The following is a 57,671-nucleotide window of genomic DNA, read 5'->3' as shown; positions in this document are numbered from 1 at the left end:
CGGTGTCGAAATGACCGCGCACGCCGGCCTCGCCGGATTTCTGCGTGCCCTCGTTCATCAGGCGGAACGCGCTCACGCTGAGGTCGCCGGCGTTATTGAGCAAGCGGTCGCGCGTGATGGTGGCGTCGAAGTCCGCCTTGCGATGGCCATAGGCGCCGTACAGGGTCAGCGCCTCGCTCAGCTCGTATTCGCCGCGCAGCAAGGCCACCTGGGTGGTGTTGGTATTGGTGGCCCAATCCGGCGCAAACTGGTAATCGCCTTTCTTGGGCGTGGGCACTTGGGTCACGCCCGGGGCGATGGAGAAGATGCCGAAGTAATTGATGCCGTCCATCTTTTCGCGCTGCCGGTAAAGGTCCAGCGAGACGCGGGCGCGCTCTCCGCGCCAGTCCAGGCCCAGCGAGGCCAGGTTCATGCCCTGTTTCTGCTTGTCCACCGCGGTGTCGCCGTTGCGGTAAACGCCGTTGAAGCGCACGCCCCACTGCTGCCTGTCGCCAAAGCGCCGGCCCGCATCCACGTGCACGCCGGGCATATTGTCGGATTCATAAGTCGCGGTGACCGAGGTCAGCGGCGTGTTGCCCGCGCGCTTGGGCACGATGTTGACGCTGCCGCCCAGGCTGCCTTCCGGCGGCATGCCGTTGAGCAGGGTGGACGGCCCTTTCAGCACTTCCACCCGCGCCGCCATCTCGGTGGAGCCGCGCAGATTGGGCGCCATGCCGATCAGGCCGTTGAAGGTGATGTCGTTGGCTGAGGTGGGGAAGCCGCGGATATTGAATTTCTCGAGGATGGTGCCCTTGCTGGCCACGTGAACCGAGGGATCGGCGGCGCCGATCAGCGCGCCTATCTCGCGCGCCTGCTGGTTGGCCACATAGTCCTCGGTGTAGCTGATGGTGCTGAACGGCGTGTCCATCACGTCCAGATTGCCCAGCACGCCCACCCGGCTATCGGTGGCCAGCTGGCCGCCGGCGTAGACGCGGCGGCCTTGCACCACCACCGGCGCCAGCCGTTCCGGCGCGCTGTTGCTGGCCTGGGCCGGCGCATTGTCCGCCGCCAGCGCCGCCGGCGCCAAGCTCAGGCCGGCGCCGCCAAAGCCCACCATCAGGGCCAGATGGGTGGCGGCACGCAGCGTATTCAGGGGGAAGGCGGATTGCGGCGCGAGTCGGCGTGTAGTTGATATGGGGGAGGCCGACCGTTTCTGACTCAACATCCAGATTCCTTTCTACGTGAGGAGATTGTTTCACTTCACTATGTATTCCGAAGCAAAGTGCGAAACCCTCAAATAGAAATGAAAATCATTTTTGATAGCACATCGTCAAGTCAACTCGCGCCCAGCTTAGCGCTTGTTCAACGTCTCGCGAGCAAGACCAAAAACCGTTGAGAAAGCGGAATGTGCAAGGGGTAGGAGCATTTTGAACGCGCGCCTCACGACGCGCAGCAGATCATGAAAACTGGTTTCAAGAGCTACCTTGGTGAACATAGAGACCGCTGGTGGGTATCGCCTACGGCTCCTCCCACCCTACACAGGCTTGCTCGTCATCAGTAGGGTGGGAGGAGCGCAGCGATACCCACGCGGAAATCTCTTGAAGGGCCGGGACACATCGGCTGCGCGGTTTTCCGCGTACCGCGCTGGATTTCAAAACACGGCAGTAAAGATCGTAAACCGGCTTTCAGCTGCGATAGCCCTTGATCACCTCATCCCCAATCCGGTTCAGGCAGCTCAGGCTGGCGGTGCACAGATACCAGGTTTCGGCGTCGGCGAAGATCACCTTGCCCTTGCGCCAGGCCTTGGTCTGCCGCAGCAGCGGGTTGTCCAGGGTTTTCAGATTCAGGGCCGGCCGCCGCTCCATCACCGCGGTGCGGTCTATCACGTACAAGATGTCCGGGTCCGCCTGCTGGATGAACTCATTGGAAATGGGCTGGCCGTGCAGGCCGCTATTGGTCTCATTGCTGGCCGGCTTCACGCCCAGGGTGTCGAAGATGTAGCCGTAGCGCGAGCGCACGCCGTAGGAGGTGAAAGCGCCGTTGTTGTGCAGCACGATCAGCGCCTTCTCCGGGCGGCCGGCGGTCACCTCGCGCACCTGCTTGATCTTGGCGTCGATCTCGCCGGCTTTCTCGCGCGCCAGCGCCTCCTTGCCCAAAATCCGGCCCAGGGTCAGCAAATGCTCCTTGGCCGTGTCCAGGGTATGGCCGGGGCGGTTGTTGAGGTCGATGTCGTAATGCAGCGTCGGCGCGATGCGGCTCAGCTCCGGATAGCTCTGCGCCTGCAGCGGGGAGATCAGGATCAGGTCCGGCTTGAGCGCGTGCAGCCGTTCCAGATTGGGCTGGATGGTGGTGCCCACGTCCATCACCTTGGGGTCCTGCTCGTACTTCTTCAGGAAGCCGGCCACATAGTCCTTGGAGATGCCCGCCACCGGCGCGCCCAACTGGTCCAGCGCGTCCAGCTCGCTCATGTCGAAGGCCACCACCCGCTCCGGCCGCTTCTTGATCTGGGTGGTGCCCAGCTCATGCTTGACGGTGACCGGGGCGTAGGCGGCCTGGGCCGCCGGCGCGGCGGCGGCCGCTTCCGGCGCGGCCTGTCGGGCGTCGCAGCCCAGCAAGCCGCCGGCCACGGCCAGCGCCAGCAGGGCCGCGCGCGCGCGCGGCGTCTTATGAATGCTCATACGGTTTCTCCAGTGGGTGAGGGATTGAAGTAATTGCAGACGAAGCCGCGCTCGCTGGGCAGGATGTCCACGGCCAGGCCGTAGAGATCGCGCAGCCGCGCCTGGGTGACCACCTCGGCCACCGGGCCGCAGCCATGCACCGCGCCCGCCTTCATCGCGACGATGTGGTCCGAGTAATTGGCGGCGAAGTTGATGTCGTGCACCACCAGGATCACGGTGCGGCCTTGTTCCTCGCTCAGCCGGCGTATCGCCTGCATGATGCGCACCGCGTGCTTCATGTCCAGGTTGTTGAGCGGCTCGTCCAGCAGCAGGTAGTCGGACTGCTGGGCGATGCTCATCGCCAGAAAAGCCATCTGCCGCTGACCGCCGCTGAGCTCATCCAGATAGCGGGCGCGCAGCGGCTGCAGGCCCAGGAAGGCCAGCGCCTCGTCCACCGCGCGGCGGTCGTCCCGGCTCAGCAGGCCCTGGCTGTAAGGGAAGCGGCCGAAACCCACCAGCTCCTCCACCGTCAGGCGCAGGCCGATATTGGGGTGCTGACGCAAGGTGGCCACGCGCTTGGCGTAGCTGCGCAGCGGAATCCGCTCTATCTCCTCGCCGTCCATCAGGATGCGGCCGGCGCTGGGCTTCAACAGCCGGGCGACGGACATCAGCAGCGTGCTCTTGCCGGCCCCGTTGGGGCCGATCAGCGAGGTGACTTGCCGGGAGGGAAAACTGAGATTGACGTCGCGCAGCACTTGTTTGTCGCCGTAGGCTTTGTAGACGCGCTCAAGCGTGATCATGCATGTCCTCTGCTGCGCACCATCAGCGCCAGGAAATAAGCGCCGCATACCAGGTTGACCAGGATGCTGACGGTGGTTTTGTAATTGAACAGCTGCTCCACCAGGAGTTGGGCAGCAATGAAGATGGCGATGGCGACGGCGCAGGCCAGCGGCAGCGTGACCCGGTGCCGGAAGGTGCGCGCCAGCGCGTAAGTGATGTTGGCGACGAAGACGCCCATGAAGGCGGTGGGCCCCACCAGGCTGGTGGACACCGCCGCCAGCACCGCGATCAGCGCCAGCTGCATGCGCACATTGCCGGGGTAATCCACGCCCAGGGAAATGGCCTGCTCGCGCCCCAGCAGCAGCACGTCCAGCACCGCCAGCCGCCGGCGCACCAGCCAGGCCGCGGCCGCGGTCAGCAGCGCGGCGAACAGCAGCGCCCCGGGCTGAACCCGGTTGAAGGAGGCGTAGCTGAAGCCCTGCAGGATGGCGAACTCGCCGGGGCTGGTCTTGAGCTGGATGAACTGGGTGAAAGTGCCCAGCACCATGGTCAGCACCAGGCCGCTCAGCAACAGCAGATAGAGATCGTTGCGCTCCTTGCGGAACAACGCGCGATGCAAGGCCCAGGAATAGGCCAGCATCACCGCGATGGACAGCAACGCGTTGCCGTGACGGCCCAGCAGCGCCAGGCTTTGCGCGCCCAGCAGCAATACCAGCAGCGCCTGCAGCAATAGGTAGATCGCCTCGTAACCCATGATGGCCGGGGTCAGGATGCGGTTGCCGGTCAGCGTCTGGAAGGTGAGCGCGGACACGGCGATGCAGACGCCGGCCACCCCCATCGCCGCCAGGCGGATCAGGCGGTTGGGAATCACGTAATCGAAATCCAGGCCGGAGCCCAGCAGCAGGAACGCCAGCGCCAGCGCCGCCGCCAGCGCCCAGACGCCGCGGCGGATCAGGGCGTCCCTCATTTGTGCTTCCATAGAATCATCATCAGGAACAGAACGCCGCCCACGCTGCCCGCGGTCAGGCCGATGGGCACTTCAAACGGGTAGATCAGCAGGCGGCCTATGATGTCGCAAACCAACATCAACAAGGCGCCGCAGGCGGCGACGATGGGCAGCGTGCGCTGCAGGTTCTCGCCCCAGCGCAGCGCCACCAGATTGGGAATGACCAGGCCGACAAAGGGAATGGCGCCCACGGTGATGACGGTGGCGGCCACCGTCACCGCCACCAGCACCAGGCCCAGCGCCGCGGTGGCCGCATAGCTCAGGCCCAGGCTGGCCGCCATCTCCTCGCCCATGCCCAGCACGGTGAAGCGGTGGGCGTAGCAATACGCCAGCGCGACGATGGGCAGGATCAGGTAAACGATCTCGTAATTGCCTTCGACGATCTTGGAAAAATCGCCCAGCAGCCAGCCCTGCATGCTTTGCAGGATGTTGTGGCGGTAGGCGTAGAATTCGGCCACGGCGCTGAGCACGCTGCCGTACATCAGCCCTATCACCGGCACCAGCACGGTGTTCTTGAACTGGATGCGGCGGATGATGGCGATGAAGACCAGGCTGGAGACAAAACAGAAAGCCAGCGCGAACAGCATCCGCCCCAGGTTGCCGGCCTCCGGGACCAGGCTCAGCCCCACCAGGATGCCCAGCTTGGCCGCGTCCAGCCCGCCGGAGGTGGCCGGCTCCACAAAGCGGTTGCGCACGATCTGCTGCAGGATCACCCCGCACACCGACAGCCCCACCCCCACCAGCAGCAACGCCGCCAGACGCGGCAGCCGGCTGGCGGTGAGGGTCAGCCAGCTGTCGTCGGACAGGGCCAGCGGCCCGGTCCAGGCCATCTGTTTGGCCCCCACCATCAAAGACAAGCCGCTGCAGGCCAAGAGCAGCAGCGGCAAGGCGAGTCGTTTCAAGACAGGGCCTCTGCGGCCGGCGCCGCGGTGATGCGCCAGCCTTTTGCGCTTCTGCGCTGCTCCAGGAAGTGGGCGTAAAGACCCGCGCGCGCGCTCAGCTCGGCATGGCTGCCTTGCTCGCGCACCTTGCCGTCCTCCAGCACCACGATCTGGTCCGCCATCTCCACCGTGGACAGCTGGTGGGCGATGACGATCAGGGTGCGCTTGCCGCGCAGCCGGGCCAGCGCCTCGGCGATGGCGGCCTGGTTCTCGGTGTCCAGCGCCGCCGTGGCCTCGTCCACCAACAGGATGGGCGCGTCCTTGATCAGCGCGCGCGCAATGGAGATGCGCTGGCGTTCGCCGCCAGACAAGCGCGCGCCGCCCTCGCCCACCGGCGTGTCCAGGCCCTGCGGCAGGCGTTCGATGATTTCCTCCACCCCGGCCAGCCTGGCCGCCGCCAGCACTTCGGCGTCGCTGGCGTCCGGCTTGCCGATGCGGATGTTGTCGCCGATGCTGCCCTGGAACAGATAAGCGTCCTGGAAGATCTGGCTGATCTGGCCGGCCAGCCGTTCGCTGGACAGATCGCGGACATCCACGCCGCCCACTTTCACCTCGCCCTGGTCCACGTCGAAGAAGCGGGCGATCAGGCGCAACACCGTGGTTTTGCCGGAACCGGACGCGCCCACCAGCGCCGTCATGCTGCCCGGCGCTATCCGCAGGCTGAGCTCGCTCAGCACTTGCACCTGTTCCGGCCCGTAGCGGAAGCCCACCCGGTTCAACTCCACCGAGGCGTCCGCCGGTTCGCCGGAACGGACCGGCTCGGCCATGGGCTCCACCTCGAACAGCTTGGCCACCGCCTGCAGCTGGCCGCGCGCGCCGCGCAGCACCTCGCTATAGCCGGCCACGTCCAGCAGCGGGTCGATGAAGCGGCTCATCAGCATCAGCGCCACCAGCGCCGGAATCACCGTGGCCGGGGTCAGACCCAGGCCGGCATGGTCGCTCAGCCACAGCGCGGCCACCAGCAGCAGCGCGGCGAAACTGGCCTGCACCGCCCAGACGTTGAGCACCGAGGACAAGGCCGACAGCCGGATCAGGCGCCGGCCGGAGCGCTGCTGCTGGGCGATGGCCTGCTCCAGGAAACGCGTGCCGCCGCTTTCGCCGTTGAAGGCGCGCAGCACCGATTGCGCCTGCGCGAACTCCACCATGCGCTGGCTGCTCTGGCCGGCGTGCTGCTGATAGGCCTGGTCCGCGCGCTGGCTCAGCCGCGCGGTCAGCCCAAACACCAGCAGCAGGCAAGGCAGGCTGGCCAGCCCCACCCAGCCCATCAGCGGATTGACGGCGAACAGCGCGCCCAGCACCACCACCGGCGTCACCACGCCGACAAACAGCGGGGTGAACACATGGGCCGGCAGTTGGGCCATTTCCATCATGCCCTGGGTGGCGATGTGATTGAGCCGGGCGGTGTTGCCGGCGCTGAACCAGCCCACCGGCAGGCCGCCGACATGCTCGGCCAAACGGTGGCGTCCGCCTTGCAGCACGGCGATGCCGACGGCGATGCCGGCTTTCTCCACCTTGCGCCGCAAGCCCCAGCACAGCGCCACGCCCAGCGCCTGCGCCGCCAGCCACGCGCCGGCCGCGCGCGCCTCGCCGGCCAGCAGATGGCTGAGCACCGGCGCCAGCATCACGATGGTCACGCCGCACAGCAGGCTGTAGGTCAGCGCCAGCCACGCGTAACGGCGCAATTTGGCCGCGTCCTCCCCCAGCAGCCGAATAAAAGTCTTCAACATTGCGGCACCAATCCTTCCTGTTCTGCTTCTCCGGCCTTGCCGTAATGACCCTGCGCCCACAGCCGCGCGTAGCAGCCGCCCTGTTCCAGCAACTCATGGTGCCGGCCGCGCTCGATCAGCCGGCCCTTGTCCACCACCAGGATCTGGTCCGCCTGCATCACCGTGTCCAGCCGGTGAGCGATCACCACCAGGGTGCGGCCGCGGGCGAAGGCGGACAGCGCCTGCTGCAGCTTGACCTCGTTTTCCGCGTCGGCGGCCGCCGTCGCCTCGTCCAGCACCAGCACCGGCGGGTCCAGCAACACCGCGCGGGCGATGCTCAGCCGCTGGGCCTCGCCGCCGGAGAACTGCACGTCCTCGCCGATCACCGCGTCGTAGCCGCGCGGCAGTTCGAGAATGCGATCATGGATATTGGCCATGCGCGCGGCTTCCTCGATTTCCGCCTGGCTGGCGGAAGGCCGGCCCAGCGCGATGTTGTCGCGCACGCTGGCGTGAATCAGGCGCACGTCCTGCAGCACGAAGCCGATGCGCCGATACAGCTCCGCGCTGTCCAGCTGCCGCAAATCCACGCCGCCCAGGGTGATGCGCCCGGCGCTGGGATCGAAGAAGCGCAGCAGCAGCCGCGCCAGCGTGGACTTGCCTGCGCCGGAGGGGCCGACGATGGCCGTCACCGTGCCCGGGGCCAGCGTGAAATCGATGCCGGACAGCACCGGCTCCTGCTCGGAATAGCCGTAACTCAGCCCTTCCACGCGGATTTCGGCGTCGGCCGGCCGCGCCGCGCCGGCGGCGGTTTCCAGCACCGGGGTCTGCAGCAGCGCGTGCACGCGCTGGGCCGCGCCGGTGGCGTGGTTCAAATCATGAGTGATGTAGCTCAGCATCAAGAGCGGCGAGCTCAGGCCCGGCGCCACCAGGGCGAAGGGCAGCACGTCCACCGGGGCGATCCAGCCCAGGCCCACCATCAGCGCGCCGAAAGCCAGCACCACGCCCAGCACCGACACCGGCGCGATGATGGCGTTGGCGTTGGCCATCGCGCTGACCAGCGGCCGGGTGAAATCGGTGAAGGCGCTGGCGAAGGCGTCTATCGCCGCGCGGTAGCTGCCGTGCGCCTTGTGCTGCGCGCCGAAGGCCTTGACCACCGGAATGCCGTTGACGAACTCCACCACCGCGTTGTTGATGCGCGCCATGCCGGCGCCAAAGCTCTCCATATTGGCCGCGCTGGCCTTGTGCGCCCGCGCGAAGAACAGGAAGAACAGCGGAAACGGCAGCAGCGAGGCGATGGCCATGCGCCAGTCCATCGCGAACAGATACGCAATGGAAGCCAGCACCGCGCCCGCGCTGCGCCCCAGCGTGGTGTAGAAATGGGCGGTCAGGCTGTGCAGGGTGCCGATATCGTCGTGCATCGCCTGCTTGACCTCGCCCGAGGCGCGGCTGGTGAACCAGCCCAGCGGCACCTTGGCCAGCCGGCGGGTGATGGCCAGACGCAGCAGGCCGGTGATGCGGTTGTCCGCCAGATGGGCCACCACGTCGCCGGCCAGGATCAGCGTCATGCCGGCGAACAGGCAAAGCAGGCTCAGGCCCACCACCCGCCACAAGACATCGCCGCCCAAGGCGGCCGCGCCCTGGCCCAGCGCCAGCTGCGCGATATGGGCGACGCCGGCCAGCGGCGCCAGGCTCAGCATGGACCCCAAACCCGCCAGCAAGCCGGCGGCGATCAGCCGGCCGCGTATCGGCGCCAACACGCGGGCGATAGGCCCGGCCGCGGCCGCCTCTCCCAAAACCTCTTCCTCAACACTCATGACAACTCCTCTACGACACGAATTAATGAATGCGGCTTGCACGCGCCCTGCCCCAGGCCGGCCTCCACGCTGCGGCGGCAAGCCTGCAGGCCGAGCGCGACGTATTTCTCCACCGACGACACCGACACCTGCAGCTCCGCGGCGATATCGCCATAGCTCATGCCGTTGAGCCGGGACAAGAGCAGGGCCTGGCGCACCTTGAACGATTTGCCCATCAGCGCCAGGTCCACGCCCTTGATCTCCTCCTTCACCAGCGCGCGCGCCTCTTCCGACTGCGCGCGCGGCTCCGGCTGCAAGGCCTGGCTTTCCAGATAACGGGCCTCCAGCCGGCGGCGGCGCAGCAGATCAATCACCTTGCCTTTGGCGATTTGCGCCAAATGGCAGCGCGATTCGTCCGCCGGCGGAAGCCGGCCTTTCTGGATGAGGTGCAGGTAAATGTCGTGAGCCAGCTCCGTCGCATCGTTCGGATTGCCCAACTTGCGCTGCAACAAGCCGCACAGCCAGCCGTGGTGATCCAGGTACAAGCTCCGCAATTGCGACTGAAAAGTGATCGGGCCATTGTCCACGCCCCTCTCCTTTTCACTTGTATTTGCAAATGATAATCATTTTTATTATTATCACCGACATTGTCAATACGTCATACAAGACGTAATCAACCAATGTCCTTTGCATGAATTATGCCGAAAAGCCAGTTTACGGCCGCCGGGCATGACGCATAAGCGCCCCCTCAGCCCGATGGGGCCATGACTGACACGGCCGGAATCCCGCGCCTGCCATGCCGTAGACATCTCATCGCAAGAACCCGCCGCACGCATTCCCAGGGCCGTCATCCCCCCGACGACGCGTCCTGTTGACTGGCGACCGTCAAAGGCCTCCCGTCGCCGCCCGCAACGATTATTGGCTGTTGAATTTCAGAAGGAGACCACTCTTGTCGCACCCCCACCCCGACATCCCGTCGCAGCGCCTGCCCCTGAGCCTTCACGAAGAACAATGCTGGCTATTGCAGCAGCAACACCCGGAACGCCTGAACCGCCTTGTCGACGCCTGGCGGCTGGACGAGCAAACGGACCTCGCCCTGCTGACCCTGGCGCTGCAACAGCTGATCCAGGCCCGGCCGGAGCTGAACGCCCGCTACCAGTTCAGCGACGACGGCGATCTGCGCAAATCCCATGTGGACGGCTGGCACCCTTGCATCGCCTTCCCGCGCATGAGCGAAGCCCAGCTAACCGAGCGCCTGCTCGCGCTGCGCGCGGCGCCCTGGGACGCGGAGACGCAGCCGCCGTTCCAGGCCCTGATCGTCCACACCGAACACAGCGCCGTGCTGGCGCTGAGCCTGCACCCCATCCTGGAGCCGGCCCAGCCCTTCAAGGCCCTGGCGGACGCGCTGGCCCAGGGCTATCGGCAACTGGATGCCGCCCGCCGCCCGCTGACGCTGACGCCGCTGCCCTTGCAGGCCGGCGAAACCGGCTACCGCCCGCCGGCGGCCGCCCAGCCCGCCGCCGACGGCCAGGACGCGATCGCCGCCGTCATCCTGAGCGAACTGCGCGCCGTGCTGGCCGAGCCCGGCATGAAGCCGGACGACAACTTCTTCGATTTCGGCGGCCATTCGCTGCTGGCCACCCGCATCATCGGCACGCTGCAAAGCAAGCACGGCATCCAGATCCGCTTCAACGACTTCTTTGAAGCGCCCACCGCCGCCGCGCTGGCCGCGCGCGCCACCGTCAGCGAACAACGCCGTCAGGCCGCGCCGTCCACCGAAGTGCGGCAAGCGCCGCTGGCGCTGGCGCAAGCCTCGCTGTGGCGCGCCTACGCCGCCTACGACTTCGGCACCATCTTCAACCTGCCCTTCGCGCTGGACTTCCTCGATCCGGTGGACGAAAACCTGTTCCGCCTGGCCTTCACGGACTTGCTGGAACGCCACGCCAGCCTGCGCGCCACCTTCCATCAAGAAGACGGCGCCGCGCTCCAGCGCATCGTGCCGCTGACGGAAACCGGCGGCTACAAGTGGTTCTGGAGCAGCGCGGAGAGCGAGGGGCTGACGCTGGCGGACGAAGCCGCCCACCGCTTCGACCTGAGCCGGGAACTGCCGCTGCGGATACGCTTCTTGCGCCACCCGGCCACCGGCCGCCAGACCCTGTCCTTCCTGGTGCATCACATGGCGATCGATGAATGGTCGCTCAATGTGATGATGGACGAGCTGGCGCTGGCCTACCGCGCCCGCGCCGCCGGCAAGGCGCCGCAATGGGCCGCCCCGGCGCCCTCCTTCCACGCCTTCGCGCTGGAACAACAGAGCCAGGGCGTCAACCCGCGCCACATGGACTACTGGACCGCCATGCTGCGCGGCGCCACGCCGGGCCTGCGCCTGCCGGACCCGGCCGCGCCGGCCGCCGCGCCCGACCAAGCCGCCGGCTTCAAGGCCAAATGGCTGGAGTTCAAGCCCGAGCCGGGCACGCAGGAAGCGATCACCGCCTTCGCCAAGCGTCATGACTCCTCGCTGTTCAGCGTGGTCTACACCGCCATCGCGCTGGCCCTGCATAAGCTGGGCGATCTGCCGGAAATCGTGATCGGCACCTCGTCCTCCGGCCGCACCGACGCGGCGTATTTCGACACCGTCGGCTACTTCACCACCATGGTGGCGCATCGGGTGCGCTTCGACCGCGGGCAATCGCTGGGCAGCCTGCTCAAGGACGTGACCCTGACCATCAACGACTCCATGGCCTACGCCGACATTCCGCTGGAACTGGTGCAAAACGCGCTGGGCATGACGCCGGCGGACGGCCTGCTGTTCGACGTCTACGTTCAGGTCCATGCCAACAACGCGCTCAACGGCGCGCTGCCGGCCCCGGACGGTGGCGAGATCCGCTACCGCCAGATCGACCCGGACAAGAGCGAATCCATGTTCGGCCTGCAGTTCGAAATCATGGAAGACGCGCACGACGGCTCGCTGCGCCTGGTCATCACCTACCGCGCGGAGCGCTACTCCGCCGCCCAGCTAGAGGCCATCTGCGCCACGCTGCACCGCTTGTTCGCGCTCTTGAGCGCGGGCGACGCCAGCGAGCGGAGGCTGGAAGAGCTGCTGGGCTAAGCCGTCGTTTACGGTCCGCTACGCGTCGGAGATACGGCGCGCAAAACCTTGACGCCCCCGCCCTCAAACGAGAGCGGGGGCGTCAATTCCATTCGGCTTCAGAGCCTATTCGCAATCTATTTCACCTTAGCTTGGCCCCAGGAAACCCCGCGTCCGATGCGCCCTAGGCCCAGTCCGCGTGGGTATCGCCTTCGGCTCCACCCACCCTACAGCGACAAGCAGCCTTCGTAGGGTGGGTGGAGCCGAAGGCGATACCCACCGGCCGGTTTAGAACCTAGCCCTGCGGCAGCCCATAATGCTGGAACGCCGAACGCTGCGGCAGGCGATAACGCGGCTGACCCAGCAACTGATTGATGATGGCCGCGTTGCGGATCGGGCCTATGCCCAGGTCCGGCGAGCCCACCCCGTGCTGGAAAATCTCCGCGTTCTGCACAAACACCCGGCCCGGCCCCTGATCGCGGCGGCGGGCGGTGAAATCCTCCTCCACGATGCAATCGCCCTGCGCGTCCACCTCCAGCACCGTCTCCTTCAAGCGCTCAAACCACTGCGGCCAGGCGTGGGCGTAGCCGGTGGCCGCGACGATGGCGTCCGTCTCCAGTTGGCAACGCTGGCCCAGCTGCCGGTGATGGCAAGTCATGCGCAGCGCGCCGTCCGCGCCCAGTTCCTCCAGCGCCTCCACATCGCAATTGGAATACAGCTTCAGGCCCGGATCGCGGCCGCCTATCGAACGCTCGTAGAGCAGATCGAAAATATCGCCGATGGTGGAGAAGCTGATGCCCTTGTACAGCAGGCCCTGGCCGGCCACCACCTCGCGGCGCTTCTCGCGCGGGATGCTGTGGAAGTACTGCATATAAGCCGGGGTGAAGCACTCCTGCCCCAGCTTGGAAAACTCCATCGGGTGGAAGCCCGGCGCGCGCGTGATCCACTGTATGGACGCCCCGGCCGCCACCTGCTCCGGGCTCAGCTCGCGGAACAGCGCCAGCACGCACTCCGCCGCGCTCTGGCCGGAGCCGATCACGGTGACGCGCCGGCATTGCGACAGCGCTTGTTGATTTGGGATGAACTGGGCGGAATGGATCACTCGCGGGTGACGGCTGGCGCGCGCCCACGGCGGCAGCCACGGCGAAGTGCCCACGCCCACCACCAGATCGCGGCCGGCGTAGCGGCGCATCCCGCCCGACGCCGACTCGCTGTCCACTACGAAACGCCCCGCGTCCGCGTCGTAAGCCACGTCCCGCACCTCCTCGCCAAAACGGCAGGCCGGCAGCTGCTGCGCGGCCCAGCGGCAGTAATCGTCGTATTCGATGCGCGGCACCAGGGTGTTGTCGTAGTAGTAGAACTGGTAAAGGCGGTCATGCTGGTGCAGATAGTTCAGATAGCTGAGCGGATGCGTGGGGTCCGCCAGCGTGACCAAGTCGGCCAGGAACGGCACTTGCAGCGTGGTGCCCGGCAACAGCAAACCCTCATGCCAGCGAAACGCCGGCTTGCGCTCCAGAAACACCCCTTTGATATCCGAGTGACGCGACAACAAAGCCGCCAAGCCCAGATTGAACGGCCCGATGCCGACGCCGGCAACATCTACGTTCGCCATTTCCATATGCGAAAAACTCCCAAGGTTCTATCAAAGGTTCTATCGATTGTCCCCAGGGCGGGATCGCCGCCCCGGGGTGAGTTTGATCAGGGCTGACCAGCCACCAGCAAGCGCTCCACATCCGCCACATTGCGGCAACGCAGCAGTTGGCCGGGCGACAGCTCCACGGCGAAGCTTTCCCGCATGCGCGCCGCGATGGCTTTCAGATGTTGGGGCAGCAAGCCCATGCTGCTGAAGTCCAGCAGCTCGTCGGCCAGCTCCTGGTAAGAACGCCCCAGCACGCCCAGATAAATGTCCAGCACCGGACGCCGGTGCCGCGTCGCCGCGGCCGGCGCCTCGACAACGGCGGGCGCCGCCTCGCGCTCCGGAGCCGGGGCATGGGCCGGCGCCTGCAACAAGGCGCGCGCGCCGCGGCGGTCCGGCTTGCCGTTTTGCGACAAGGGCAGTTGCGCCACCTGTAAGAAACGCGTGGGCACATGGGATTGCGGCAGGACGCGGCGCGCATGCTCGCGCAGATCCGCCGCGCTCGCCTCCGCGCCGGGCTTGGCCACGTAGAGCGCGCCGATGCCCAACTCCCCCTGCCGCTCGTCGCCCACATCCACCACCAGCACATGGGCCAGCGCCGGATGCTTGATCAGCTCCATCTCGATGTCCGGCAGCGATACCCGCACCCCGCGCACCTTGACGTAGCCGTTGACCCGGCTGTCGAACATCATCACCCCGTCCGGCCGGTAACGGCCGCAGTCGCTGGTGCGGAAGGCGCGCGCCTGCTGGCCGGCCTCGTCGCGCACCGTGACGAAGTCGTGCTGGGTCAGCTCGCCGTTTTCCAGATAGCCCAGCGCCAGATTGACGCCGGCGGTGTGAATGCGTCCGGCCACGCCGGCCGGGCAATGCTCGCCGCGCTCGTTCAGCAGCCAATAGCGGTTGCCGGGCAGCGGCCGGCCATAGGGCACCTTGGCGCTGTCCTCAGCGACGATGTCGTGCCAGATGCTCCAGATCGTGGTTTCCGTCGGCCCGCCCAAGGACAGCAGCCGCGCCGCCGGCAGAACAGCGCGCAAATCCGCGACGATGGACGGCTTGATGTAATCCCCGCCCTGGGCCACCAGCCGCAGGCTGTGCAGCCCGCCGTCCCGCCGGCAAGACAGCAACATCTCCAGCATGGCCGGCACCGTGCACCACAGCGTGACGCCGTGCTCGTCCACCAGCTGGTTCCAGCGCACCGCGTCCTTCTCCTCGCCCGCCTCCGGCAGCACCAGGGTGGCGCCGGCAGTCAGGCTGCCCAGCACGTCGAACACCGACATATCGTGGTGCAGCGGCGTCACCGACATGCACACATCGCGCTGGCTCACCTGCCAATGCTCCAGCGTGGCCCCGATGACATTGGCCGTGGCCCGGTTGCACAACACCACGCACTTGGGCTTGCCGGTGGTGCCCGAGGTGTACAGGTAATACGCCGGCGTCTCGCTCAGCGACAGCGCCTGCCAGCCGCCGCGCGCGGCCAGCGGCGCGGCCTCGGCCAGCAATTGCTCCGGCGTGGCCCGCGCATGCTCCGTCGGCAAGGGCTGGGCCGCCACCACCAAGTCCGGCCGGCAGTTGTCCAGCAAATAACGCAGCCGCTCCTCCGGGGACGCCGCGTCTATCGGCACCCACACCACGCCGCTGAAGGCGCAAGCCAGGGTGACGATGGTGTGTTCCGGGCTGCGCGGCAGGCATACCGCCACCACCTGGCCGGCGCTGACGCCGCGCGCCTTCAGCGCCGCCATCGCTCGGGACACCGCCTCGCCCAGCTCGCCGTAGCGTATCCGCCGCTGGCCGCTGATCAGCGCCACCCGGGCGTTGTCCGGGTCGAAGATATGGGCGGCGATGCGGCCGAGGAAATTCTCGCGCCGCGCCTCGGCTTCCACGCTGTTCAGCCGGTAATGGCCGTAATCCAGCATCCGCCCGGCCGGGGCCTCGAACACGCCGCTGTCCGTCACCTGCTCGATGGCCCGCTCCAACGCGCTCAGCACCGCGCTCACCAGCGCCGGTTCCAGCGCGTCGCGGGCGTAATCGATGTCAAACACCAGCGCGCCGTCCGCCCGCGCGGAAAAGCGCAGATCCATCGCCACCTGCGGCGTCTGGGTCAGCCCGCCGATCTGGCGCATGGCGCCGTCCGCCGCTGTTGGCCACGACAAGCCATTGGTCACCACCACCGGCAGCGCCGGGCCGGGGCCATGGCTCTCAAACAGCATCCGCGCCAGGTCCACGCCGGAGAAGGCCAGGTGCTGCAAGCCCTCCATCACGTCCGCCTGCAAGCGGCGGCCGCGCTCCGCCAGGCTGTCCAGCCCCGCCTGCCACGCCACCGCGATAAAGCTGGAACGGTTGGAGAAACCGCCGGACGGCAGCGGCGCCACCGGCACCGCCACGCACAAGCCGCCCTCGTCCAGCCAATGCGACAACACCTCCAACACCAGCGCCATCACCGTGGTGTTCTTGAAAAAGCGCTGCCCATTGCCCAGCTTGCCCAGCCGCTCGAAACGCTCCGCGCTCACCGTCAGGCTTTGCCGCTCATAGCGCGCCACGCCCAATTGATCCAAGGGCTTGCGCCAAGGCAGCCGCGGCACGCCCCCGCAATCGGCCAGCTTGTTTTTCCAATACAGCGCATCCGCCTTGCGGGCTTCAACAGAAACCTCGGCCGCCGCGGCGGCGGCCGGTCTGCTCGGCTCCGCCATGCCCTGGAACAGCTCCAGCATCAGCGCGGCGATGGAGCGTCCATCGACAATCAAGGCATCGAAACGCGCAAACATCGTCAAGCTGTCGTCCGGCAGCAGGAACAGCGTCAGCTCCCAAGGCGCGTGCTCCAGATCAAACAGCGCGTGGGCGTAATCCTCGCGCGCCGCCGCCACCCGCTCCTGGGCCGCCGCCGGCGACAAGGCGCGCAAATCCACCTCCCGCAGATTCACCCGCGGCTGCGCGCGGACCCGCTGCCGCAAGCGCGCAACGTCTATCACCGTGCGCAGGCAATCGTGACGCCGCACCATCTCGCCCAGCCGGGCGCGCAGCAGCGCCGGGTCCATCGTCCCGTGGTATTCGCGGAACTCCTGCATCGCCACCCCGCCCAGCGGCAGCTGCGCGGTGCGGCCTAATAGATACGCCTGCTGCAACACCGACAGCGGCGTTTCCGCCTCCGGCTGCGCCAGCGGGCGCTCCAGCGCGGCCGGGTCCGCCGCCACGGCGGTGGCCAGGGCCACGAAATCGTTGAACAGCTGCGTGATCCAGTCTTGCGGCAAGGCGTCCAGGCGGATGTCCCAATTGATCAACACCCCGCCGTCCGCGCTGACGATCTGCGCGTCCAAGGCCACCTGCGGCCCCTGCGAAATCACCCAGTTCATCGCGCCGAAGGCGCGCCGCACCCGCTCCGAGAACAGCTCCCCGCCCGGCATGTCCAGCGCCGCGGTGAACACCACCGGTGCGATCTGCGGCGAACGGTGATGGCGGGACAGATCCCGCATCAGATTGACGCCCGGATAAGCGCAATGGCCGGCGCGCTCCAGCAACTGCGCGGCCAGGTTTCGGCACAGCGCGCCCAAAGTCGGCGCCGCGTCCAAATCCACATCCAGCAACACCAGATTGGCGAACTCCCCGATGATGCGCTCCGCGCCCTCCAACAGCGGCGGCCGCCAGAACACCGGCACATTCAGCCGGAAACGACGGTCCCCACTGGCCGCGCCCAAGGCCTGGGCGAACACGCCCAGCATCAGGCCGGACAGTGTCAGCCGCTGCGCCTTGGCCAAGCGCCGCAAAGCCTGGCGCTGCTCCGGCGCCAGCCAGGCGCACAGACGCTGGCTGGACGCCGCGCCCACCGGCCCCTGCCGGCGCGGCAAGGACGGCGCCGGCGCGATATCGGCCAACTGCGCGCGCCACCACTCGCGGTCCCGCTCCCGGGCCGCCTTGAGCCAGGGCTCGTCCCGCGCCCGGTCGCACCACTCAAAGAAGGACGGCGTGGGCGGCGTCTCCGCGTCCGGGGATTCGTAAAACAGCGCCAAATCCTCTATCAGCACGCGGAAGCTGGACGGGTCCACGGCGATCATGTCCGCGTCCACATGCAGCCGGCTATCGCCCGCGCCAAACAGGCTGATGGAAAAACGAACGGCTTGACCGGTTGCCAGGTCAAGCCGCTGATGAGTCCACTGCTGGCGCTTGGCTTCCAGGCGCTGCGCCAGCGCCTCGCCCTCCAAGGCGGTGAAATCCTCCACCTCCAGATGGGGCGCTTTGTCCGCCGCCGCCAGCGCCTGCATGCCGTCCGCCGTTACGCAGGCGCGCAGCATGGCGTGCTCGCGGCCCAGCCGGGCCAGCGCGGCCACCAAACGCGGCAGCTCAATGGCCTGGCCGTCGAACTCCGCATACAAATGCGCAGAGACGCCACCCAGATCGGAATGATCGCCCCGGCCCATCCAGCAGGCCGCCTGCATTGAAGTCAGCTCTCTCATTGCGCACCCATGAAAATTGACAAATGGATTTCTTGCATTTCTTCCATCTCCATATGGCATCTCTAAATGCGAATGATTATAATTTACATTTTTAGCGTGATGCAATGATCCAGGTGAAATCGTCATGACGAATGAAAAAGCAATCAGCACCACCCCGCCGCAAGCGGACGGCGCGCCTCAAGCAACAGCCGCCAACCCGCGCCAATGGCTGCATGGCCGGCTGCGGCAGCTGCTGGCGGAAGACGGGGAACTGAACCCCACGGAAAACCTGATGTATTACGGCCTGGATTCCCTGCGCCTGATGACGCTGGCCGCGGAGCTCAACGCCCGCGGCATCCCCGTCCGCACGGAAGAACTGAGCCGCACCCCCACCCTGGCGGGCTGGGAAGCGCTGCTGGACGCCCGGCAAACGGACGCTTGAAGCATGGCCGCGGCCGGCGCGCAGAACCGGCCCTTGGAACCTGTTTACGACCTGCTGCGCGTCGTGAGACGCCCCACGGTGAGTACGGCTTCGAAATGCTCATGCGCCACGAGTGCATGCCGCTTCCTCAGCCGCAACGCCTTGTCTCGCGCTTGCTCGCCAGAGCGTAAACACGCACTAAAAACCACTAACAAAACCCTAAAACAGACAAAACCGGGCGCCAACCCACGCCCAGCCAACAAGGAAGAACACCAGCAATACCCACCCACCAAGAACCCATTCACGATCTTGCAAGCCGACAAGACAAGGCGAGAACAGCCAAGAAAGCGGAATGCGCGCAAAGTGCATGAGCATTTCGAAAGCGTTCTCAACGCCCTGTCTAAACTATCCCGTCGCCGCGCAGCGGATCGTGAACAGGTTCTGAGAAACCACGGAGTCACCCATGTCGCTGTCCCAACTTGACCAAAACCGTATCGAATCTTTTTGGCAGTACTGCTTGCAACACCAATATTTCAATCTCGCTTATCCAGAGTCAGCCGACTTCGACTACGCCCCCTTGCACCGCTTCCTGCGCTTCTCCATCAACAACTGCGGCGACTGGAACGAAAGCAGCAACTACCTGCTGAATTCCTTCGACTTCGAACGCGAAGTCATGCACTTCTTCGCCGAACTGTTCCACATCCCCTTTGACCAAAGCTGGGGCTACGTGACCAACGGCGGCACCGAAGGCAATATGTTCGGCTGCTACCTCGCCCGCGAACTGTTCCCGGACGCCACGCTGTACTACTCCAAGGACAGCCACTACTCCGTGGCCAAGATCATCAAGCTGCTGCGCATCAAATCCCGCGCGGTGGATTCCCTGCCCAGCGGCGAAATCGACTACGACGATCTGGTGGCCAAAATCCAGCAAGACCAGGAACGCCACCCCATCGTCTTCGTCAACGTCGGCACCACCATGAAAGGCGCCGTGGACGACATCGGCGTCATCCAGGACAAGCTGGCTAAGGCCGGCATCCCGCGGCGGGACTACTACCTGCACGCGGACGCCGCGCTCAGCGGCATGATCCTGCCCTTTGTCGACAGCCCGCAGCCTTACTCCTTCGCCGACGGCATCGACTCCATCAGCGTGTCCGGCCACAAGATGATAGGTTCGCCCATGCCGTGCGGCATCGTGCTGGCCAAACGCAGCAATGTGTCGCGCATCTCCGTGGAAATCGACTACATCTCCGCCAACGACCAAACCATCAGCGGCTCCCGCAACGGCCACACCCCCATGATGTTGTGGGCAGCCATCAAGAGCCGGCCGCTGGCGGAATGGCGTCGCAAAGTGCGCCATTGCCTGGACATGGCCCAATACGCGATAGACCGTTTCCAGTCCGCCGGCATCCAGGCTTGGCGCTGCAAGAACTCCATCACCGTGGTCTTCCCCAGCCCGTCTGAACCGGTATGCAACAAACACGGCTTGGCCAGATCCGGCGGCGCGGCCCACCTGATCACCACGCCCCACCACCACGACAGCCAGCGGCTGGACCGCCTGATTGACGACATCATCCAGGACCTGGGCGCCGTGACGGCCCCGGCCGGCGCCGCCATGAACGCGGCTTAGAACCTATTGACGATCTGCTGCGCGTCGTGAGACGTGACACGGTGGCATTGCTCCGAAATGCTCATGTACCGAAGCTACATTCCGCTTTCTTAGCCGCTGCGCCCTGTCTCGCTCTAGCTCGCAAGATCGTAAACACCTTCTTAGAACCGGCGTGTGATCGCCGCGCCGCGGCGCTGCAACGCCAAAAGCCGCCCGTAAAGGGCGGCTTTCTGCTGTAATCCCCACCCCGGCCCGCCGCCGCCTTGACGCTGGGCCTTGCCCCCCTTACTCTGCCCATGCGCTGCGCCAAATAACGCAGCCATGGGCTGGGAGGCCCGTTCTGAACGTTTCTTAGCAAATCGCTTGGCTGCGATTCGCTATGTGCTCATGCGTCTGCCACCACCGGGCGGGCTCATGGCACTGAGCCCCTAAGGGGCTGCCGTGGAACGTTCCGGTCCTCCCACTTTGTCATGAGCCTGCCCACGCCTTCCGTGCGTGCCGCGCAGGCTTCCTTAAGCAAATGTTTGTGGAGGCCATAGTGAATATATTGAATATCTCCCAACCAAACCCCGACCCCGACGCCTTGATGGAAACCCTCGCCGCCAGCGCCACCCCCGTCCTGCAACAGCTGCAAGACCTGCTGACAGCGCTGCGCGTCAACGCCCAGGGTTGCTCGGAACTGGAAACATTGAGCCAACAGCTGGACCGCCGCTATCTGGACGTGGACGAAAGCATCACCCGCGGCACCATGCACCTCCACTATGCCAGCCAAAACCTGCACGCGCTGCTGACCCTGCTGCAAAGCTGCCCGGAAGACAAAACGCTGAACTGTGACCAAATCGTGACCTTGCTGGAACCGGTTCGGCAGGAACTACAAACCAGCCACAGACTGATTGGCTCGGTGATGTAGATGTGAAAACGCCGCAGCGGGCGCTGCGGCGTTGCCGACTATGCAGTTACAGCCAAAACCATCAATCAAATAACGATTCTTGCCGTTGCGCCAGTTCCGGGCATGCCTGATCCAACAACTGGTCCAGAGTCAGTCCGGAAGGCTCGGCCAGCTTCTTCCTGGAAATCGTTTTACCTTTGACGGCGCTGAGCTCAACGCCGGCATGCTCGGCCAACAATTGCCGATCCGCCAGATTGCCCGTCACGATGTAGTAATACCGAGCGGCAAACGACCACCACTCCTGCTCAATAATCTCCGGCTCCAGCCGGTATACCAAGCCGCTTGGTGACGCGACAATCGCCGCCAAACGGTCCGCGCTGACCGCCACCAAGGCCGTGATCTTGCTGCCGTCGGACTCGCCCTCCACCTCCCCGGCAACGCCATCCTGCAAGGGCAAACCCGCGCTCCGCATTCTCGCCAGCAAGCGAGCCGGGTCCGCAACAAGCTCTTTTGTCTCCCAGGTGACATCCTGATTATTCAAATCCACTCGTGCATTCATTTACTGTCTTTCGCATTTTTCGTATTAATACTGCGCCTACAAGCTAAGCCTAATGATCACCGCTACTCGCGCTGCCGATACCAGACAGTGTGCTGCCATAACTTGATCTAGGGAAGCCCGGCCTCGCCGCTCAAGCACCGGCCGGCGCGGGAGAGGGTGGGCTGAGCACCGGCGTCGCATCGTCAAAACGCGCATACCAGCTCACGGTTTCGGACTTGTCGAACCCATTCTGTTGAGGCAGGTGGTAATGCAGGGAGCCTGGTTCCGTGGTGCGTATCGATCTCACCAAGTGACTGACCACCACATAGGGCTCCGGAGGGCGGGCATTAGGCGCGCCCAAGTCAGGGTATGGGCCCGCCTGAATCATCAGTCCGCTTGTATATCGGCGTATGGAAATATCGTGCCAGGGCGCTAGCTTAGCGCGAATCACTTCTTCGCCATCCAACTGCTCTACGAACTCATTTCCCAGAATCGTGTACCAGTCTGCGCCCTTGATATGACTCTTCAACTCGAAGCCTCCGGCGCTGAAGGAGCGGGTGTCGATATTCAAGCCGATAAACCGTTGTGCAAGCTCATACTCATTGGGCAAGTACCGATGATAGTCATATGGCAGGATGGGAGACAGGCCACCATAACCATGAACCGGTTGTAAGGCGTCACAGATGAAGGCTAGCAGCTGTTGGTACTGACCAAGGCTTGCTTCATCGAACACAGTGGCCGCGGGCAGCACGATTTTGAAAAATGACTTATCGCCCCAGCCTTCGTGAATGCTTTGCTGCGTCAAGCAGGAAACCGAGTATTCCGGAGCCAAGTCCGGCACGGCTTCGCTACTGACAAACCACTCAATCCGCTCGTGCGGGTCAGTGATGGCCAAGATCTTGTCTTTGGACTTCTGATAATCGGATGCGCCCATTTTCCTGGTTTTGGCATCCATGTATTTCTGCCCTTTTAGCTTCGCACCAAAGAGGGAGTAGAAGCTGTCGAAGCACTCGATGAGCTTTGCCCTGACCTCAACTGTGCAGCCCTTCTCAAAGAAAAAAGTGGCAATCAGCCCTGGGCGCACCACAATGGCATCATCCGTGCCCAGGGTCCAAACCAGCTCATCTTGGTATTGCTGTAGTCGCTGTAATTGTCGTGGAGTTTCTACTTGCTCCATTGCTCCATCCCTACCCCATCTGCATGCCTGCGGATGCTTAAGCATTCCTCTTCAATGGCTCATCTGGCGCCGGAGGCCGGTTCTCGATACCAGATCGTGCTGCCATACGTTGAGCTCGAGAAATCAGGCATAAGCTCACCTTGGGTGAAATATTGCCGAGAATTCTCCACAGCGGGCGTCCACCAATGCCCACTCTCAGGGCAAGGCTTACCGGCCTCGCATCGCCCCCCATGTACTGCTTGTGCCGGTAGCGGTTGCCCCTCCGGCAACGGGATACCGTCAAAGCGCGCATACCAGCTCACGGTTTCGGACTTGTCGAACCCATTCTGTTGAGGCAGGTGGTAATGCAGGGAGCCTGGTTCCGTGGTGCGAATTGGTTTCACTACATGATTCACTGCCACATAGGAAATGGGGGCGCCGTCTTCCGGTGCGCCAAGGTCAGGGTACTCTCCGGCTTGGATAATCAAGCCACCAGGGTAGGTGCTCAGAACGATATTCGGCCAGCTTGCTAGCTGAGCGCGGAGTGATGTTTCTCCTCCCAATTTCTGAATGAACTGACTCCCCAAAATGGTGAGCCAGTTGGCGCCTTTGATATGGTTTTGCAACTCGTGCGCACCGGCAGAAAACGACATGCTGTCCACATCCAGCCCAATGAAACGCTGCGCCAGTTCGTACTCATTGGGCAAGTAGCGGTCAAAGTCATAAGGTAGGACTGGCGATAGGCCGCCATAGCCATGAATGGGGGAGAGAGCATTACAAACAAACTGAACTAAATTCTGATAAATAGAGGTGCCGTTTTTCTCAAACAATAAGGTATGCGGCAGAGTGAACTTCAAATAGGATTTATGCCCCCACGTTTCGTGTAGTTCTCGTCGTGTCAGACACTGCATGGCATAGGCGGGAGCCCTCTCCTGAGTGGACTCTGAGCTTAACGTCCACTCCAACGCATTATGCGGGTCAACATTGGCAAGAGCGGCATTCCTATTGGCGGCATAACCATTTTTGGACATCTTGGTATAGTTGCCGGAACCAATTTGTTTTCCTTTTAGATGGGGACCAAACTGGCCATGGAAATAATCAAAACACTCCACTATTTTTTCACGTACCGCAATCGAGCTGCCGCCCTCAAAGAAAAAAGTGGCAATCAGACCTGGTCGCACCACAATGGCATCATCCGTGCCCAGGGTCCAAACAAGCTCATCTTGGTATTGTTGTAGCCGCTGTAATTGCCGCGGCATTTCTACTTGTTCCATTTCGCCATTCCTAACTCATGCCATCAGTGGTGTATCGTTGCTTGAAACCGTGGCGCCTCCCAGTATGGCGACGCAGGCAATAAAGGCCGCGACCAACTCGGCAGGCAATGCCATCACCATCAAGGCAACGGCCGCCACCACCAACACGATGCCCACCACAACCTTGCCGACATTAAGCAGAATCTGCCCCCACTGAATCTGGCTAATCTCATTCCAGGCAATGTCGCAATAACGCTCAATTTTGGCCCACGCGGCTTTCAACTGCTCCTCGGTCCAGCGGACCAGCGCTTTCCCCTGCGCATTGACCCAAGTCCAAGTTTTTTTGGACTTATCCCGGACCCAGCGACCTGACTCTAACAGCCAAGCAGCCTCTTTTTCCAGCCAGGCTTGGGTATCTTCAGCCAAGCCCTGCATGCCTTTCTTCGCATCCGACCATACTTCGGCAACTCCACGCTGCAACTGCGTGCCCCAATCCTGGAGGTAACCTGGAGTCTTTACCGGAACCGGGCTGTAGATCGGCGCGGGTACTCGTTGGGTTTGCGATTTGGGCTTGGCCTGCGGTTGCGGGCTGAAGACCGGCACCTTTTTGGGCTCGGGGACTTTTTTCTTCCTTTTATCGATCACATCCAACACTGTGAAGCGGCTACGCTCACCTGCGATGCTGATGTAGGCATCAAGCTGGTCTCGAGTAAGCGTATCCCCCGGAAATTTCACCTCCGCCACCCGAGCCAAATTGTCCCCATGCGGTACGCCGTCATGGTCGGGGGCTGCGCGCCCCGGCCAACGAGTTTCCTTGTCCTTCACAATCACCAGGTCCGGCCGTCGTAAATAGCCCTTCGACAAACCTTTGGGGAAGGGGGTAATAGTGTGTCGCCGGTTTGGTCCGTCTTCTCGGCGACTTGGACTCAGAAAGGGCGTTGGGGGGTTGCGGGTCATATCGAAGTTGACTTCCGCCTTATAGAACCACTTGTAATCGTGGCTGTTTTCATCCAGACGAATCAGGATCGACATGGTGATTTGCCGCATATTGAGCTGGTAGGTGCGGCCGGTCTTTTTACTGGTCGCCCCTACGGACTTGGGCGACAGAATCGCCACGTCGGCCTTCTCGGTCAGGTAGGGCTTATTGCCTGGGTGAGGCAGCATTGCATACTCGGGGCGCTCTTCCACGATGGTCATCGTGCCGCCGGCGGGTTGATAGTTGGCCATCAAGCATTCTCTCCATTGTCGTCTTTCAATTGCAGCCCGCGTTCCGCCTGACCGGTGCCGTAGCCATACAAGGTGTACTCCTGCTCGACGGGAGGCTTGGGCGCCTCAAGCTTGACCGGCTGGGAACTTGGAGTGAAGGCAGTGCTGGTTCTGCCCTCCCAGTCGGTGTAACCCGGAATCACACGGCCATTCGGCAGCTTGAGCCGGTAAGCCTTGTCCACCAGCGGCTCGCCCGTCTTTTCATCCTGCAGGATATAGCTACGTTGGTAGCCTTTTGGCATGGCCGGCATGGGCATGGAGACGCTGGCCGGCCCGCTCAATACATGACTGCTGCCCTTGATGCTGACCGTGCCCGGGCAGTGCACTTCGATATCCCCGCCTTTGAGGCGGATATAGCCGCCGCCGCTGGTCAGCAGAATCTCGTCCTTAGCCGCAATGGTGATGCGTTCCTTGCAGGAGGTGATGGTGACGTCCTTGTCCGCCGTCAGCTCAATGCTGTCGCTTTGCGCCTGCAACTGAATCTTGCCCTTGGCGGCTATCCACTTCATCGCCACCTGATCCGCCACGCCGGCCACGAACAGGCTGATGTGCTTGCCGACGTTATGAATCCAGCGCCGGCCGCTGCTCTGATTGGTGTCGCGCTGCGCCACCAGGTTGAGATGGGTTTCCGCGGCCAGGGTCTGGCTTTGCCCGGACAGGCTGGCAATGCCGGCCGGCGCGGACAGCACCAGCAAGGCTTGCTGGCCGGCCTGTTCTTTCGCGGTTTTACCGTCTGGATCGGTATTGCTGCCGGCCTCCCAGGCCTCCAGCGCCTGCAACTGGTGCAGCACATGGCCGTGTTCCTGTTTGCCGCTGCTGGCGTTGTCGTCGCCAATGCCGTCCGGCCCGGTTTCCATGGTGTCGGCCTGCTGCGTGGCGGCGGTTTCGGCCAGCGCCTGACTCAAGGCCACCGCCGCTTGTAGCTGGCTGTTGGCCTGCTCCCGCGCCAGCTGCTTGCCCGCGCCTCCGCCTTGCGCCTCAGTGGACAGCAACAGACCGTGGGCGGCGCGGATGGCGCCGTGCTGGTCCGTCCGCAGCTCAAACCCGTCGCCGCGCGGCTGGGCCTGGCCGTTGCTGCGCGGGTGGGTGAGGAAGCCTTGGTTGAGCTGAGTCTTGCCCACCTCGCTGGACAGCTTGGCGCGTACTTCGCCGGGGGTGTCGTCAAACAGCAGCTCGTTATAGCCGCCGCCCTGATGCTCTTTCGATTTGATGCCGGACAGCGTCTTATTGGCCGGCAGGCTGCCGGCGCCGCTGAAGTCCGGCGCGGGATGGCTGCCGTTGTAGACCACGGCCTTGACCACCGGGCGATCCATATCGCCTTCGATAAAGTCCACCAGCACTTCCTGGCCGATGCGCGGCAGAAACTGATGACCCCAGCCGGCGCCGGCGGACGGCATCGCCACCCGCACCCAGCAGGAGGATTTGTCGTCCATGCCCGCGCCGATGCCGGGATGCTCTTCCGGACGCTGCCAATGGAACTGAATCTTGATGCGGCCGTGCTCGTCGGTATGCACTTCTCCGGGGCTCTCCGTCCCCGCATCGCCGCTGGCCGGTCCCACCACGGTGGCGGTTTGCACGCCCAGGCTGGTGGGCCTGGCGTGAGCGGTGCCGGCATAAGCCGGCGTCAGCGGAATGCCGCGGCGCTGGGCCTGGATGGCGGCGCTGAACGGCGCAGCGTCGGCCTTCGCGCCCAAGTGCTGCGCCAGATCCCGCGGCAGATTGTTGCGTGCCTGGAAACGCTGGCCGGTGACAACAAACTGGCGTTTCTCCTCCGCGTCGTCCTCATGTGCAGGGTGGTCGTCCAGGCGGAACCACTCACCCGGCAACAGACCGCGCACCGCGCCGCTGCCGCTGAAGGTCTTGGCCTGCAAATCGTTGGCCTGCTGCCGCAGCACGGCATAGCGGCCCAGCTGCTCCTCATCCCCGGCGTAATACAGGCCCGGCGCATCGTAATGGCCCAGGCTGCTTTGCAAGGCCTGACCAAACTGGCCCTGCTCCACCCGGCTGGCTTCCCGGCCTTGCTGGGTGAGCACCGGCTTGTAATCGTAACTGGCCAGCGCGCTGGCGCCGGGCACAATCTGGCGCGCAGCTTCCCAGCCCGTCAGCCCGTCCTCTTCCTCGGTGGCGTCGCTGCGGTGGAAGCGCACCCGCTGCAGCGGGGAGGCCGGCAAGGCGTGGGCATCGTCAAAGATGGCAAGCTCCACCCGCGGCCCGTCCGCCTCCAGGTGGCGGAAACGCCAGGCGTAACCCTCTTCATGCAACAGGCGGACGATGAAATCGTAATCACTCTCGCGGTACTGCAGCACATAGCTGCGCGGCGCGGCCGGCTTGAGCTGCAAGACCAGCGTTTGCACGCGGGCGAAGATGGGGTTGGCTTGCTGATGTTCACTGAGGATTTGTTTGACGATGTCCGGCACGGACAGGTCTTGGAATACCCGGGAAGTCCTGCGGTGGCGCAGCAAGGCGAACGGCGCTTCCACGACCAGTTGATAGCGGGCAAAGCCGCCGTCCAACCCCACCAGCCGAGCCTGGCTGACCACGCCGCAACGGATCGCCTCGCCCCCCTCCGCGTCCTGGATGCCAATGCGGGCCGGCTGGCCCAACAGCATCTTCAGCGGGATATTGCCGTCCGGGGACAAGCAGGTCAGCGTATAGCGATAAGGCTGGGAAATCCCCTCCTCACCCTCCAGGCTGAGCGGCAGCAGCTGTTCCGTGGCGAACTGCCCCTCCCCAAGCTGCAAGGTCAACATCCGGTTGTCTTGGCCAAAGGCGGAAGCAAAGCTGGCCAACAGTGCATTCAGGTCCATCGGCATTCCAAACGAAAACACCGCCAAGCGGCGGTATGACATTGAAAATAAGCCTGAAATTTTATGAAGTTAGGACGACAGTCACAAGCCGGCGTGGTCTGGGAATGCGTTCTCTTGGACTAAAGGACAGGTGTAGGTGTTGGGGGAGTGCAAGGTAGTTGAGTGAAGTTGGGGTGGATCGTGGCGGGGTGGCCGCATTGGCTATGGGTTTGCCTGCGGAGCGATGTGTATGTGGAGATTGGACCTGTGGCGTTACTTGACTCGTGGCAGACCACACTGACTTGTCGCACTCACCATGATGGCAACATAGTCTAGCTATTTCTTATTGCTTGTTTAGAGGGGGACCACCATGACCCTACGCGCCATCATCCGGGAAGGAGATACCACCTCGCACGGCGGCACAGTGCTAGGATATTTTTCAACTCTGTTTGTTTATGGCAAATACGCCTCCGGCGTCGGCCACCAGGGTTATTGCCCCAAATGTAAGAAAGAATTCCTTATCCTGCCTGGCCCCCGCACTTTCAACTACCTTGGCCACGATGTGGCGGTGGAAGGCATGCAAACCTCATGCGGCGCCACTCTGATCGCCTCACAATTCAAGTTCACCCTTGGCACCCAACCAGGCCCGGTTAAATATTTGCCAGGCCCACTAAGCACCTTGATTCAGGCCCAAGCAGCCCACGCGGCTTGCTACGCACAAATTCGCTTTCTTACTGCGGATGGCCAGCCTGTGGCCAATACCACCTACAAGCTAACACTGGCAGACGGTTCAACGGAGGCAGGCAAAACCGATGCAGATGGCCATACCCAGCGCATTGCAACAGATTACGAAGTCGCCATCACCGTTGCCGAATTTTATCCAGACTGGTTTTATGGCTGTGAGTGCCAGGCAGAGCGTCTGGCAAGCCACGGAGGCCGCTCACCCTCACCCACGATGAAAGTCACACTCACCAAACTGCATACCAAAGAACAAAGTTCAGACTCACCTCCCATCCAACACACCTTGCCACAGGCAAGCAGCACCCGAGACCTGACCCCTGGCGAGATTGCAATGGCGCAAATCCTATTCAAAGATGCGATTGATTACAGCAAAGTCAAAATTCATCGTGGCGGCTTGTTTGGCCAACCCAACCGCTCCCAAAATGCCATGACGCCAAGAGGCGAAATCCACTTCCCGGACCAATACTTCAAAGCGGATTACTCCGCAGAGGATGCCCCTACCCTCATGTGGTTCATTCACGAAATGGTTCATGTCTGGCAATACCAATTGGGGTACAACCTGATCTGGAATGGCTTCAAAATCGGCTTGAAAGGTGGTTATGATGCCAACGCAAAAGCCTACTATTACGACCTAAAAGGTGCGGACGCCGGCAAGCAGTTGCATCAGTTCAACATGGAGCAACAAGGCCAACTGATTGCCAACTATTTCGGTGCGACTGAACAGGGAATGGGAAAATACCAAGAAGAACTTCAGGAGTTGAGAAGGGTATTGAAAGACTTTTTGGTCCAACCCAAAGACCCTACGCTGCTACCGTACACCACGGAGTTCACCAAGCCATGAAACCTACTCTATGGAGTGGCATGCTGCTGGCCACGAGCATCAGCACCACCCAAGCCACCAGTCCCCGGCCTTACGACTTTGACGCTCAAGCGTTGATCGTCAACAACGCCCCCTGCTTCTATATCACCAGCCCGAAAACAGATCGTCCTTATGCTGGCACCGAGATATTGGTGTACGAAAAGCAAGCAGGAAGGCTAAACAAGATATGGCAAGTTTGGCTCAAAGGCCGTACCCGACCCGCCTCACCGGAAAGCTGTGTTCCATATGGAGAGGCCAGCACAAACCCAGCCCCTCTACGCCTGAACCAGCTGTACCATGTGGTGATAGATGCGGGGTTTCCACAAGTGATGGAGTTTTGCCTGAATAACAGTAAGGGCCATCTTATTTTAACTAAAAACACTAACAAGCCTTGCGCTCAATAGCGGAGAAAACATCAGTACAAACCATCTACCAGACAAAGTAAGGAGAGATCTGTTTTTCAAATCATACGAACCAAAAAAGCTATCCCAAAAATGACCACAAAAACACCAAGGGCGACAAAAACCCCTTTCCACCCCAGAATGAATGCCATGCGAACTTGATTTGACAATCCTGCCTTCCCCTCCAACTTGCCCAGCTCTGCCAACCGGTTTGATACTTTCCAAACAATAACACACTCGAGAAGGGATCCTTTTGCGCTCCAAATCGTCAAAAAAACTCCAGTCAAAGTGGCCAATATAACCACGAGCACAAGAAAGCCATGCTGAGCCCCCACTTCAATTCCAAATAATGACCCATAAAAAACGATCAGAAAACACATAAAAATCGCAAATATGGCATGAAAGACTTCCACCAAACCAATCTGAACCCTATACCTACCCTCTGAAGCTTTTTCCACAAAGTAAAACAGATGTTTCAAATCTGAACATCGCATTGAAACCATTGAAAAGATATCCAAAAGTTCTTCTCGATCTTTCTTCCTGACCTCCAGTCCTGTCATTCTAAAAAAAGCTTCCTGCCGCTTTCTTTCCTCATTGAGAATATCGAGCATCCTATCCCCAACAATCATTGAATCAACAATATCTAAATCTTCATTTTTACTGCTTCGCCCTTCTGACTTTGCTCTGTAATACAGCCCCTGAATCTTTTCAAAAACAATAAGCAAAGCCCATATACCACCAAAAAGGGGCACAGCCCAACTTAGAGATACCGGCAAAATTTTTGCCAATTGCAACAACTCTGTCATGCAATGCCCTCCAAGCTAAATTGAATCAACAATTCAAACATATTCAACACTAAAACAAACTTAAATAGGCGTGCTCAATTTGCTCGGCATCACCCCCCCAGTGCCAAACAAATGCCTGAGCCTGCACTCCTCCACGGTACGCCCACTCCGCCACGCTAAGCGAACACCCTTGGTCTGAGACAAAGCCCAACTGTGCTAATAGCGCACCCTGCTCATCACCATGCCTAGAGAGATGCGCCAGCCAACGTTCCAAATGTGGCTTGGCCGCCAACATGTCTCGCTTGCTACGGTTGCATACCGCATGCGCCAACACAAAGTTATGCGCGGTGTCCCGCGGATAACGAGACCAGGGGATGAAGTGATCCACCTGCGCCTTGCCCTTGATGGGCTGCTGGCAATAGAAACAGCGCTGCTGCTGCAAAGGGCCCAACACCAGGGCCACCTCGCTAAGGTCCGCGCGAGCGGAGCCGAACATGAAGGTTTCCAGATCGTCCCGCATCCCCAGAATCACCCGGTTCAGCTTATTACTACGCACATGCTCCAACCAACCGGCCTTGGCCAGCTGCTGCACCAGCTCTTGGTAACGACGCAGATTGAACGCCACTCCGGCATGCAATACCACCTGGTCGGGTGGGCATGGATAGGTATAAAGGAAAGGATCTAACTGGCCACCCAGCATCTGCAAATGCTTCAAGGGCATATCTCGTACCGTTTGGCAGATAGCCTTTAGGCAAGCCGGCCAAACCGACAAAGCCCGCACTTGCGACCACTGGCCATGGCTCAAGGCATGCAGTTGCCGCAAAGGCCGCATGATCGCCACCACCGAGCCCTTATTCTGATGCAACGTCTCGCCAACCGTGTCCACCAAGCCAGAGGAATACGGCGGAACTTGCCGCCAATAAAGCTCGGCAAACTTCTCCCCTACCTTGGCCATTGGCAGACTCAAGGCCGCACCACTATCGTCTCCGTACTCCACCGCCAGCTCGGCCAGGCTCAACAGCAAGGCAAACTTGTACGTGGCGCTGAACTCACCCTCACTGAACAAACGCTGAAGCTTTAGGATGAAAGCGATTTGTTCCTGCGCGGAAGGCGCCGCCGTCATCGCGGCGACCAGTAGTCGGCTTTTTCAGGGATAACCCAACGCACCCCGCCACGCGGGTCCTCCCTGTCCCCAGCAAAACGTGGGATCAGGTGGATGTGCAAATGCGGCACCGTCTGCCCCGCCGCCGCGCCATCGTTGATACCAATATTGAACCCATCCGGCTTCAGTTCCGCCTGCAACTGCTGGCGAGCCTGGTCCAGCAGCACCATCAGCCCTTCCCGCTCTGCGGGCTCCAGTTCAAAAAAGGAAGCGATGTGCCGGCACGGGATGATCAGCGTGTGGCCAGGGGAAATGGGGAAGCCATCCCGGATCACCACACCGTGAATGTTGGCGAACAGGTGGCGGTCCGGAGACAGAGAGCAGAAGGGGCAAGTGGGCATGACAGTGCGAGAGGGCAGAATCATTCAGTAAGCTAGTGAAATTTACTGAATTATATACTCTTTCCCATGCAAATGAGGTAACCAAGATTCTGACCGATTACCTGACAAGTACCAGAGAAACCTACTATAGCAGCTCTTGTAGCTTCCAGATAATACGGGAAATAACTATAAACGACTGGTCGTTAGCCAAACGGTTTATAGAGCATACTCGGCCAGGGAATGACCCAGTATGCGATAAATAACTTCTAGACCAAGGCATAAATATTCGATTCTCGTAGTTTCCACGCTCTCGGTGCCAGCACGCCGCAAACATTTCCAAGCGAGTTCCAGAGACGCCACTACCGAATCATCATCAAATATAAAATTAGAAAACCCCTTACCTCAGCTAACCAGTGGCTTTAAAAATACATGTTTCCTTTGAACATAGCTGAAATATATAAATAAAAATTGATGAACAAGAAACAATAATGACGTAAAAATACAAATTTCATTTCCCAAGCATCGCAATTCAATTGAAATAGTCATGCATACAAACTTAGCTACTGGACAAATTTCACTTTCTCCAAATCACAAAAAAACAATTGCATGACATGGAAATAATTGTCATAATGAATGACGTCGTTGTAAAGTGCAATTTGTTTACATTACAGATAGGTGCTTAAAATGATTTTTTCAGATAAACCATTTCAAGATAGAGCCCTTGTTTTAGCAGACCGGATGAGGCAACTTAAGACAGGTGAGTCCATAACAGAAAAATTGCAAGTTGATGATCGTGTTATCGCTAGGGTAACTGATGGAATATATAGGGAACCATCATCAGCCCTAAGAGAACTCATTTCAAATGCTTACGATGCTGATGCAACTAAAGTCATCATCCACACAGATGCTCCCAGATTTGAACGCATTGTTATTCGCGACAATGGAAATGGCATGAGTAGAGAAACCCTTGCCGATATGGTCTGCCACATTGGAGGCAGTTCAAAAAGAACGGTAAAAGGGAAGCGGCTTGGTACTTCTAGTGTAGACGATACAACCCTTAGCCCTAAAGGTCGTCGTCTCATTGGGAAAATAGGAATTGGCTTATTTGCCATCTCTCAGTTAACTCAACATTTTCAAATTATCACAAAAAGAAAAGGCGATAATTTCAGAAGTTCAGCAGTAGTAGTTTTAAAAACTTACACCGAAGAACTTCTAGAACAGGCTACCGATGAAAGCATACAATTTGATCCAGGGGATGTAACTATAACCATAGAGCCTACAGCTGAGATTGAAGATCATGGAACAGAGATAATTCTTATGAACTTAAGACCATCTACACAAGATACCTTACGTAGTATGGATAGGTGGCGAGAGGTCGATGACAGTGCGCGTGCACAAATAGAAGAAAATAGCATAATTAAAATTACTCAACCAAATTTTCATATCGGTAGAATTGATGATCTTGATCAAGATATTTATTTAACCAAGCCAAAACTGCCTTGGGAGGAAAGCTCCTCTCCTAAGCAACGATTCAAGAATTTATATGACTCAGTGATAAATGAGTTAGGCAAAACTAACAAAGACCCGACTGTTGAAAACATATTAGATAACTATCTTAGGATGTTATGGGACATTGGATTAGCATCCCCAGTCCAGTACATCGAGGATAATCCATTAGAAATCACTTATGGCGCAGGCATTGAGTTTTATGAGATTTCAAACGAAAAACGAGGCCAAGTCTCAAAAATAGAATTGGCAAGCTCAGAAAATATTTCAGACAAAATAAAATTCAATAGCATTGTTAATAATAATTCCCCAGCTTTTTCTGTAGAAGTTGATGGGGTAGAGCTTTGCCATCCTATCACCTTCAACAAAGTTCTTCTTGGAGATAAGCGAAGATTCAAAAGTCCAATGGCATTTTACGGAAAATGTATATCGCCATTCCATCAAGTAGATGCAACTCTAGGAGGAGGCGCATTAGAATTCGAAGCCTACTTTTATTGGAATCAAAAAATAGTTCCAAAAGAAAACAATGGGATTTTAGTTAGAATTAACGGTGCAAGCGGCACACTTTTTGATGAAACATTTTTCGATTATCGAGTCTCAGAGTTAACTCGATTAAAACAACTTATGGCTGAAATTTTTGTCACTAAAGGCCTAGATCCAGCACTTAATATAGATCGCGAATCTTTTAATACCAGCCACCCCCACTACCAGTACATTAAAGACTGGGTTCATAAAGCCTTACGTCAAATAACCAACCGCTTAAAATCAATAAACAAAAATTACCTTGATATTGAAAAAAACACTTTACACCTAAGTAGAATCAGCTCTCTTGAACACCATACAAATTCAGTCTGGGAAAAAATCAGAGGCAACGATACTCCTCCACCAAAAATTATTTTATCTCCCCCCGCAGAAAGCTTATCCCTCGAATTAGTGAATGAAAGAATTGAGGGATCAATCATTATAGAAATTTCTCAGCCAGATAAAGGGAGCCGTACAATTAGCCAAGGGAGTACCTCTGAAAGAGAGGCCCAGTTAAAAGCTTTAACAAGCATTCTCGCCGCATATGGAGTCATAGAGAATCTTGAAGATCATATTGTAAAAGAGCTGGTTAATGACATATTCTCCATTTTCAAAGGGGAAAGCAATGAATAATCCTAGCCAAATCAAACAAAATGATGAAGATGCAAAAAATGATCTTGAGCAATTTCTTCCTAGAAGGCCAGGAACACCGCTGCCTCCCTCTGAACGAAAGTTTCGCCCTTGGCACAAGCCAAGAAAACAGTACATTAGAAAAAAGCAATGGCTTTATGAAATTGAAAGGCTTATTGAGTCAATTGACCTTCCAATTGATAACAAAGTTTTCCGTTACTTAACTTTGCCTAGCGAGGACATGATTGACATTAGAGTCCTTGGGGAGAGTTTAACCAGCCGCAATCTCAAACTAAAATATCTAGGCTATTTTAAAACAGATGATCAGTCCCTTGAAACCAGAATGAATATTGCTGAAAATGACATTAAAGGTAGCACATATATTCATGACTCTTCCATCGTAGTTCGAGAGCTACTAGAAGAAACAGCAGTTAAGGAAAGCATTGCATATAATGCACTGCGAGAACATGGCCCCTTCCATGCCATAAACATAGACCTTTGCAACCATTTCGCATTCCCACCCAAAAATGCTAAAACGTGTGTTGATGCAATCAATAGCATTGTAAATCTACAGGTTTCCAGGCATCAAAGTAGTTGGCTTCTATTTCTCACAACCCGTGTTGAGCCTGAGTGTGTAGACAGAAGGCACTTCGCTGCCTTTTTATCAGCCATTGTTGACAATATGAAGAAAAGCACTTTATTTAAGGACAGGCTATCATCAGTGCTCTCCACTCATGAAATCACTGAATCGCTTGAATTTGATGAAGCAAAGAAAATGCCAATTAGTGAATTTAAGGACTTTTTTTGTATTGGTTTTGGAAAGTGGCTTCTTAGCTTTCTTTCAACAGCAATACCACAAGTCAAAGTAGAAATGCTTCCCAGCTACTACTACTCTGTACATGCAAAAAAACCAGACATGCTATCGCTTGCGTACAAATTTTCTCTCAACACAACATTACCCACAGACAACTACAATCTCATAAGCAATCAAACAGAAAAAACTAATTTAAATCCAGCTAATGAGAGTGAAATTCAATCCGGCATTCAAATTATCCAAGAGACTTTAAGCCTGACAGACTTAGACACAAAACTTCTTATCGACAATGATGAAATGGAGAGAATGCGAGAGGATTCAAAAGTATACCTAAAGAAAGCTGGTTATGATATAGCTCGCTACAATGACTTTATTGCAGGTATCTCATAGATTAGAGCTGCACTATTTCATCCATAGTTGTCCCTCCAATATGACTAATAATCGAACGTGCAATCGCACAAGCCATTGGAGGAGGGACAGCTTCACTTACTTGTGTAATTTGAGACGAAAGAGAACCAACCAATTCATAACTTGGAGGAAATCCTTGAAGGAGCATTGCTTCAAATACACTAAGCCTCCGATGACATCCCGGATGAATATGAACCTCCCTATTTCCATACGCCACCGTAATACTAGGAGAATCCCAAGAAAGTATTTTAAAGCTTCTATTTGAACGATCACCCGGCTTAAGTGCACCTTCTATTTTAAATTTTTGAGACTTAGGTTGCATACACCAATGATTTTTATGATATGCGATATCCTCTGGAGTTAAATTTCTATTAAAATATGTTGGTTCCGGCAAATTTTTAAATGTATTTTTTAAATTGAGTTCATCAATATTAACTGTAGTTGGAGCAGGAGGCGTCCATTGTATGCTACCGAATAGCTCTTTATTCAACCCTACCAAAATTAATCGCTCCCTCGTTTGAGGAACTGAATAATTCACTGAGTTCAAGACGCTTTCTGACAAAACAAAATCTTTGCTTAATTTTTTCTTAAAATCATCAAATATTTTTTTATGTGACTCCTCCAAAATACCTGTCACATTTTCAAACGCAAAAAATGCCACCGGACTTCTCTGATTAAGCTCCAAAATTAAATTAGCATATACATTAGGTAACTCATGTCTTGGATCATCTTGTTTTTTAGATTTATTTGCTCTACTAAAGCTCTGACATGGCGGACCACCTATGATACCAAATGGAGCAAACTCCCCTTGATACAACTCATCCAATTTATTTAAATCAAGATTTCTAACATCAAAAACATGCCCATTTGCATCACCATTTAAAACCCGGTTATGATTGTATGACTTAATACTATCTTCTCGTAAATCAAATGCGAGAGCAACATTGAAGCCTGCTTGCTCAAACCCTAAATCTAGGCCACCAGCCCCACTAAACAAACTTAGTAACATATTCAACCTTTGAATCCTAGAAAATAGCTATTATTTCTATAACGAAACAAAATACCTAAATGGCTTTATAAAACTAAGAAACTAAAACCCGCCACTATGGCGGGTTTTAGTTTCTAAAATAAATACACATGCAATAGATGTCTGTAGGATCCTATCTTCATCTAGATGAGCCCCACGACAGATCAATGGGGTTCTAGACGAAAGTGGGACGGAGGCGGTACTGGCGTCCCATCTTCCTGGAAGATCCTCTCCCAGGCCTTTCGCCGCCGCTGCACCGTGTCCCGCCACTTGACCGGATCCCCCACCTGGTATCTTTCTATAAAGCGCTGAAGCGCATCCGTGCGAGTATATACCAGTTGGCGGCAGGCCTCGATGCTGGTGCCCCTGAGCGGGTGGATGTACTGGTGCTTGAGCATGTTCATCGCTTTTCTGGGCGAGCGACCAATCAGGTCTGCGATCTCGGTACCGAAGATGTACTGCCGCAGGAAGCGGTCGACATCTGCTTTGCGCACTCTGGAGCCTTGGTGCTTCTGGTTGCCCAGCTTGTGCGAGCGGATGTAATCGTTCTGCGTCAGCCAGTACGCCACCTGCTGCTTCACCCCCAGCACTTCGGCCAACTCCGGAATGGTGACCCAGTTGGCCCGATCCGTGGGAAGGCTGGCTCGCCACAGCTGCAAGGCCTTGCGCTTGAACACCCAGCGCGTGATCCCAGTCTTGCCGATGAGGGTGGCGCAGACGGCCAGCTTGCCTGCCTGGATCTCCTCAACCAACGACACGACTTCGTCGGCATTCCACTGCCAATAGTGCAGCACGTCGGCCAGCGAAGTTTCGTCTTCATCGAGAGAATAGACCCGCGGCAGCGCCTCGCCGAACTCGGCCAACTGATAGACCTCCGAGCTGGAAATGCACCATGGCAGCAAAGGCTGGTCGTTGACTCGGCGGGCGGAGGGGAACAGCAGCTTCAGGATCCGTCGCATCCGCACCTTGCCCAGACCCAGCACCTCCATGGCCTTGGTCATGGTGATTTCCCCCGCAAGTTGTTCCTCCACCTGGATCAGCCGGTCTTTGCGCACCATCAGGAAGCGGCGGCCTTTGCTGCTGATGGTTTCTTGCCCTTCCAGTTGCCCGGAACGGATCAGGTAGCGCAGCCGCGCCATGGAGATACCGAGTCGGTCGGCCGCCGCCTTGCCAGGAATCCACTGGATGTTCTCCAGGACCTCGATGGTGAACCGGCGATTCCGTCTGGCCACGCCGCCTTTCCAGCGCTGCGTCACCCATTGCTCGAAAGCTTCGCGAACCGGGTGGTAAACGCCATCGCGCAGTCCTCCGTCGTAAAGGTAACGATAAGCCTCCTGAAACACGGTGTTCAGGCTGATCTGCGGATCTCCGCTGGACGTTTGCAGGGCGTCGAGGGCTGCGTGGAATTTGTCGGGCCAGAAAACCAGCATCTCCGCCGCCAATGAGGTGATGGGCCAGGAGACTTCCAGTAAGCCCGCATTCATGATTTTGAGTGGTTTGAGCGTGGCGACGGGATCCAGATAAGTACCCAGGTAGCGGATTAGGCGCTGTACCTGCTCCAGGGTGAGCCCTTGGAAGGGATAGCCATGCGTTTGTGGAACCGCTTGCCGCAACAGCATCTGCTCCAGCGTTTCCGCCAGCAGGATGGCGGCCGCAGGCGCCTCCTCCGGGATCTCCCGACGTAGATCGGCGCCGCAATTGCAGCGGAGCAGGCTGTCTCGGTGCCAGGTCAGCGACTCGCCGCAACTGGAGCAATGGTCCACCAGCCAGGTGCCGTGCTTGGGGCAGGTGTCGAAATACAGCAGCTCCCAGCCGATCCGCCATCGGGCTTCCTCCGCCAGGCAGTACGGGCAGTACCGGGCGAAGCGTCGGTTCCAGATGCTGGGTTGATGCTGCTCCAACTGGGCCACGTGGCGAATATGGCTGTGCAGCTCCGGATAAAGCGGGTCAGGGGGAAGCAGCTGTTGCTGCCGCAAGGCCTCAGGGGTGAAGGCGATGCCAAGCTGCTCCAGGTCTCGCAGGCTCATGAAGTTTGCCTCGGCCAGCCGGAATAGATAGCCGATTGGCCCCTCGGTTCGCGTTGGGTGGGGACGGATCAGCAAGCTGGGGGCATCTTGCTGGGGAATGGTGCTGTCACGCATGGGTCACACCTCCTTTGCTTGGATGCAGGCCCAGCTTGATGGCTACCGGCGAGCCGACTGGGTCCTTACGGGTATGCGGGTAGAACACCTCGCCGGGGCGAGTGAGGGGACGCAGCGACGACTCGGGGTGGAAGGGATTCAGCGTGTCAGGCACGTCTTTCCAGATCCGCTCGCGAAAGCCGGCACCCAGCACATCCAGCGACAGCGTGTTGAGGCCGGCCAGGTTGGCGGCGCAGACCGCGCCCTCCAGCAGCTTGATGGTGTAGTCGAGCAGCCCGAAGCTGGCGGTGTGGATGCGCCGCGCCAGGTTGGCCTCATGCAAGGGAGTCTCGCAGCCCAGCGGCAGGCAGGGCGCGATGCCCTTGAGCAGCCCCCGGTATTCCAAGAAATCCGCCTCATCGTCGAGCTGGAACGGATCCATGGGGATGCACTGCGAGAAGCGGCGCGACAGCTGCTCGTTACTGCGGATCACCAGCTCGGCCGCCGGCAGCCCGCACGCCACCATGCCCACGCAGGTACTTTCCAGCAGGTTCTTCAGCCAATCGGTGACATCCCGGAAAGCTGTCACGCTGGGGGTATAGAACAGATGCTGGAACTCATCGATCAGCAGCATCTCCACGCCGCATTGCGGGAAGAAGTCGACTAGTCGGGTGGTTTTTTCGGGGGCAGTGCCGCGGTGCGACTTCCGGTCCCCCATGGCCTCCAGGATGGCGCCGGCGAGACTGCGCACCGTCGGCGACGACGGCACTCGCACGATGAGGACCGGAATCCGAGTGCGCTGCGTCTCAAAACTGCGTGGTGACTGTGCTTCATACGCCCGGAGGACGGTGCTTTTGCCGGCGCCGGAGGGGCCGATCAACAGCACGCCGCCGCCCACGCCATGCGCGCGGCGACGGTGATGCAGTTCGGCAATCTGGAACAGCGCGTGGCGAAAGCGTTGGTGGTAGATGGGTTCCAACTGCAGCTTGTAGCCCAGCACCTTGTCGGACGCGTAGCCGGCGTTCGGAGCGAACTGCCGCATCAAGTCGAGAGGATCCATCACGCGCCTCCCTTCTTGGCTGACACCGACAGCTCCGGCAGATCATCTTGCAATCCGTCAGGCAACGACTCCGGCAATTGAGTTTTGCGGGTTTTGACGGGTTTTCTGGCAGCGACCAGCGGATCCTGTTTTTCCAGCACCGCCTCGCTGTTGAGGTTGAACTGGCGCGCGCCGGACTTTCGATAGCCCATCTTCTTGTGCTGCAGCGCCGTCTGCGCTAGTTCCTGGATCTCGCGTTTCGCCTCCAGCAATTCAGGGGGGTTGCACAGCTCGCCGAAGCGTTTGCGGGCATGGGCGCGGATGGTGCGGTGCATTTCCCGAGGTAGACCCTCGGCGTATTCCATGTCCCGCGCCGGAACGCACAGATACGTCTTACTATCCGGATCCAGCACATGAATGTGGCCGACATCATCCTCATAGGTTTTGATCTCCACAGGGATGTTTTTGCCGAAGCGCCGGCGGATCAGTTGCACGTGGTGGTCGTTGTAATGCAGGCCCTCGAACTCAATGCCGTAGTGGAACAACGTCCGGCTTGCCGGAATGCCGGCGATCAGCTCCAACTGTTGCGGGTCGGTGGGCAGCGCAATCGGGGCCCGGTTGGCGGACTCTTGCCAACGATCCAATGGCCGGCCTTTGATGCCGCGGTGAGGCGTGACGTTGTAGACATCGACAATCCAGCGCACCAGTAAATGCGTCAGCGTGGCCATGTCCAGACAGGCCTGTTTTTCTGCCGGGTAGTCGCCGCGCTCCTGCGGATTAGAAAACGTGGTGCCTGGCAGGGTGTGGATAAGGTCCACGCTCATCGTCCGGATAAACCGTTCAATCGCGCCTTTTTGCCATGACACCTTGGATCCGCAAAACAGCATCACGATGCTCATCTCCAGGCAGGCCTGTTCAAAGCCGGTGCTGTGCAGGTCCGGGCCATTGTCGACGGCGACCAACTGCGGGATGCCGTAGGCCGGCCACGGGTGCTTGATATCGGTCCACTGACTGAGCAGCTCCTCCTTGGGCAGGATGGCCCGCCGCAGGCACTGCAGCAGCGAGTTGGCGGAAGGCGCGCCGATGCTGATATAGAAACCGACGATCATCCGGGAGTATTGGTCGATCGCCACCGTAATCCACGGCCTGCCCAATGCTAGCCCTGTCACGAGGTCGATGATGATGATATCCAGCGGGGTATGGTCGATCTCGATCCGTTCCAGGATGGCCTGGGTCTTCACACGGCCGATCGCGACGCGGTATTTCATGCGCACGGCCTCGGCGCCCTCGCGGGCTAGATCGACCAAGTCCTGCTGCAAATCCTCCAGCCAGCGATATACCGTGGTGCGGCCGGGGCATTTCATCTGCTCCTGCGCATACAGCGATTGATTGATGGCCTCGGTACGTGCCTTCATCCGCTGGTAGACCGCCAGCTTTGGGAGCTTGTTGTCGGTGAGATAAACCTCGGCAATGACCTGCTCGAACAGCTGATAGCCTGGTTTGGTCTGGTGGTTGGATTCTGGTCGGTTCCAGGGAATTAGTTTCAGAATCGAGCGGGTAGTCCGGTAACGCCGCCACCACTCCGATACGGTCGACGCGCAAGGCGGGTACTTATCGTTGATCTCGCCGGCCAGCTGATTGATGCGAGCCTCCCAGATCGACCTGTTGTACGGTGTGTGGTCGGGGTCAATGCCCTGCAGATAATGCAGGCGGCGCCTGGCAATGGCCTGAAGTTTGAGTGGATAGGTTGACAGGTCGCGCGGCGTCACGAGATAGATCGCCTCACCGAGGTTGGCCAATGACTCCTCGTCGATGATCCACTCCTGGGACTGCCAGCGTTGCAGAATGTCTGAGTTGGTTAGCGTCAGAACCTCTCCTTCGTCTGAGAGCAGTTGCAGCTTGCCGCTGGCTAGCCGGCGGTCCAGCTCCCAGCGAGTCTGTCCCTGGAGGAAGCCCAGGCCACGCTTAAAAGTAAATCGTTGCATGGCGCTCTCCCGTAGGTAGTTGAACGAGGGAAGCCGGCGCGAGGGGCTGTGTCAGGTCGACATAGAGCCGGGCTTGCGCGATCAGGGTGTTGGTGACGTCTGGACCGAAACGCTCCAGGCATTGCGCCAAGGGGAGGGATTCGGTCAGATAGAAGGCCGCAACCAGCTGGTTGCGGGTCGGGAGGGGGCTCGCGGGATGGTTGTAGCGATACAGCAGCTGTTTCAGATTGCTGAACAGCGGCTCCTGCCGGATTTCCTTATCGGTCAAAAGCCGATAATCCAGACCTTGCGCCAACAGCTGTTCGGCAATCTGGCGGTATTTCGCTTTGACCTGGGGGCGGGCCAGTTCGGATGCCGGCTTGAGCTCGACGAACAGCACGTGTTCGTCGTACAGAAGCACCCACAAATCTGGGAAGTGGACGCGCATGGCGGTCCCGTCCCAATACGGCAACTTTTCAGGTTGCGCTTTAAAAGCAACGACACCTGGTGATAGCTCCAGCAATAGCAGGGCATCGTGTTCCTGCAGCGATTCCCATGGGACCATCTGTTTCATCTTCTTGGAGGGAAAATAACCACGGATGTGCCGACCCCGACGGGTAACGACTAGTCGTACTCCTTGCATCGTTTTCTCCCGGCTACGCGGCAAGACCTCTCCCTGCGTAGCCACGCATCTGTTGGAAAGTTGCCAAAAAAGGGACGTGAAAATCCGCCGTTCAGTTGGAAACTGAACGTTTTTGGCCGAATACAGGGGGGAATGGCTTGACCGCTAAGATGCGCGAGACGATACTTTGATTGCTGAAGTCAAAAGATTCGTCTTTTGCATCAAAGGGGTAGCCGTCAGGTTACCCTTTTACATTTCTGACCCTCCTTCATGATGAGGTTCCGTGAGAGGTGCCCAGCAGGGCATTTATCTAAAGGCGGCTCTTTCTCAGCATGCTTCGTGCGGGCTCGGGGCTGTCGAACGCACGTCCCAGAGCCAAGCTGCAACATCGCACGTCAGCGCATATCTCCCCCTTCTTCCTGGCAAAGTGAAGATACGGACCTCTAGTTTTCCTTGACGTATTGCCCTGTCAAAACCTGCCCAGGTCTTAAAGCCCAAGGCTTGCCATAGCACTGCATCGCCCATCAAGGGCCCATAGGCATCCAGCAAGTTGCGCTGCAATTCGTCTAGGGAGGCAGAGGTAGTCATGGTCAGGTGGAATCAGATTGGACTAGGTATAAAGCAGTCATACCAAACTCTGTGGTAACGTGAAAGCGGCCATGAAAAGGGGAGTTTCATGATACCAAGTGATGCAAAGCGGACAGGGCGCCCCCGCCAGTCGCCGGTAGATAGGTTGCGCGCCAAGCTGTGGTACTACGCGGTTAAGTCGAGAACCTCGCTTAGTGACTACCAGCTTGACCTATTATTTCTGGAGAAACTGGGGCGTCGGCCGAAAGACCCCCAGATGCGTAGTAGGATTTTCGAAACGATACGCTTGCATGGCACGCTTCCTTCTAATGGCAACCACCCCAAACGAGATTTTGATCTGATTCAACTGGTAGAGGAAGAGGCAGCTTTTTCTGGTACGGCGGAGCTTTTCTACTCGCCTTATTGGCAGCTATTGACGCGAAACGACTTAGAAATTGTCGTTTATCACGATATTGCGCAGGCTGCAATGAGCCGATTGGGGCTGGCACGAGCGGATTATTACGGAGAAAAAGCATTCCGAAGTGTTTTCCATCAGAGTTATGAGAAGTCGATGCCGATTTTTCCAATGCCCAGCGATTACATCCACAAAGCGTATGGGCAAATGCTGCAGGATATAATGAAAAGTAGCCCGCCGACATTGGATCACCTGGTCCTGCTAGGGGCTCTGTTTCGTGAGGCCTACTTGGCTTGTGCTTTAGAGGTCGCCATTCAGACCAAGGAATGCTATTACGATATAATCGTCGAATATATGTGCCAGGACTGGCTTTATCCGATTGCGCATACATTACAGGAGATAGGTGAGGGGTATTTAGTTTTTTCACATACTTATGATTATATTTATGGACCAGAGTTGAAGCCACCCTATGATGACTGTCCTTTTGCTGTTGTTGAACGTCCGATATTCTACGTTAACAGTGTGGTTGAGATGAATCGTCTGGGGAAGCATTTAGAAGAGTCGGAGCGGGAACAGTTATTGAAGGCCGGGCCTGATTAAGCTCGTAAGGGTGCAATCGCTATATTCAAAGTGCTTGGATTGGAATTAATTCAAAGATTTTTACATTCATATGGGAAAGGCTAAGAAATAGGTTGGATTCAGCTGTAAGCTCTATAAATATTTGCAAATTACCAGTATTGAATGAGGATATTGGCCAGCATCTGTTAATGCTTATTGAATCGCCCCCACTTTCCTAGATATTTCGTGAGCCGTTGGTAGACTGGCTTGGATATGAAACAAATTTAGAGAAGTATATGTGGTTTATCAGAAAAAGATAAACTTACATAATTTGGCTATAGATTGAGCTTTGCAGCACCAGCTGACGTTCCCCCGCTTGGTGTTCCAGCCATAAGTTAGCGGCCTGGTCCGGTTCGGGTTGGTGTTTTTCCCGGAACTCGACCAGGGTCATATAGCCCAGCGCACTATGTGGCCAGGTGGTGTTGCAATCCAGGCTCCAAGCTTCGACTTTCTGCAGGGCATCAAGCAGATTGCGGAAGACACGCTGGTTAAAGCATTCCTCCCGGAATCGACTGTTAAAGCGCTCGATGTGAGTGTTATCCACTTGCTCCCTGACTGGATGAATGTAGTCGTACTCCTCGTTTCCAACACCTTACTGGTGAACTCTGGGCCGTTATCAACCTGGATCAGCTACAGACAGCGACCTTGAGCCCATCGGCGGTCTAACACGCTTACCCGATAGGGAATGATCCAGCTCAATCCAGACTACTTCCCGGTTCCAGGTGTCGATCACTGTCAAGGCCAGAATCCGCCGGCCATTCCACAGCGTGTCGGCGACGAAGTCCATCGGCCAGGGCTGGTTCGGCCCGGTCGTTTGTGGCAGAACCATACGTCAATGACTCGACCGTTTCTTCCGCCGGCGCAATTCACTTTTCGTACCAGTCTTTGCTGGCATTGACGACACGAACCACCAATAGCATCACCGGCACCTCAATCAGCACGCCTACCACCGTAGCCAGTGCGGCGCCGGACTGGAAACCGAACAGGCTGATCGCGGCTGCGACGGCCAGTTCAAAGAAGTTAGACGCGCCGATCAGCGCAGATGGGCAGGCCACCGAGTGTGTTTCTCCAACCTGGCGGTTGAGCCAATAGGCCAGAGCCGAATTGAAGAACACCTGGATCAAGATGGGCACGGCCAGCAGCGCAATAACCAGCGGTTGTTGCAAGATGGCGTTGCCTTGGAAGGCGAATAACAGTACCAGAGTTAGTAGTAGCGCCGAGATGGACCATGGCTGGATCCGGTGCATGGCAGCGTCAAATACGGCCTGACCTTTATCCAGCAGCATCTTGCGAATGATCTGCGCGATGAGCACCGGCACCACGATATACAGTCCAACCGAGGTCAGTAGCGTGGCCCACGGCACGGTGATGCTGGAGACACCCAGCAGCAGGCCGACCAGCGGCGCGAAGGCGAACACCATGATCAAGTCATTCAACGCCACCTGGGACAGTGTGAAATACGGATCCCCGCCGGTCAGCCGACTCCAAACGAACACCATGGCGGTGCACGGTGCTGCCGCCAGCAGGATTAGACCTGCGATGTAGCTGTCCAGCTGTGCCGCCGGCAGAAGCGGTGCAAACCATACCCGAATGAATATCCAAGCCAGAAAGGCCATCGAGAACGGCTTGACCAGCCAGTTGATGAACAGGGTAACGCCGATGCCCTTGATATGCGCCCTGACCTGATGCAGCGCGCCGAAATCGATTTTCAGCAGCATCGGGATGATCATCACCCAGATCAGCAGGCCGACTGGCAGGTTGACCTGGGCGATTTCCAAACCTCCGATCGTGTGGAACAGGCTGGGGAACGCCTGTCCCAAGCCGATGCCGGCCACAATGCAGAGGGCGACCCAGGCGGTCAGGTAGCGCTCGAATAGGCTAAGCGAGGTGCCAGCGGCGCAGGGATGGGCGGCTTCAGATTGGGTGGACATGCCATTCTCCGTGGGATGGGGGCGATCATGCATGCTGCCGCGAAGGCAGTGCTGCTCAGAGGTGCAGTGTGCCGATGCGATCAAGCTCAGCTTTCAGGCGGGGCCGATCCTGGTGCAGCGTGTCCAGCGGCAAGGCCAGGAAAGCCTCGATCCGCGCGCGCAGGATGCGATAGGCCGTGAGGAAGGCCGTGTCGATCTCCTGATCACTACCCGTTGCATGGGCGGGATCTTCCACGCCCCAGTGGCTGCGCAGCACCGGCCCCAGATAGGCGGGGCAGGTCTCTCCGGCGGCGCTGGCACACACCGTGATCACGATGTCAGGCGTCGCTGGCAGATGATCCCAGGACTTGCTGTGGTAGCCATCGGTGGCGATCCCTTCTCGCGCCAGCAGCGCCAGCGAGCGCGGGTGGACTTGTCCGGTCGGCTGGCTGCCGGCGCTCATTGCATGCCAGCCCGCCGGCGCCAGGTGATTGAAGACTGCTTCGGCCAGGATGGAGCGACAGGAGTTACCGGTACACAGAAACAGCACATTGATCGCGGCTTGGTTCATGGAGGATTCTCTTTCTCGGTAGTATTCAGCAGCAACCGCTGTCCGGCGCACAGGTGTTCTTGGGTGTGATCTTGACGGCGATTTTCGGCGTACAGCAGGTGCTAGCCGGTTCACCTGCAGGGGACTCGCCACCGTTGAACGTCGGGATCGACGCCAGCGTCTGGTAACTCTCCCAGGCGATGCCTGCGGGGTCGGTGACCCAGTGTTTGTTTGATTCGGCGTAGCAGCAGGCGGTACCTGTCTGCGTCACCATGCTGATGTCGGCCGCCTGCAACTGGTGTTGTAGCCGTACTAGCTCTTCCTCGCTGTCCACCTGAATGCCTAGGTGATCGACACCAGTGGCGGTGCCGCGGCTGGAGATCGCGAAGTTGAGCCGTGGATCCTCCAGCATCCACTTGGCGTAGTCGGTTTTTTGGACCGTGGGTTGTGCGTTGAACAGCGCCGAGTAGAAGCGAATGCTGTCTTCCAGATTGGCTACCGCGACGTGGACGTGAAAGCGTTTCATGATCTAACTCCCGATAGTGATTCGTTATGAGCAAGCGCCATCGCAGGGCGAGATGCTGCTCGCAGGCGCGCAAGCCTCGCCGCGGCAGCAGTTTTCAGTCAAAAAGCCCAGCAGGGCATTCATCTGCTCGTAGTTGGCCGAGTAGTAGATGAAGCGCCCCTCCTGGCGGGCCTGGACTAGGCCGGAGTGAGACAGCTCCTTCAGATGGAAGGACAAGGTAGCGTTGGCCACGGCGAGCCGCTCACCAATCTGGCCTACCGCCAGGCCTTCGGGGCCTTGCTGGACCAGTAGTCGGTAGATTGCCAGGCGCGTGTCCTGCGCTAGGGCGGCCAAGAGGATGACAGCGTTTTTCGTTTCCATGTTTCTATATATATAGAAATAATGAATGTTGTCAAGATGAAGAGCTTTTTTGCATAGAGTCTTACAGGTTACGTAATTGCTTCTGAATACGGGATGATCAAGAAAATCGGTACCTGGTCAGCCTATGGTTTCCAAGGACGGCCAGAATATGATTCCGGTCACAGCCCGTTCATAAATCGACGCAGCATAGTCATAGAGTCATTTCCGATGAGGTACGACTTTGCTTCTCTGTAGTCTGCTTAACGTGGTATCGGTAGTGGACTGTCTGTATTCAGGCTATCTGCCCAGGCGTGTACTGTCTGGTGGCTGGTGGTATGACCAGCGTCTACATCATCTAGCGCTTCTCGAGTGAGGCGGTCGCGCTCTTCTTCCCGTGCGATCCAGGTGGACAGTGCCTGTCTTATTACCCAGTCGTGCGAGCATTCCAAGCGATCGGCCATTTGGTCGATCTTGTCTGCCAAAAAGGGTGGAATCTCCACAGTGACAACTCGGGCTGTAGGGGAAACCATCACGGTCTCCTTAGCTAAGTTCAACTAGAGCTTGAACAATTGGTGATTGAGAAGAATGGGTTAAGAGTCATTTCCAATCATAGGCCAGGACGGTTTGCATGAGTCGTAGCAGAGCAGGGTGCCGCCTGTACCGAACGTTCTGTCGTGGCGCTCGTTAGTCTGAATGGTTCGGATCCTGACGCGTCCGCTTGCTTCGCCAAGCTTTGAGTAGGCTATCACGATCCTCTTGATCGAGTAAGCATAGCAAGTCCAGTAGGGCGTGCATCCCCTTTGGCCGGTGAATGCCGCGCACGTACTCGACATAAGCACGTGGACTGATGTCGATGAGCGTGGCCGCTCTCGGAGCCCAGATGGTGAGGCGGGTGCTTCAGTCCATCTCCTGAGGGCTGCCGGTGTAAGGCTGAGGAACCTAGACCAGTTTGATTTCGGGGTGATTTGACCTCGCTGTATGCCTGCCGAGATATGAGTCCAGACCTCCCGACCTGGCCCCCCTGTCAGCGTATCAACAGCTTCTCAACATGCGGCCGTGGTTTCTGTTGCTCTTGCCAAAGCGCCCAAGCGGACTGCATACCTAGCCAGAGCTCAGCGCTGGTACCTAATGCGTCTGCAAGGCGGAGGGCCATATCGGCACTAATGCCAGCATGACCGTGCAGAATGCGCGATAGCGCCGCACGAGTCACCCCAAGCTTATGGGCCGCCTCTGTCACGCTAATGCCTTCAAGCCACTCCTGGAGGACCTCGCCAGGATGTGCAGGGTTGTACATACCATTCATGTTGAGGTCTCCCCCGAAGGATTACATCGGTCTGCACACCATGGTCAGTTGCTTGTGATAAGTCAGTGTGGCGTGCGAGACGGAGTCTGGTTAATTTTCCAGAATAGCCTGACCATCCATTGCTAGAGCAACTTTCATTGACTAAGCTGATCCGGATCCCTATACCAGATCGTAGCGCCGTAGCTGGAGTCGTGAAAGGCCGGCATGATGTCCCCTTTCTTAAACGACTGATGTGAATCGGTCTGAGCCGGTGTCCACCAGATTCCGCCTTCAGGACACGCGTTTCCACCTTCGCAACGCAGCCCATTGGCAGGTGCCTCGGCGGGCATCGCCGGTGCAGGTTCTGCATCATCAAAACGTGCATACCACTCGAGCGTGTTGGTTTTGGTGAAACCTTCCGCGTCATCCATGCAACTATGCAACTGTTCTGGATTCGGTACGCGGATCGGCTTGAGTACCCGGTTAACCGCCACATAGGCGGGTGGGTGGCCGTTTTCCGGTGCTCCGACATCCGGCAATATACCGGCCTGGATGATCAGCCTACCGTTGTTGGTTTCTTGTACGCTGACGTCGGGCAATTGGAGTTGCTGCTTGAGCACGTCCATACCGCCAAGTTGCTCGACGTAGCGCGGCCCAAGCAAGGTCAGCCAGCTGACGCCTTTGATGTGGTCTGACAGGTTATCCCCGTCAATCAGTGCGGACGAGTCGACCATCAGTCCGCTATAGCGCTGTGCTATTTGAAATTCGTAGGGTTGGAATTGATGGCGATCATAGGGTAGATTGCAGGCTAGGCCCGCATAGCCATGATCAACATCCAGCGTTTCGCAGAAGTAGCGCGCCCATTCCCTAAAGTTCTGCTCGCCGTCCGCGTCGGCTAGCAATTGCCATGGCAGCATGATCTTGACGCAAGACATAGCGCCATAGGGATCGCTCTCGGCATTCGAGGTCAGCGCTGAAATGGAATACTCGGCCGCGACTTCGCCGTTTTTCTCACTTTGCAGAACCCAGAAAACAGCCAAACCCTCATCTACGGATCCGGATAGCTTCTCCTTGGCCTTGGCGATGCTGTCTTTGCGCAAGGAGGTAAAACCGCGGCCACTAAAGTCATGGAACTGGCCTTGCAGATGCTCGCCGAATTGCTCTACGAATCGGTCGAAGCAGCCTAAGACCTTATAACCGGTTTCCCGCTGGCCACCATTCCGGAAGTACACGGTGCAAATCAGTCCCAGCTTGGCCAGTACCAGACCATCCGGTGTCACGCCATCGATGAAGTCTGCTTGGCTGGCAATGCGCGCATAAGCCTGCATGCGTGGATATTCTTGAACGCTCATTATTCGTTATTCCATTTTGCTGTCAGGCGGCAACCAGTGCGCCGCCACCCAGCATCGCGGCAACGGCTGCCCAGGCAGCCGCCCCCATTTCGACCAACGCGGCCAATGCCGCCACCAGCCACCCACCGAGAATGAACACTACCACAACCCCGGCGACGATGGCCGCCAGGGCCAGTAGGCCCTTGCCAATGTCCAGCAGGACTTGCGTCCAGTCTATTTGCCGCAAGGTTTCCAAGGTCAGATCGGTACAACGTTGAATCTCCGCCCAGGCTGCGCGCAATTGGGCATTCGTCCAACAGGCGATACGCTGTCCCTGCTCATTGACGAAGTGCCAGGTCTCAGTGGCCTTGTCCTGCAGCCAATGGCCCGCGGTAAACAACCACGGCGCATGTTGCCTCAACTCTTTCTGCACTTTCTCGGACAATTGGCCAACCGCTTGGCGCAAGTCTTTAGCGAGTGTTTTTCCATCTTCCGCCAAACTGTGTACCAACTGCTTGGCCTCGTCCAACCAGGTTTCGTAAAAGGCCGGATCTGGCAAAGGCTGTGGGCCATACACTGGCACCCGACGGTTCTCACCACGAGGAATGCCGTCGGCCCTAGGCACTAGCACAGGGGTAGGCTTGGTAACGGGCTTAGTCTGCCTCTGCTTCTCGCCAGGGGGAATCACGTGCAATAGCGTGAAACGATCACGTCCACCTGCGATTTTCTCATAAGCTTTGGCCTGGCTATCACTCAGGCTGTCACCGGGAAATTTCACTTCGACCACGCGGTGTAAGTTATCCCCATGTGCGACGCCATCATGATCCACCGTTGCTCGCCCAGGCCAACGCTCCGCCTTGTCTTTCACAATGATCAAGTCCGGTCGGCGCAACCAGCCCTTGCGCATGCCTTTCGGGAAAGGCGTCAGCGAATGCCGGCGGTTTGGGTTGTTGCCTTGGGTGGTGCTGAGAAAAGGTTTGGGTACGCCTTTCGGATCGACTGGCATGTCAAAGCAGACCTCGGCTTTGTAGTACCACAAGAACTCGTGCAGCCATTCATCAGCAATGATCAAACCGCTCATCACCACTTGGCGCGCATTGATGGTAATCGTCCTCCCTGATTTGCTTACCCCGGTGCGAACACTGGGTGCCTTGATCGCGGCTTCGGCCTTGGGTTGCAGGTAGGGCTTGTTTTCCGAGACGGGCAGTTTGGCAAACTGCCGGTCCTCTTCCAAACGCGTGACGCCGTTGCCGGCCATTTTAGGTGTCAGGGTGGTCATGCGATTTATCCTTGCTGAGCGTCATCACGCATTTCAAGCTCCAGCTCATGCGGGCCGCCGCCTGCCAGGTGCAAGGTTTCGGTTTTGGCCGGAGCCTTTTCCAAGACCTGCAAGTTCATGCCTTCGGGTAGCCGACTCATGGCGGTCATCGTCCAGCCTTGCTGGTCGGTGTAACCGCTGATGGTGCGGCCGCCAGCTTGCTTGATGGCGTATGCCCGGCCAATCAACGGCTCGCCGGTTTTCTGGTTTTGCAGTTGGAAGCGGCCGCTATAGACCTTGCCGAAGGTGGGCATCCTGTAGTTCAGACTGGCCGGCCCGCTCAGGTTGTGCTGCGCCCCCTTGATGCTGACCGTGCCAGGACAGTGCACCTCGATATTGCCGCCGGCGAGGCGAATGTAGCCGCCGCCACAGGTCATCAGGATCTCTTCCTTGGCCGCGACCGTGATGCGCTCTTTGCAAGAGGTGATGGTCACGTCCTTATCTGCCGTGATCTCCATCGCATCGCTCTGTGCCTGAATCAGCACCTGGCCCTTGGCCGCGATCAACTTCAGCGCCACCTTGTCTTTTACCCCGGCTACGAACAGACTGATGTGCTTGCCGACATTGTGAATCCAGCGCCGGCCGGTGGTGTGGTTGGCATCGCGCTGGGCGACGAGGTTCAGGTTGGTGCCGGCAGCCAACGTTTGGCTTTGCTCGGTGACGCTGGCAATGCCGGCGGGGCCGGACAGGATTAGCTGGGGCTGTTGGCCGGCTTGGTCCTTCGCCGTTTTGCCATCTCTGTCTGTATTCGATCCTGCTTCCCAAGCCGCCAGGGCATCCAGCTGGTGCTGGATATGGCCTGTGTCTTTCTTGCCGCTCTTGGCGTTGTCGTCGCCAATCTCATCCGGCCCGGTTTCCATGCTGTCGGCCAGTTGGCCGGCGGCGGTTTCGGCCAGCGCCTGGCTTAATGCGACGGCGGACTGCAGTTGGCTTTGCGCATGCTCGCGCGCCAGTTGTTTGCCGCCGGCGCCGTTTTGCGCTTCGGTGGACAACAGCAGGCCGTGCGCGGCGCGGATGGCGCCGTGCTGGTCGGTTCTGAGTTCGAAACCTTCGCCGCGCGGCTGGGCTTTGCCGTTGCTGCGCGGGTGGGTGAGGAAGCCCTGGTTCAGCTGGGTCTTGCCGGATTCGGAGCTGAGCTTGGCGCGCACTTCTCCCGGAGTGTCGTCAAATAGCAGCTCGTTGTAGCCCTCACCCCTGTGTTCTTTCGATTTAATGCCGGATAGGGTCTTGTTAGCCGGCAGACTGCCTGCGCCGCTGAAGTCCGGCGTGGGGTGACTGCCGTTGTAGAACACACCGGTCACCAGCGGGCGGTCGATGTCGCCTTCGATGAAGCTAACCAGCACCTCCTGGCCAATGCGCGGGATGAACTGGTGGCCAAACCCGGCGCCGGCGCTGGGCATGGCCACGCGCAGCCAGCAGCTGGATTTGTCGTCGAAGTTGGCGCCGAATTGAGCGTGTTCCTCTGGCCGTTGCCAGTGGAATTGCACCTTGATGCGGCCCTGGGTGTCGGTGTAGATCTCGTTGGCGACCTGGTCGCTCGGCTCGGCCGGGCCGACCACGGTGGCGGTTTGCACGCCGCGCGATTTGGGTTTGGCCAGTGACGTGCCGGCGTAGGCCGGGGTCAGCGGGATGCCGCGGCGCTGGGTCTGGATGGCTGTGGTGAACGGCGTGGCGTCGGTTTGGGCGCCGACGTACTGGGCCAGATCCTGGGGCAGGTTGTTGCGCACCTGGAAATGTTGGCCGGTAACAACGAATTCGCGGTTTTGCGGGCTGTCGGCTTCATGCACCGGGTGATCGTCCAGGCGGAACCACTCGCCCGGCTGCAGACCGCGCACGGTGCCGCTGGCGCTGAAGGATTTGGCTTGCTGGTCGTGGGCCTGCTGGCGCAGCTGAGCGTAGCGGCCCAGTTGCTCATCGTCGCCGGCGTAATACAGGCCCGGCGCGTCATAGTGGGTCAGGCTGCTCTGCAGCGACTGGCCGGCCTGGCCCTGTTCGATACGGCTGCCGTCTTCGCTGTGCTGGGTGGAAACCGGTTTGTAGTCGTAACTGGCCAGCGCCACGCTGCTGGGCACGATCTGACGGGTGGCTTGCCATTCGGTCAGACCGTCTTCGTCTTCGGTGGCGTCGGCGCGGTGAAAGCGCACGCGGCTCAATGTGGCGGCCGGCAGGCTATATGGGTCGTCAAACACCTCCAGCTGCACCTGCGGGCCATCGTCGTCTTGATGCAGGAAGCGCCAGGCGTAGCCTTCCTCGTGCATCAGGCGGACGATGAATTCGTAATCGCTCTCGCGGTATTGCAGGCAGTAGCTGCGCGGCTGAGCCGGCTGCACCTGGATGGACAGCGTCTGCACCCGGGCGAAGGCCGGGTTGCGCTGCTGATGTTCGGAGAGGATCTGCTGGATAATGTCCGGCACCGTCAGATCCTGGAACACGCGCGAAGTACGGCGGTGGCGCAGCAGCGCGAACGGCGGCTCAATGGTCAGTTCGTACTTGGCGAAGCCGCCATCGGCGCCGGCCAGCCTGGCCTCGCTCACCATGCCGCAGCGGATGGACTCGCCGCCCGCCGCATCCTCGATGCCGATGCGCGCCGGCTGGCCCAGCAGCGATTTCAGTTCGATATGAGTATCCGACGACAGGCAAGTCAGCGTGTAGCGGTATGGTTGGGACAGCCCCTCTTCGGCCTGCAGGCTCAGCGGCAGCAGCTGCTCGGCGGCGATCTGCCCGGTCCCCAGCTGCAAAGTCAATACCCGTCGATCTTGGCCAAAGGCGGAGGCGAAACTGGCCAGCAGTGCGTTCAAATCCATCCGAGTCCCAAATAAAAATACCCTCCAAAGAGGGTATGTCATTGAAATAAAAGAAGATAAGAATTTTATGATGTTATGCGGGCGTCAACAACCGACGAGTGCCAAAAAGGTTGACAGGCCTAGACTAAAGTACAGGTCTAACGATGACCGTGGCCTGGCATTACGGCTGGTATGGCACCTTGCCAGCAATCCTCCACTTGGCAAACCGGCCCGGATAATCATAACCAGGGCGCCTCAGCCGGCTGCCATGGCCAACAGCCGTGAGGTTTACAGCATGCGATTGGAGTGCATCATGATCGATGATCCGAATTCTGAAACTTGGCTAACGCTGCTCGTGAGTCGTCAACTCGAACAGCGACTCGCCAAAATGGCCGCAGCCCAACAACAGTCGGTGGATGAGCTAGCAGCAAGTCTGCTGGATGCTGCGATTTCAGATTGGGAAAACCTGCCCCAAACCAGCTGGACGGTTCCGCTACTGGATGCAGGGGATGGCAGTGGCGATGCGCTACTGCCAATTCCCAACGAACTGCTGGCTTCTGCAGGCTGGGTCGAGGGCGATACCCTATCTTTTGAAGACCAGGGGGATGGGGTGCTGTTGCTGAAGAACGCAGACAACGAGGACGCGGAACTGCTCAAGATTGCCAAACAACGTCTGGATGATGGGGAGGCGCCCATCAATGTGAAGATAGATGATCTGCGATGTAATGACGACAAAGTATAGTAGTTCATAGAGCATCTGGTGCTCATGACTAAATTCGCTCCAATTGGCTGTCATCGTGCAAACATTCTGCGCGAGGCAAAGTGTTTTGTAGCAAGTTTACATAAGTTTATCCTTTCTTGATAAACCACGCTTACATCGGTAAATATTCTATATTTTGCCTCAAAATTGGGTACTTAGGCCGGCTTCGAGCACTGTAGCTGCGCCGCACGCTTGAGGGCAAAGTAGTGCTCGGCCTCCTGATGTGGAATGCTGGGACGCAGATCATCCAACGCCGACTGGACGGCTTGGCGTACATAAGCGTCATAGGCCTCAGAGGAGGAGGTCTTCATGGAGGCGGTTAGTTTGGGCTTTTGCATGGCTTGTATCCTTGCTGACAGGGGCACGACTAGACGGGAAGTCTCCAGCAAACTCGAGTGGAGAATCCGTTTGATCCGTGTGGCACCGATGGTTGTTTCCAGTAAGTCCACGGACAACAGCCCACCTTCGCACGGTGGTGGTTGTTTATCTACTCGTAAGCCATTCAGGTGCGAGAACGCAGCATCTGAAATCCAGAAGTGCTGATCTGCTCGAAAATAGGCCAATAGTCAGTTCACCTGTTGCATTTCCTGCCGGACACATCAAAAACATCATATATTTAAATACAATTACGCATATTCATGCGGATGATTACAGCGTAATCAATGAGCGCGGCAAATGACAACAACGCGAAAGCAGCAACTGGCTACAGCCCAGGATGGATATCGCAAGCGCCGGCGCAAAGAAGGTTTTGCACGTCTACAGACATAGCTACCGGGAGAGGCTATGCAGAACTTAGCAATCTCTCGCGTCAGTTGTCGAGAGGAATCGAGGATCGATTCGGGATGCTGGCCTCGAAGCGGGGGCACTCCTTCGCCATGTGTCTGAAGGAGCATTGAGTGCCGGGCAAGCCTATGAAGCAATCATGGCTCTCGACGATCAAAAATCGAAGCAATATTGGTCCCGCTTACTTGCGGAGGTCTCCACTGATCCAGAGGATCGCTCGATGTTAGTACAGATTCTGAGAAATCCTGATCTCACACTGCACAAACGGCGGCACGACATGCGTTGAAACTTATCGATACCATTGCTTATGGTCCTCAGATCGAGTTGGAGTAATGGGTTAGAACGGAGCCCCGAACTGATCACTCTACCCCGTAGCCGAGTCGAATTAAGACTTGCCCTACCCAAATATCATCTGTTGGTAATAGACTTGATTTGAACAGGTAGCGCCGACCTGCATCCGTCAGTTCACCGAGTCGGATAGCGTCCTCAATTCTGCAGATGAACAGATCCATATCAACCGGCGCCCGAGGCGGGCGATGCCCTAGCTGGGCCATCAATGCTTCTCGAATTTCTTCCTGGCTGGGCGGGGTTTGACTACGCGGTCGCGGAAGAATGGCCGCCGGTGTGGTTGGTCTTGGCCGCACCGATGTGACCGGTGAAGGTATGGCAACTACGCGATGCTCGTCTTGTGGCCTCTCAGGGAACGGTGTCTCCGATACTGGTCGCGGTGTGCGATAGATCCAGCTTTTGTGCCCTTCAGTCTGTAGCCAGAACTGGACATCGCGCTTGCGAATCTGCTTCTGTTGCCCATGTTGAATTTCGCGAACAAAAGCAGTTAGGTTGAGCGCGATGGAGGGCACACACTGCGTCCGCCATTGCATGCGCGTGGCGGTGCTGGCTGCCAGATCCCACTCAACTAGTAGCTGCAGCGGGCGCTGGCGGTACCAGACCTGCACGGCAGCGCCCCCAGGAACCGCGGTCGCAGGCAGGCTCACCGCCTCAAGGGCGAGGACGCGTGGTTGTGGTCCTGGCAAGCCGAGCTTGCAAGCCGGCACCTGCAATGCTTCAACAATGGCTAGTAGCATAGCCTGGCCCATTGCCTCAGTGCAGGAGGCACGTGAGTGATGGGCAAAATGATGGATGTTAATCTGGCCATGACGAGCCACCAACGGGCTGCGACAGGCTGGACAGATACAGCCACAGGCGAGCCCCTGGGAGACCTCGCCGACTTCGACCAGGATGTCATCTTTCAAACCGAATGGGATCAGGCTCATAAACAGGCCCAAACCAGACACCCACTTCGGGCTCGAACTGTGATCAGGACTTGAATTGCCACCATACCAACCCCACCGCCAAGAGTACTAGGAAGACCTGACTACGGCTCGGCGCATACATCTTCCACATCTGTAGTAAGGCCCATCGCAGCGGATGGCGATGAGCGCGGCCCAACTCGTTTCGTACATGATCAAGCGCTAGTAATCGTCCATTCAGTTCCAGTGCGAGGCGTTCATTTTCCAGCCGTAGCATGGCTAAACCGTCTCGCACATCACGCTCCTGGATATTTTTCTGCCAAGTATCTACCCGCCGTAGCTCGCGCACCTTCATTGGTTGCGATGTGCCTTCACTATGCGCATCATCTCGGTATTT

46 protein-coding genes (2 of these 46 cut by a window edge) are annotated in these 57,671 nt (G+C 58.7%); 10 read left to right on the top strand and 36 right to left on the bottom strand.

The features are described from left to right. The 8 genes from ACODRW_RS16945 to ACODRW_RS16910 all read right to left on the bottom strand — a co-directional run. Positions 1-1,204, bottom strand: partial view of a TonB-dependent receptor gene (locus ACODRW_RS16945; protein WP_488906258.1) — the 5' portion only. Its footprint begins 1,031 nt before the window's first position; only the first 1,204 of its 2,235 coding nucleotides appear in the window; the start codon lies at positions 1,202-1,204; its stop codon lies off the left edge, out of view. 460 nt (positions 1,205-1,664) lie between these two features. Further along, a complete protein-coding gene (locus ACODRW_RS16940) occupies positions 1,665-2,657 on the bottom strand; it encodes a siderophore ABC transporter substrate-binding protein (protein ID WP_488906257.1) in 993 nt (330 codons plus the stop codon). After that, positions 2,654-3,436 carry an iron ABC transporter ATP-binding protein gene (locus ACODRW_RS16935; RefSeq protein WP_227106188.1) on the bottom strand — a complete coding sequence of 261 codons (783 nt, stop codon included), beginning with the start codon at positions 3,434-3,436 and terminating at the stop codon, positions 2,654-2,656. The genes ACODRW_RS16940 and ACODRW_RS16935 overlap by 4 nt, the downstream gene beginning before the upstream one ends. Continuing rightward, positions 3,433-4,383 (bottom strand): iron chelate uptake ABC transporter family permease subunit, encoded by a 951-nt coding sequence (locus ACODRW_RS16930; protein ID WP_107801073.1) that lies wholly within the window; start codon positions 4,381-4,383, stop codon positions 3,433-3,435. The genes ACODRW_RS16935 and ACODRW_RS16930 overlap by 4 nt, the downstream gene beginning before the upstream one ends. Next, on the bottom strand, positions 4,380-5,324 hold the full coding sequence (locus tag ACODRW_RS16925; protein ID WP_304502822.1) for an ABC transporter permease: 945 nt from the start codon (positions 5,322-5,324) through the stop codon (positions 4,380-4,382). The genes ACODRW_RS16930 and ACODRW_RS16925 overlap by 4 nt, the downstream gene beginning before the upstream one ends. After that, positions 5,321-7,090 carry an ABC transporter ATP-binding protein gene (locus ACODRW_RS16920; RefSeq protein WP_107801074.1) on the bottom strand — a complete coding sequence of 590 codons (1,770 nt, stop codon included), beginning with the start codon at positions 7,088-7,090 and terminating at the stop codon, positions 5,321-5,323. The genes ACODRW_RS16925 and ACODRW_RS16920 overlap by 4 nt, the downstream gene beginning before the upstream one ends. Further along, entirely contained in the window at positions 7,084-8,883 is a 1,800-nt protein-coding gene (locus ACODRW_RS16915; RefSeq protein ID WP_227106179.1) for an ABC transporter ATP-binding protein, read from the bottom strand. The genes ACODRW_RS16920 and ACODRW_RS16915 overlap by 7 nt, the downstream gene beginning before the upstream one ends. Beyond that, positions 8,880-9,449, bottom strand: a complete 570-nt coding sequence (locus ACODRW_RS16910; protein WP_253314688.1) for a sigma factor-like helix-turn-helix DNA-binding protein — start codon at positions 9,447-9,449, stop codon at positions 8,880-8,882. The genes ACODRW_RS16915 and ACODRW_RS16910 overlap by 4 nt, the downstream gene beginning before the upstream one ends. 362 nt (positions 9,450-9,811) lie before the next feature. Here ACODRW_RS16910 and ACODRW_RS16905 point away from each other — a divergent pair, with 362 nt between their 5' ends. Then, positions 9,812-11,968, top strand: coding sequence for a condensation domain-containing protein (locus tag ACODRW_RS16905; protein ID WP_488906256.1), 2,157 nt, complete (start codon positions 9,812-9,814; stop codon positions 11,966-11,968). 274 nt (positions 11,969-12,242) lie between these two features. Here the strand turns inward: ACODRW_RS16905 and basC are convergent, their stop codons facing one another. Further along, positions 12,243-13,559, bottom strand: coding sequence for a putative histamine N-monooxygenase (gene basC, locus ACODRW_RS16900; protein ID WP_488906255.1), 1,317 nt, complete (start codon positions 13,557-13,559; stop codon positions 12,243-12,245). Between the two features lie 86 nt (positions 13,560-13,645). After that, entirely contained in the window at positions 13,646-18,028 is a 4,383-nt protein-coding gene (locus tag ACODRW_RS16895; RefSeq protein WP_488906254.1) for an amino acid adenylation domain-containing protein, read from the bottom strand. A gap of 124 nt (positions 18,029-18,152) precedes the next feature. Between ACODRW_RS16895 and ACODRW_RS16890 the strand changes: the two genes are divergently transcribed. The 3 genes from ACODRW_RS16890 to ACODRW_RS16880 all read left to right on the top strand — a co-directional run bounded on the left by ACODRW_RS16890 (position 18,153) and on the right by ACODRW_RS16880 (position 20,944). Next, a complete protein-coding gene (locus tag ACODRW_RS16890; protein WP_488906253.1) occupies positions 18,153-18,449 on the top strand; it encodes a phosphopantetheine-binding protein in 297 nt (98 codons plus the stop codon). Between the two features lie 442 nt (positions 18,450-18,891). Next, positions 18,892-20,055 (top strand): histidine decarboxylase, encoded by a 1,164-nt coding sequence (locus ACODRW_RS16885; RefSeq protein WP_227106163.1) that lies wholly within the window; start codon positions 18,892-18,894, stop codon positions 20,053-20,055. 517 nt (positions 20,056-20,572) lie between these two features. Further along, positions 20,573-20,944: a hypothetical protein gene (locus ACODRW_RS16880; RefSeq protein ID WP_227106162.1), complete on the top strand. Its 372-nt coding sequence runs from the start codon at positions 20,573-20,575 to the stop codon at positions 20,942-20,944. A 61-nt stretch (positions 20,945-21,005) separates the two neighbouring features. Here the strand turns inward: ACODRW_RS16880 and ACODRW_RS16875 are convergent, their stop codons facing one another. The 5 genes from ACODRW_RS16875 to ACODRW_RS16855 form a co-directional block, all read right to left on the bottom strand. Continuing rightward, positions 21,006-21,482: a hypothetical protein gene (locus ACODRW_RS16875; protein ID WP_146176754.1), complete on the bottom strand. Its 477-nt coding sequence runs from the start codon at positions 21,480-21,482 to the stop codon at positions 21,006-21,008. 130 nt (positions 21,483-21,612) lie between these two features. After that, on the bottom strand, positions 21,613-22,638 hold the full coding sequence (locus tag ACODRW_RS16870; protein ID WP_235085305.1) for a type VI immunity family protein: 1,026 nt from the start codon (positions 22,636-22,638) through the stop codon (positions 21,613-21,615). 59 nt (positions 22,639-22,697) lie between these two features. Further along, positions 22,698-23,891, bottom strand: a complete 1,194-nt coding sequence (locus tag ACODRW_RS16865) for a type VI immunity family protein (RefSeq protein WP_488906252.1) — start codon at positions 23,889-23,891, stop codon at positions 22,698-22,700. 15 nt (positions 23,892-23,906) lie between these two features. Continuing rightward, positions 23,907-25,097: a VRR-NUC domain-containing protein gene (locus ACODRW_RS16860; RefSeq protein WP_488906251.1), complete on the bottom strand. Its 1,191-nt coding sequence runs from the start codon at positions 25,095-25,097 to the stop codon at positions 23,907-23,909. Continuing rightward, entirely contained in the window at positions 25,097-27,943 is a 2,847-nt protein-coding gene (locus ACODRW_RS16855; RefSeq protein ID WP_488906250.1) for a type VI secretion system Vgr family protein, read from the bottom strand. Before ACODRW_RS16855 ends, ACODRW_RS16860 begins: the two co-directional genes overlap by 1 nt. A gap of 349 nt (positions 27,944-28,292) precedes the next feature. On the opposite strand from ACODRW_RS16855, the gene ACODRW_RS16850 reads away from it, so the two are divergent. Next, the gene (locus ACODRW_RS16850; RefSeq protein ID WP_488906249.1) at positions 28,293-29,504 is read left to right on the top strand and encodes a PAAR domain-containing protein; all 1,212 of its coding nucleotides are present in this window, start codon (positions 28,293-28,295) and stop codon (positions 29,502-29,504) included. A 20-nt stretch (positions 29,505-29,524) separates the two neighbouring features. Further along, complete coding sequence (locus tag ACODRW_RS16845) at positions 29,525-29,926, top strand: hypothetical protein (RefSeq protein ID WP_488906248.1); 402 nt, start codon at positions 29,525-29,527, stop codon at positions 29,924-29,926. Between the two features lie 56 nt (positions 29,927-29,982). On the opposite strand, the gene ACODRW_RS16840 is transcribed toward ACODRW_RS16845, so the two are convergent. Genes ACODRW_RS16840 through ACODRW_RS16830 form a run of 3 tightly spaced genes read right to left on the bottom strand, consistent with a single transcriptional unit; the run spans position 29,983 to position 32,235 of the window. Continuing rightward, the gene (locus ACODRW_RS16840) at positions 29,983-30,729 is read right to left on the bottom strand and encodes a hypothetical protein (RefSeq protein ID WP_488906247.1); all 747 of its coding nucleotides are present in this window, start codon (positions 30,727-30,729) and stop codon (positions 29,983-29,985) included. 49 nt (positions 30,730-30,778) lie between these two features. After that, positions 30,779-31,831, bottom strand: a complete 1,053-nt coding sequence (locus ACODRW_RS16835; RefSeq protein WP_488906246.1) for an HNH endonuclease — start codon at positions 31,829-31,831, stop codon at positions 30,779-30,781. Then, positions 31,828-32,235, bottom strand: coding sequence for an HIT family protein (locus ACODRW_RS16830; RefSeq protein ID WP_488906245.1), 408 nt, complete (start codon positions 32,233-32,235; stop codon positions 31,828-31,830). The genes ACODRW_RS16835 and ACODRW_RS16830 overlap by 4 nt, the downstream gene beginning before the upstream one ends. A gap of 639 nt (positions 32,236-32,874) precedes the next feature. Here ACODRW_RS16830 and ACODRW_RS16825 point away from each other — a divergent pair. Further along, positions 32,875-34,851: an ATP-binding protein gene (locus ACODRW_RS16825; protein ID WP_488906244.1), complete on the top strand. Its 1,977-nt coding sequence runs from the start codon at positions 32,875-32,877 to the stop codon at positions 34,849-34,851. Beyond that, entirely contained in the window at positions 34,844-36,052 is a 1,209-nt protein-coding gene (locus ACODRW_RS16820) for a PP_RS20740 family protein (RefSeq protein WP_488906243.1), read from the top strand. The genes ACODRW_RS16825 and ACODRW_RS16820 overlap by 8 nt, the downstream gene beginning before the upstream one ends. A 1-nt stretch (position 36,053) precedes the next feature. Here the strand turns inward: ACODRW_RS16820 and ACODRW_RS16815 are convergent, their stop codons facing one another. The 5 genes from ACODRW_RS16815 to ACODRW_RS16795 form a co-directional block, all read right to left on the bottom strand. Then, positions 36,054-37,079 carry a DNA cytosine methyltransferase gene (locus tag ACODRW_RS16815; protein WP_488906265.1) on the bottom strand — a complete coding sequence of 342 codons (1,026 nt, stop codon included), beginning with the start codon at positions 37,077-37,079 and terminating at the stop codon, positions 36,054-36,056. Positions 37,080-37,261: 182 nt separating this feature from the next. After that, positions 37,262-39,238: a helix-turn-helix domain-containing protein gene (locus ACODRW_RS16810; protein ID WP_488906242.1), complete on the bottom strand. Its 1,977-nt coding sequence runs from the start codon at positions 39,236-39,238 to the stop codon at positions 37,262-37,264. Then, the gene (locus ACODRW_RS16805) at positions 39,231-40,277 is read right to left on the bottom strand and encodes a TniB family NTP-binding protein (RefSeq protein ID WP_488906241.1); all 1,047 of its coding nucleotides are present in this window, start codon (positions 40,275-40,277) and stop codon (positions 39,231-39,233) included. Before ACODRW_RS16805 ends, ACODRW_RS16810 begins: the two co-directional genes overlap by 8 nt. After that, the gene (locus ACODRW_RS16800) at positions 40,277-42,241 is read right to left on the bottom strand and encodes a Mu transposase C-terminal domain-containing protein (RefSeq protein WP_488906240.1); all 1,965 of its coding nucleotides are present in this window, start codon (positions 42,239-42,241) and stop codon (positions 40,277-40,279) included. The genes ACODRW_RS16805 and ACODRW_RS16800 overlap by 1 nt, the downstream gene beginning before the upstream one ends. Continuing rightward, positions 42,222-42,794 (bottom strand): TnsA endonuclease N-terminal domain-containing protein, encoded by a 573-nt coding sequence (locus ACODRW_RS16795; protein WP_488906239.1) that lies wholly within the window; start codon positions 42,792-42,794, stop codon positions 42,222-42,224. The genes ACODRW_RS16800 and ACODRW_RS16795 overlap by 20 nt, the downstream gene beginning before the upstream one ends. A 724-nt stretch (positions 42,795-43,518) precedes the next feature. Between ACODRW_RS16795 and ACODRW_RS16790 the strand changes: the two genes are divergently transcribed. Further along, a complete protein-coding gene (locus ACODRW_RS16790) occupies positions 43,519-44,424 on the top strand; it encodes a hypothetical protein (protein WP_488906238.1) in 906 nt (301 codons plus the stop codon). A gap of 280 nt (positions 44,425-44,704) precedes the next feature. Here the strand turns inward: ACODRW_RS16790 and ACODRW_RS16785 are convergent, their stop codons facing one another. The 10 genes from ACODRW_RS16785 to ACODRW_RS16740 all read right to left on the bottom strand — a co-directional run bounded on the left by ACODRW_RS16785 (position 44,705) and on the right by ACODRW_RS16740 (position 54,502). Next, complete coding sequence (locus ACODRW_RS16785) at positions 44,705-44,986, bottom strand: integrase core domain-containing protein (protein WP_488906237.1); 282 nt, start codon at positions 44,984-44,986, stop codon at positions 44,705-44,707. A 322-nt stretch (positions 44,987-45,308) separates the two neighbouring features. Further along, a complete protein-coding gene (arsB, locus tag ACODRW_RS16780; protein ID WP_488906236.1) occupies positions 45,309-46,373 on the bottom strand; it encodes an ACR3 family arsenite efflux transporter in 1,065 nt (354 codons plus the stop codon). Positions 46,374-46,428: 55 nt separating this feature from the next. Continuing rightward, entirely contained in the window at positions 46,429-46,923 is a 495-nt protein-coding gene (locus ACODRW_RS16775; RefSeq protein ID WP_203390882.1) for an arsenate reductase ArsC, read from the bottom strand. A 25-nt stretch (positions 46,924-46,948) separates the two neighbouring features. After that, positions 46,949-47,428, bottom strand: coding sequence for an ArsI/CadI family heavy metal resistance metalloenzyme (locus ACODRW_RS16770; protein ID WP_488906235.1), 480 nt, complete (start codon positions 47,426-47,428; stop codon positions 46,949-46,951). A 24-nt stretch (positions 47,429-47,452) separates the two neighbouring features. Next, the gene (locus ACODRW_RS16765; RefSeq protein ID WP_488906234.1) at positions 47,453-47,788 is read right to left on the bottom strand and encodes an ArsR/SmtB family transcription factor; all 336 of its coding nucleotides are present in this window, start codon (positions 47,786-47,788) and stop codon (positions 47,453-47,455) included. A gap of 239 nt (positions 47,789-48,027) precedes the next feature. Beyond that, positions 48,028-48,297 (bottom strand): CopG family ribbon-helix-helix protein, encoded by a 270-nt coding sequence (locus ACODRW_RS16760; RefSeq protein WP_488906233.1) that lies wholly within the window; start codon positions 48,295-48,297, stop codon positions 48,028-48,030. Positions 48,298-48,791: 494 nt separating this feature from the next. After that, the gene (locus ACODRW_RS16755; RefSeq protein ID WP_488906264.1) at positions 48,792-49,061 is read right to left on the bottom strand and encodes a HigA family addiction module antitoxin; all 270 of its coding nucleotides are present in this window, start codon (positions 49,059-49,061) and stop codon (positions 48,792-48,794) included. A 143-nt stretch (positions 49,062-49,204) separates the two neighbouring features. Further along, positions 49,205-50,401 carry a DUF3396 domain-containing protein gene (locus tag ACODRW_RS16750; protein WP_488906232.1) on the bottom strand — a complete coding sequence of 399 codons (1,197 nt, stop codon included), beginning with the start codon at positions 50,399-50,401 and terminating at the stop codon, positions 49,205-49,207. 22 nt (positions 50,402-50,423) lie between these two features. Next, positions 50,424-51,659, bottom strand: coding sequence for a VRR-NUC domain-containing protein (locus ACODRW_RS16745; RefSeq protein WP_488906231.1), 1,236 nt, complete (start codon positions 51,657-51,659; stop codon positions 50,424-50,426). Positions 51,660-51,664: 5 nt separating this feature from the next. Continuing rightward, entirely contained in the window at positions 51,665-54,502 is a 2,838-nt protein-coding gene (locus tag ACODRW_RS16740; protein ID WP_488906230.1) for a type VI secretion system Vgr family protein, read from the bottom strand. A 292-nt stretch (positions 54,503-54,794) separates the two neighbouring features. Here ACODRW_RS16740 and ACODRW_RS16735 point away from each other — a divergent pair, with 292 nt between their 5' ends. Beyond that, positions 54,795-55,223 (top strand): hypothetical protein, encoded by a 429-nt coding sequence (locus ACODRW_RS16735; protein WP_488906229.1) that lies wholly within the window; start codon positions 54,795-54,797, stop codon positions 55,221-55,223. 173 nt (positions 55,224-55,396) lie between these two features. On the opposite strand, the gene ACODRW_RS16730 is transcribed toward ACODRW_RS16735, so the two are convergent. From ACODRW_RS16730 to ACODRW_RS16720, 3 genes are all read right to left on the bottom strand, one after another. Then, positions 55,397-55,579 (bottom strand): antitoxin PaaA2 family protein, encoded by a 183-nt coding sequence (locus tag ACODRW_RS16730; protein ID WP_488906228.1) that lies wholly within the window; start codon positions 55,577-55,579, stop codon positions 55,397-55,399. An 804-nt stretch (positions 55,580-56,383) separates the two neighbouring features. Further along, the gene (locus tag ACODRW_RS16725) at positions 56,384-57,298 is read right to left on the bottom strand and encodes a competence protein CoiA family protein (protein WP_488906227.1); all 915 of its coding nucleotides are present in this window, start codon (positions 57,296-57,298) and stop codon (positions 56,384-56,386) included. Positions 57,299-57,341: 43 nt separating this feature from the next. After that, positions 57,342-57,671 carry the 3' end of a hypothetical protein gene (locus ACODRW_RS16720; protein ID WP_488906226.1) on the bottom strand. 507 nt of this gene lie beyond the right edge of the window, so only the last 330 of its 837 coding nucleotides appear in the window; its start codon lies beyond the right edge, outside the window; the stop codon is at positions 57,342-57,344.

The sequence above is a fragment of the Chromobacterium sp. FG89 genome, from assembly GCF_057808735.1.
This window is presented reverse-complemented; position numbering and strand designations above follow the sequence as displayed.

Bases quoted from the DNA above. Each gene is read 5' to 3' on its own strand.
- ACODRW_RS16765 (WP_488906234.1), bottom strand. From the start codon at position 47,788: ATGGAAACGAAAAACGCTGTCATCCTCTTGGCCGCCCTAGCGCAGGAC.
- ACODRW_RS16845 (WP_488906248.1), top strand. From the start codon at position 29,525: ATGCTGCTGGCCACGAGCATCAGCACCACCCAAGCCACCAGTCCCCGG.
- ACODRW_RS16805 (WP_488906241.1), bottom strand. From the start codon at position 40,277: ATGGATCCTCTCGACTTGATGCGGCAGTTCGCTCCGAACGCCGGCTAC.
- basC (WP_488906255.1), bottom strand. From the start codon at position 13,559: ATGGCGAACGTAGATGTTGCCGGCGTCGGCATCGGGCCGTTCAATCTG.
- ACODRW_RS16830 (WP_488906245.1), bottom strand. From the start codon at position 32,235: ATGATTCTGCCCTCTCGCACTGTCATGCCCACTTGCCCCTTCTGCTCT.
- ACODRW_RS16840 (WP_488906247.1), bottom strand. From the start codon at position 30,729: ATGACAGAGTTGTTGCAATTGGCAAAAATTTTGCCGGTATCTCTAAGT.
- ACODRW_RS16795 (WP_488906239.1), bottom strand. From the start codon at position 42,794: ATGAAACAGATGGTCCCATGGGAATCGCTGCAGGAACACGATGCCCTG.
- ACODRW_RS16810 (WP_488906242.1), bottom strand. From the start codon at position 39,238: ATGCGTGACAGCACCATTCCCCAGCAAGATGCCCCCAGCTTGCTGATC.
- ACODRW_RS16920 (WP_107801074.1), bottom strand. From the start codon at position 7,090: ATGTTGAAGACTTTTATTCGGCTGCTGGGGGAGGACGCGGCCAAATTG.
- ACODRW_RS16860 (WP_488906251.1), bottom strand. From the start codon at position 25,097: ATGGCCAACTATCAACCCGCCGGCGGCACGATGACCATCGTGGAAGAG.
- ACODRW_RS16870 (WP_235085305.1), bottom strand. From the start codon at position 22,638: ATGGAGCAAGTAGAAACTCCACGACAATTACAGCGACTACAGCAATAC.
- ACODRW_RS16820 (WP_488906243.1), top strand. From the start codon at position 34,844: ATGAATAATCCTAGCCAAATCAAACAAAATGATGAAGATGCAAAAAAT.
- ACODRW_RS16835 (WP_488906246.1), bottom strand. From the start codon at position 31,831: ATGACGGCGGCGCCTTCCGCGCAGGAACAAATCGCTTTCATCCTAAAG.
- ACODRW_RS16895 (WP_488906254.1), bottom strand. From the start codon at position 18,028: ATGAGAGAGCTGACTTCAATGCAGGCGGCCTGCTGGATGGGCCGGGGC.
- arsB (WP_488906236.1), bottom strand. From the start codon at position 46,373: ATGTCCACCCAATCTGAAGCCGCCCATCCCTGCGCCGCTGGCACCTCG.
- ACODRW_RS16935 (WP_227106188.1), bottom strand. From the start codon at position 3,436: ATGATCACGCTTGAGCGCGTCTACAAAGCCTACGGCGACAAACAAGTG.
- ACODRW_RS16755 (WP_488906264.1), bottom strand. From the start codon at position 49,061: ATGTACAACCCTGCACATCCTGGCGAGGTCCTCCAGGAGTGGCTTGAA.
- ACODRW_RS16875 (WP_146176754.1), bottom strand. From the start codon at position 21,482: ATGAATGCACGAGTGGATTTGAATAATCAGGATGTCACCTGGGAGACA.
- ACODRW_RS16885 (WP_227106163.1), top strand. From the start codon at position 18,892: ATGTCGCTGTCCCAACTTGACCAAAACCGTATCGAATCTTTTTGGCAG.
- ACODRW_RS16745 (WP_488906231.1), bottom strand. From the start codon at position 51,659: ATGACCACCCTGACACCTAAAATGGCCGGCAACGGCGTCACGCGTTTG.
- ACODRW_RS16825 (WP_488906244.1), top strand. From the start codon at position 32,875: ATGATTTTTTCAGATAAACCATTTCAAGATAGAGCCCTTGTTTTAGCA.
- ACODRW_RS16915 (WP_227106179.1), bottom strand. From the start codon at position 8,883: ATGAGTGTTGAGGAAGAGGTTTTGGGAGAGGCGGCCGCGGCCGGGCCT.
- ACODRW_RS16750 (WP_488906232.1), bottom strand. From the start codon at position 50,401: ATGAGCGTTCAAGAATATCCACGCATGCAGGCTTATGCGCGCATTGCC.
- ACODRW_RS16815 (WP_488906265.1), bottom strand. From the start codon at position 37,079: ATGTTACTAAGTTTGTTTAGTGGGGCTGGTGGCCTAGATTTAGGGTTT.
- ACODRW_RS16760 (WP_488906233.1), bottom strand. From the start codon at position 48,297: ATGGTTTCCCCTACAGCCCGAGTTGTCACTGTGGAGATTCCACCCTTT.
- ACODRW_RS16930 (WP_107801073.1), bottom strand. From the start codon at position 4,383: ATGAGGGACGCCCTGATCCGCCGCGGCGTCTGGGCGCTGGCGGCGGCG.
- ACODRW_RS16770 (WP_488906235.1), bottom strand. From the start codon at position 47,428: ATGAAACGCTTTCACGTCCACGTCGCGGTAGCCAATCTGGAAGACAGC.
- ACODRW_RS16740 (WP_488906230.1), bottom strand. From the start codon at position 54,502: ATGGATTTGAACGCACTGCTGGCCAGTTTCGCCTCCGCCTTTGGCCAA.
- ACODRW_RS16850 (WP_488906249.1), top strand. From the start codon at position 28,293: ATGACCCTACGCGCCATCATCCGGGAAGGAGATACCACCTCGCACGGC.
- ACODRW_RS16940 (WP_488906257.1), bottom strand. From the start codon at position 2,657: ATGAGCATTCATAAGACGCCGCGCGCGCGCGCGGCCCTGCTGGCGCTG.
- ACODRW_RS16890 (WP_488906253.1), top strand. From the start codon at position 18,153: ATGACGAATGAAAAAGCAATCAGCACCACCCCGCCGCAAGCGGACGGC.
- ACODRW_RS16735 (WP_488906229.1), top strand. From the start codon at position 54,795: ATGATCGATGATCCGAATTCTGAAACTTGGCTAACGCTGCTCGTGAGT.
- ACODRW_RS16865 (WP_488906252.1), bottom strand. From the start codon at position 23,891: ATGGAACAAGTAGAAATGCCGCGGCAATTACAGCGGCTACAACAATAC.
- ACODRW_RS16790 (WP_488906238.1), top strand. From the start codon at position 43,519: ATGATACCAAGTGATGCAAAGCGGACAGGGCGCCCCCGCCAGTCGCCG.
- ACODRW_RS16730 (WP_488906228.1), bottom strand. From the start codon at position 55,579: ATGCAAAAGCCCAAACTAACCGCCTCCATGAAGACCTCCTCCTCTGAG.
- ACODRW_RS16775 (WP_203390882.1), bottom strand. From the start codon at position 46,923: ATGAACCAAGCCGCGATCAATGTGCTGTTTCTGTGTACCGGTAACTCC.
- ACODRW_RS16725 (WP_488906227.1), bottom strand. From the start codon at position 57,298: ATGAGCCTGATCCCATTCGGTTTGAAAGATGACATCCTGGTCGAAGTC.
- ACODRW_RS16855 (WP_488906250.1), bottom strand. From the start codon at position 27,943: ATGGACCTGAATGCACTGTTGGCCAGCTTTGCTTCCGCCTTTGGCCAA.
- ACODRW_RS16800 (WP_488906240.1), bottom strand. From the start codon at position 42,241: ATGCAACGATTTACTTTTAAGCGTGGCCTGGGCTTCCTCCAGGGACAG.